We start from the raw sequence: 56554 nt of genomic DNA on the forward strand, positions 1-56554 counted from the left end.
AGATCCTCAAGCCGCTGGTTGGGCGCGGCGGCGTGATCATGGCGATGCCGCAAGGCAATAGCCTGTTGATCGCCGACTATGCCGATAACCTGCGCCGTATCCGCACGTTGGTCGCGCAGATCGATACCGACCGCGCGGCGATCGATACGGTGACGCTGCGCAACAGCTCGGCGCAGGAGCTGGCGCGCACCCTGACCTCGCTGTTCGGGCAAGGTGGCGAACGCAGCAATGTGCTGTCGGTGCTGCCGGTGGAGAGCAGCAATTCGTTGATCGTGCGCGGCGATCCTGCGTTGGTGCAGCGCGTGGTGCGCACGGCGGTCGATCTCGATGGGCGGGCCGAGCGCCGTGGCGATGTCAGTGTGGTGCGCTTGCAGCACGCCAGTGCCGAACAGCTGCTGCCGGTGCTGCAGCAATTGGTCGGCCAAAGCCCGGGAACCGAGGTGCAGGCAGCACAGGACACGCGCTCCAACGCGGTAGACGTGGCCGCAGCTGCCGGCGCTGCGCAGACGCAGGTGATCACACCGGCCGCAGGCAAGCGCCCGGTGATCGTGCGCTATCCCGGCTCCAATGCCTTGATCATCAATGCCGATCCGGAAACCCAGCGCGCCCTGATGGAGGTGATCCGGCAACTGGACGTACACCGCGAACAGGTGCTGGTGGAGGCGATCGTGGTGGAGATTTCCGACAACGCCGCCAAGCGGCTGGGCGTGCAGCTGTTGCTGGCCGGCCGCAACGGCACCGTGCCCTTGATCGCCACCCAATACCGCGGGGCAGCGCCCGGCATCGTGCCGCTGGCCGCGGCAGCGGCCGGTGCGCGCAGCGGCGAAGACGATGACGATTCGGTGTTGGAACAGGCACGCAATGCGGCCGCGCAATCCTTGCTGGGCCTCAGCGGTGGCCTGATCGGCCTGGCCGGGCAAAGCAACGATGCGGTGTTCGGCATGATCATCGACGCGGTCAAGAGCGACACCGGCTCCAATTTGCTGTCCACCCCGTCGATCATGACCCTGGACAACGAACAGGCGCGCATCCTGGTAGGGCAGGAAGTGCCGATCACCACCGGCGAAGTGCTGGGCGCGGCCAACGACAATCCCTTCCGCACCATCCAGCGTCAGGACGTGGGTGTGGAGCTGGAAGTGCGCCCGCAGATCAACACCGCCGGCGGCATCACGCTGGCGATCAAGCAGGAAGTCTCGGCCATCGCCGGGCCGGTGAGCGCGCAGTCCTCCGAGCTGGTGTTCAACAAGCGCCAGATCGAAACGCGCGTGGTGGTGGAAAACGGCGCGATCGTCGCGCTCGGTGGGCTGCTGGATCAGAACGATCGCCAGACCGTGGAGAAGGTGCCCTTGCTTGGCGATGTGCCAGGGTTGGGTGCGTTGTTCCGGCACAGGTCGCGCAACCGCGACAAGACCAACCTGATGGTGTTCATTCGCCCCACCATCATTCGCGATGCGGCCGACGCCCAGCGGATGACCGCGCCGCGCTACAGCTACCTGCGCGATCGCCAGCTGGCCGACGGCGACCCGGAAGCGGCGCTGGATGCGCTGGTGCGCGACTACCTGCGCACGCAGCCGCCACGGCTGCCGGCCGCGACGTCCGTGCCGCCGACACCGGCCGCCACGCCCATGCCCGCCACCCGTCCCGTGCAGCGCTGAGGCCATGACCACGCCACGCACCGCGATCTCGTACGCATTCGCCAAGCGCCATGGCGCCGTACTGCTCGAAACCGACGGCATCGCGCAGATCGGTCTGCGCGAAGGCGGCGACGTGCAGGCGCTGATCGAATTGCGTCGTGCGCTGGGCATGCCGCTGCAGGTGCGCACCCTGGCGCCGGCGGTGTTCGATCGGCGGATGTCGGAGATCTATGCCGACGCCGGGCTGGAGCAGGGCATGCAGGTCGAGGCGCTGGACCTGCACGGCAGCCTGGACGCGTTGATCGACGACATCCCTACCGCCGATCTGCTCGACAGCCAGGACGATGCACCGATCATCCGCCTGATCAACGGCATCATCGCCGAGGCCGCGCGGCTGGGTGCCTCGGACGTGCACCTGGAATCCTATGAATCGCGCCTGCGCGTGCGCCTGCGCGTGGATGGGGTGATGCGCGAGGCTGCCACGCTGCCTGGCCGCATCGCGCCATTGCTGGTGTCGCGGGTCAAGGTGATGGCGCGGCTGGATATCGCCGAAAAGCGCATCCCGCAGGACGGCCGCGTGTCACTGGTGATGGGCGCCAGGGCGCTGGACGTACGCGTCTCCACCTTGCCCACCCGTGGCAGCGAGCGGGTGGTGCTGCGTCTGCTGGACAAGGAGCAGGGCAGCCTGTCGTTGGCGCAGTTGGGCATGCCGCCGGCGGCGATGCACACCGTGCAGCGGGCCTTGCAGGTGCCCAACGGCATCGTGCTGGTCACCGGCCCCACCGGCTCTGGCAAGACCACCAGCTTGTATGCAGCGCTGAGCCTGCTCAACGACGGCTCGCGCAACATCCTCACCGTCGAGGATCCGGTGGAGTACGCCATCGATGGCGTTGGCCAGACCCAGGTCAATGCGCGCGTGGGCATGACCTTCGCGGCCGGCCTGCGCGCCATCCTGCGCCAGGACCCGGACGTGGTGATGATCGGCGAGATCCGCGACACCGAGACCGCGCAGATCGCGGTGCAGGCCAGCCTCACCGGCCATCTGGTGCTGTCCACCGTGCACACCAACGATGCGGTCGGCGCGGTCACCCGTCTGCGTGACATGGGCATCGAGCCGTTTCTGCTCGCCTCCAGCCTGCGGCTGATTCTGGCGCAACGGCTGGTGCGGCGGCTGTGCACGCACTGCCGCGCCCCGCGCCCGCTGGACGCGACCACGCGCGCGCTGACGCAGGGCGAGGGCACCGCCACCGTGTATGCGGCCGTGGGTTGCAGTGCCTGCCATCACAGCGGCTACGCCGGGCGCGTGGGCATCTACGAAGCCATTGCGGTGGACGATGCCATGCGCCGGTTGATCGGTGAAAACGCCGACGAGGACGCCTTGGCAGCAGTCGCCTTCGCACGCGCGCCGCGGCTGGGCGATGCCGCGCGCACTGCCGTGCTGCAAGGCCTGACCACGCTGGAAGAAGCGCTGCGCGTCACCCGCCAGCAGGACGATGCGCATGCCGCGGTTTGACTACACGGTGCTCGACCTGCACGGGCGCAGCCGGCAGGGCACGATCAGCGCCGACAGTGCGCAGGGCGCGCGTGCGCAGCTGGAGCAGCGCCAGTGGCTGCCGGTGCGCATCGATGCCGCCACGGCAGCCACGGTCGCGGTGCGCGCTGCGCGCTTCAGCGGCAAGGATCTGGTGCTGTTTACCCGCCAGCTTGCCACGCTGGTCGAAACCGCGCCGCTGGAAGAGGCGTTGCGCACCATCGGCAGCCAGTCCGAGCGGCGTGGCGTGCGTCGCGTCACCGGCCAGACCCATGCGTTGGTGGTGGAAGGGTTCCGCCTGTCCGATGCGATGGCGCGGCAGGGCAACGCGTTCCCGCCGCTGTATCGCGCCATGGTGGCCGCCGGCGAAAGTGCGGGGGGCCTGCCACAGGTATTGGAGCGGCTGGCCGATCTGCTCGAACGTCAGGCGCAGGTGCGCAGCAAGCTGCAGTCTGCGTTGGTCTATCCGGCGGCGTTGGCGTTGACCGCCGGTGCCGTGGTTATCGTGCTGATGACCTTCGTGGTGCCCAAGGTAGTGGACCAATTCGATTCGATGGGCCGCGCCTTGCCCTGGCTGACGCGTGTGGTGATCGGCGTGTCCAACGGCCTGCTGCATGCAGGCATTCCGCTGCTGATCGTCGCGGTGATCGGTGTACTGGTTGCGGTGCGCCTGCTCAGGCGACCGACGCCGCGGCTGGCGGTAGATCGCGCCATCCTGCGTGCACCCCTGCTGGGCCGGCTGATTCGCGACCTGCATGCCGCACGCATGGCACGCACGCTGGCGATCATGGTCAACAGCGGCCTGCCGTTGATGGAAGGGCTGATGATCGCCGCGCGTACCGTGGATAACCGCGCCCTGCGGCTGGCCACCGACAGCATGGTCACCGCGATCCGCGAAGGCGGCAGCCTGGCGGCGGCGCTGCGGCGTGCGGGGGTGTTTCCGCCGACGTTGCTGTACATGGCGTCCAGCGGCGAGAACAGCGGGCGGCTGGCGCCGATGCTGGAGCGCGCTGCCGACTATCTGGAGCGCGAGTTCGAATCCTTCACCACCGCCGCGATGAGCCTGCTGGAGCCGGCCATCATCGTGCTGCTCGGTGGCGTGGTGGCGGTGATCGTGTTGTCGATCCTGTTGCCCATCCTGCAATTCAACACCCTGGCGCTTGGTTGAGCGCAGCCGTTTCCCGGAGATCGTCATGCAGTCCATCCACGCTCGCAGCTGCGCCGGCTCGCGCACCGCCTATCGACGCAGCCGTGGTTTCACCCTGGTCGAGCTGATGGTGGTCATCGTCATCATCGGCCTGCTCGCCACCGTGGTGATGATCAACGTCATGCCCAGCCAGGATCGCGCGATGGCCGAGAAGGCCCGTGCCGATGTCGCGGTGCTGGAACAGGCGCTGGAGACCTACCGCCTGGACAACCTCACTTATCCCAGCACCGAGCAAGGCTTGCAGGCCTTGCTCAACCTGCCGACCGGCCTCGCACGGCCGGAGCGCTACCGGCAGGGCGGCTATATCCGGCGTCTGCCGGAAGATCCGTGGGGTCACGCCTACCAATATCGGCGTCCAGGACGTAACGGCGGCTTCGATGTCTATTCCTTCGGTGCCGATGGTGCCGAAGGCGGCGATGCCGACAACGCCGATATCGGCAACTGGCGCTGAGTCCGGGGCGTGCCGACCGTCCCCGCCAGTGCGCCGCGATGCGCACCACGCCACCCGCGCGCGGGCATGCGTGGGTTCACCTTGCTGGAAGTCCTGGCGGTGCTGGTCATCACCGCGCTGGCCAGCACGCTGGTGGCGATGACCCTGCCCGATGCGCGGCGCGATCTGCACGATCAGGCCGATACGCTGGCCGGCGCGTTGATCCATGCACGCGACGAGGCGATCCTGAGCCTGCGCATGGTCGAGGTGATCATCGATACGAGGGGCTACAGGTTTCGGCGCCAGGCGCGGCAGCAGTGGGTGGCGCTGGAAGAAACACCGTTTTCCGCAACGCACTGGCCGGGCGGTGTGCAGACCGTATTGCCGGCTGGCAGCACACAGCTCAGCGTGCGCTTCGACCCCACCGGCGCGGCCACGCCGCAACGTATTGCGTTGGCCGATGAGCAGCAACAGGTGCAGGTGCTGGTGGATGCCGCCGGTGGAGTACGGGTCGATGCACCGCGTCCGTAACCGCCAGGTCGTCGCCGGTTTTTCGCTGCTGGAGTTGATGGTCGCATTGGCGATCTTCGGCATGGCGGTGGTCGGCCTGCTGAATCTTTCGGGCGAGAGTGCGCGCACGACAGCGGTACTGGAAGAACGTGCGCTGGCCGCGGTGGTGGCGGAGAACCAGATGATCGACGCCATGCTGGCGCCCACTGCCGCAGCATTGGCACCGGCGCGCGGGCAGGAGACGCTCGGCGGCCGCTGCTGGGACTGGCAGCGCCAGGCCGTTCCGGCCAGCGCCGGCATGGTGCGCATCGAGGTGCGCGTGAATGCGGCCGGCCAGAGCCAGCAGATCGCCGGCCTGAGCGCGTTGCGGAGCGTGCAATGACTCCTTCGCGCCGCGCAGCCGGTTTCACCCTGATCGAACTGCTGGTCGCGCTGTCGGTGTTCGCGTTGGTGGCGGCCGCCGCGGTGGTGGCGATGCGCCAGAGCATCGATCAGCGCACTGCCGTCCGCGAGCGGCTGCAGCAGGTGCGCGAGTTCCAGCTGGCCCATGGCCTGCTGCGCAGCGATCTGCAACAGGCCGCGGTGCGGCGCACGCGCAACGGCGAAGGCAGCGCCGCGCGCGCAGCCTTCATCGCCACTGCGCCGGGGACGCAGGGGCCGTTGTTCGGATTCGTACGGCGCGGCTGGAGCAATCCGGATCAGGCACCACGCGCGGCGCTGCAGTATGTGGAGTACCGCGTGGTGGAAGGGCGCCTGGAGCGCAGCGCACGCCCGGCACTGGATGGCGCCGCGGCCGGCGCGCCGCAGGTGCTGATGCGTGGCGTGCGCTCGGCCGTGGTGGCGTTCCACTACCGCGCGCAGTGGAGCGATGGCTGGAGCGGCGGACTGGAAGCGTTGCCGGATGCGATCGCGCTGGAACTGGACCTGGAGCAATGGGGGCGCGTGCGTCAGTTGTTCCTGCTGCCGGAGGGCCGCGCATGAAACCGGTGCATGCACCCCCGCGGCAATGCGGCGCCGCGCTGTTGACGGTGTTGCTGCTGGTGGCGGTGATGACCTTGCTGATGGTCGCGGTGCTGGACGATCTGCGCTTTGGCCTGCGCCGCAGCGGCAATGGCGAGGCGATGACGCAGGCGCAGTGGTATGCGCTGGGCAGCGAGACGGTGGCACGTCAGCGGCTGCAGGCGCTGGCCAGGCGCGACCCGTTGCGCACCACGCTGGACGGGGGGTGGAACGATCGGCCGGTGGCGTTCCCGTTGGACGATGGCATGGTCAGCGTGCGGCTGCGCGATCGCGGTAGCTGCTTCAACCTCAATAGCGTGGTCGCCGGAGCGCCCGAGCAATGGCAGCGCAGCGACGACGGTGCGCGCCAGTACCAGGCATTGCTCGAGGCACTGGGCATCGCGTCGCCACAGGCGCAGGCATTGACCGATGCGCTGGTGGATTGGATCGACAGCGACGACCGACCCGGCGCACACGGCGCCGAAGACGATCGGTATCTGCAATCGGCGCTGCCCTCGCGGACCGGCGCCACCCTGCTGGCCGGCGTCAGCGAGTTACGCGCCATCGCCGGTTACACGGGCGAGCGCATCGCCTTGCTGCAGCCGTATGTCTGCGCATTGCCGGAAGGGCGGCTGTCGCCGGTCAATATCAACACGTTGCGCCTGCAGGATGCGCCGGTATTGGTGGCGCTGACCGAAGGCAGGCTGCAGCTGCCCTCGGCACGTCGGGTGATCGCCGCGCGCCCGGCAGGCGGGTGGCGCGATCCGGCGGTGTTTTTCAACACGCCGGCCCTGCTGCAGGCCGCGCCATCGGATGCGATGTTGCAGCAGGTGCACTTACGCAGCGGGTATTTTTCCCTCTACAGCGAGGTCGAGCATGCCGGTGCGCAGGTCTTGTTGGAAGCCCTGCTGCATCAGGATCCGGCCGGCCGCGTGCGGCTGGTGGCACGTCAATGGAGTTCGGATACATGATGACCACGCTGGTGCTGTTGCCGGCCGAGACCACAACGCCACCGACAGCCGTGCGCGTGGATGCGCAGGGGCAGGTGGTGTGGCAAGGCGATTGCAGCGCACGGATCGTCGCGGATGCGCGCACTGTATTGGTGGTGCCCGGGGTCGACGTGCATCTGCGCTGGATGGCGTTGCCCGGGCGCAGCATGGCGCAATCGGTGGCCGCCGCGCGGCTGCAGCTGGCCGAACACCTGGCAGTGGCTGTGCAGACCCTGCACGTGGCGATCGCCACGCACGCCGATGCCGACGGCACGCGGCTGGTGGCGGCGGTGGACACGGCAGTGATGCAACGGTGGCTGGAACGTGCGGCGAGCCTGGGCATCGTGCCCGATGCCGTGGTGCCGGACTGTCTGTTGCTGCCCGAGCCGGCCGCCGACCAGCCGCCCGCACTGCTGCAATGGGATGGGCGCTGGCTGCTGCGCGGCTCGCAGATCGCCTGCAGCCTGGAGCCGCCGCTCGCGCAGCTGTTGATCGCCACGCTCCCCATGGCGCCGGCACTGCCGCCGGATCCGGATTCGCAACAGGCAATCGCGCAGTTCGCCCGGCAGGCCGTTGCCGCGCCCCTCGACCTGTGCCAGCAGGCGTTCGCGCCAACTTCCCGCCCACGCGCCGGCATGGCCGCACGCCGGTTGACCCTGCTGCTTGCGCTGTTGCTGCTGTCGCCGGTAGTGCTGTCGCTGGCGCAGACCCTGCGCTACGAGATCGCTGCGCAGCTGCTGCAACGGCGCACCGCCGCGCTGCCCGGCGCCCGCGACGCGCGCGGCGCATCCGATGCGGCCGCGGCACCTGCTGGCGCGATCCCGGACGCGTTCGCCCCGCGCCTGGCGGCCGTCTTTTCCGCCGTCGAAGCGACGCCTGGCGTGGAGCTGGATGCGCTGACGTACCAGCAAAGCGGCGCGATGCGGCTCACCTTGCTGCATGCCGATGCGGCACAGCTGCAGCACCTGGCCGCCCGCTTGCGCGACGCCGGCTGGCAGCCGCGGCCTTCGCCGAGCCAGCCCGACGACGCGCGCATACGCACCATCGTGCAGCTGGAGCCGCCGCGATGAACCACGCCTTGCGGACCTGGTGGCAGGCGCGCGCGTCGCGTGAGCGGATCATGCTGGCGACCATGTCGGTGGCAGTGGCCGCCTTCGTTGCGTGGTACGCCCTGTGGGTGCCCTTGCGGCACTGGACGTCCAGCGCCCAGGCCCGCTATGACCAGGCCGCCGACGCGCTGCTGACTGCGCGCGCTTCACAACGCGCCAGTACAGTGGCGGCGGTTCCGCTGGATCGCATCCTGCGCAGTGCGCGCGAGGCCAATATCGCCATCACCCATCACCGCCGCAATCCGGCAGGAACGCTCGAGCTGCAGATCGATGCCGTTGCCAGTGCCAGCCTGTTCGCCTGGCTGGAGCAGTTGGCTCGGCGCGAGAATCTGGCACCGAGTCGGCTCGAGATCAGCCGTCGCGATGGCCAGTTGCAGGTGCGCTGCACGATGACGGGTGTCGCGCCATGAGGGCCTTGCGCTTGGCGCTGCTGGGCATGCTGCTGCTCGCCGCTGGCGTGATCGCCACCTTTCCGCTGCGTCTGCTGTTGTCGACGGAGGACCTGCCGTTTTCCGCACTGGAGGCACAGGGGTCGATCTGGAACGGCACCCTGCGCGACGTGCGCTGGAACAGCCTGCAGCTGGGCGATGTCGGCGTGCGCCTGCGGGCCTTGCCGCTGTTGCGTGGCGAACGCCAGGTGCAATTGCGCTCGGCCGACGTGCAGGCCATCGCCGTGCAAGGCGCACGACAGGGAGTGGAGCAGGCCAGCGGCCGCTTGTTGCTACGCCAGCCTGGCGGAGTGACGCTGATGGATCTGTCGGTCGACCTGCGCGATGTACAGACGATCTTCGACGCCACGCGGTGCAGGCAGGCGGGCGGCAATGTAGTCGTGCAGGTGCTGCCCAGCGAAGCGGGCGAAGCTGCGGGGTTGCTGCCGTTGCGGCTGCGCGGCAGCCCGCGTTGCGTGGACGATGCGATGGTGCTGGCACTCGCGCCCGATGGCGGACTGCCGGATGGGGTGCAACTGCGTGCCGAACTGCGCCTGCAGCGCAGCGGCCATTGGCAATGGCGTACCCAGGTCGAACCGGGCAGCGACACCGCCTTGCGACTGGGCCTGCAGTTGCTGGGCTTTGCGCAGACGCCGGAGCGCTGGCTGGTCAGGCGCGACGAAGGCCGGCTGTAGTTCAGGCGCCGCAGGGCGTTCGCAACGCGGCGGCAGCGCGACCGGTGCCGGCGGTGCATGCACGGCACTGCACGCCCACACCAGGCGGTCGATCGGGTCGCGCGTGTCGCGTCCCACGCGAGTGGTCTGATCTACCAGCCAGATGCTCCTTCACCAGCCAGATGCTCCGCGACTGCAGTCATGCAACGAATCACGCAGTCGCGCATCGCGCCATCGCAGCAGACCATTGCCGACTGGATCGAGCGATGCATACCAGTTCGACCGCGCCCGTTCGGCCATCCCCCGGCCGATTCGCGGGTTCGGCAAGCCCGGCGGTGAAGGGGCTGGTGCAGTCTGGCCGATTGGTACTATATTGGACCTATCGAATTTAGGCTGGCGGAGACAACGATGGTCAAGGCCAAGGCAGACGCCGACAAGCGACTGGACGAGCTGCACCTGGACGCCTCCGCGCCAACCCCGCTGTACCTGCAGCTGGCCGCCAAGCTCACCGATGCCATCCGCGGTGGTCAGTGGAAGGCCGGCGAAGCCCTGCCGGCCGAGCGCCAGTTGTGCGAGCGGCTGCAGATTTCGCGGGTGACTCTGCGCCAGGCGGTGGACGTGCTGGTCGAACAGGGTCTGGTGTCGCGCCGGCAGGGCGCCGGCACCTTCGTCACCACCCAGATCCAGCACCAGCTCAGCGGGCTTACCAGCTTCAGCGAGACGCTGCGCATCAAGGGCTACGAGCCCGGCACGCGCTGGCTTGAGCGGCGTCTGCGCCCGGCACATGGCGAGGAGATCCTGCGGCTGGGGTTGTCGCCGGATGCGGCGGTGGCCTCGCTGACGCGTCTGCGCAGCGCCGATGACCGCGTCATGGCTTACGAACACGCCGTGCTGCCGCAGCGTATCGTCTCCGACCCCCAGCAGGTGGGCGATTCGCTCTACAGCTACCTGGATGCGCAGGGCACGCCGGTGGTGCGCGCACTGCAGTACTTCCGCGCCATCAATCTTCCCGCGCGGCTGGCCGAGCATCTGCGCATGAAGACCGGCGAGGCGATCCTGCACGTGGTGCGCGTGGGCTACGCCCGCGACGGCAGTGCGATCGAGCTGACCGACACCTATTGCCATAACGACTTCTACGACTTCGTCGCCGAACTGCGCCGCTGACGCCGACGGCATTCCTTACGACAACCTCAGAGCCCGCCGATTCATGACTACCGCCAGGCCCGCAAATCCCGTTGTCTCGATCGCCATCGTCGGCGTGCTGTTCTTCATCATCGGTTTTTTTACCTGGATCAACGGGCCGCTGATCACCTTCGTGCGGCTGGCGTTCGACCTCAACGAGGTCAACGCGTTCCTGGTGCTGATGGTGTTCTACCTGTCGTACTTCTTTCTGGCCTTGCCCTCGTCGTGGATTCTCAAGCGCACCGGCATGAAGAAAGGCCTGGCGCTGAGCCTGGTGGTGATGGCCGTGGGCGCAGCAGGCTTTGGCCAGTTCGCCACGCAGCGCTGGTATCCGGGCGCGTTGGGCGGCCTGTTTGTCATCGGCAGCGGCCTGGCCTTGCTGCAGACGGCGATCAACCCGTACATCAGCATTCTTGGGCCGATCGAAAGCGCCGCGCGCCGCATCGCCTTGATGGGCATCTGCAACAAGGTTGCCGGCATCCTGGCGCCGATCCTGATCGGCTCGCTGGTGCTGCACGGCATTGGTGACCTGTCCGAACAGGTGGCCAGCGCCGATGCGGCGACCAAGGAAGCCTTGCTCACCGCCTTCGCTGCCAAGATTCACGCGCCGTATCTGGTCATGTCGGGCGTCCTGCTGCTGCTGGCCATTGGCGTGCTGTTCTCGCCGTTGCCCGAGCTCAAGCCCTCCGAGGCCAACGCCACGCCGGGCGCGACCGGTGGCGTGCAGAAATCCAGCATCTTCCAGTTCCCGCACCTGTGGCTGGGCGTGTTGTGCCTGTTCGTCTATGTCGGCGTGGAGGTGATGGCCGGCGATGCCATCGGTACCTATGGCCACAGCCTCAATCTGCCGTTGGACAGCACCAAGATCTTCACCTCCTACACCCTGGGCGCGATGCTGCTGGGCTACATCGCCGGCCTGGTGTTGATTCCGCGCGTCATTTCGCAGGCGCGCTACCTGAGCGTGTCGGCGGTGCTGGGCGTGCTGTTCTCGCTGGGTGCCTTGTTCGCCCCAAGCTACGTGTCGGTGGACCTTGTCGCCTCTTTCGGCATCGCCAACCCAATGATGTGGCCTGGCTACGTGTCGGTGGGCTTCGTCGCCGCGCTTGGCTTCGCCAACGCCATGATGTGGCCGGCGATCTTTCCGCTGGCCATTCGCGGACTGGGCCGATTCACCGAAATCGGCTCGGCACTCTTGGTGATGGGCATTGCAGGCGGCGCGATCATTCCGCAGCTGTTCGCCATCCTCAAGCAGCATTACGACTTCCAGGTCGTGTTCGCTGCGCTGATGGTGCCGTGCTATCTGTACATCCTGTTCTATTCGCTGCGCGGTCACCGCGTGGGCCTGCCGGCCCAGGCCAAGTGAGCGCGCCGGCATGACGCGATCCGACGACCAAGGCACTTCCATGCGCAGGCCCACCATCAAAGACGTCGCCGAGCGCGCCAAGGTCTCGTTGAAGACCGTGTCGCGGGTGATCAACAACGAGCCCTCGGTCATGCAGGCCACGCGCGCGCGCGTGCTGCGCGCCATCGCCGATCTCGACTACGAACCCGATCCGTCCGCGCGCAATCTGCGCAGCGGCACGCCGTTCGTGATCGGCCTGGTGTACGACAACCCCAATCCTTACCACATCATCGGCATCCAGAACGGCGTGCTGGCCGCGTGCCGTGAAACCGGCTTCGGTCTGCAGATCCATCCCTGCGATTCCACCTCGCCGTTGCTGGCCGAAGAACTGGCCGAATGGGTGCAGCGCTCGCGTCTGGCCGGGGTGGTGCTGACCGCGCCGATGTCCGAACGCCCCGAATTGCTGGCCGGCCTGGCTGCGCGCGGCATCAAGAGCGTGCGCATCATCGCCGCCACCGACGATCCCGGCGATGGCCCGTGCGTCTACATCGACGACCGCGATGCGGCCTATGAGATCACCGAGCATCTGATCCAGCTCGGCCACCAGCGCATCGGCTTCCTGTGGGGCGGTCCGCAGCATCGCTCCAGTGGCGAACGCTATGCCGGCTACGAGGCGGCGTTGAAGGATTACGGCATCACCCTGGACAAGCATCTGGTGATCCCCGGCGACTACACCTTCGACGACGGTTTCCGTGGCGCGCGCCGGTTGTTGTCGCTGCGCGAACCGCCCACCGCCATCTTCGGTAGCAACGATGAGATCGCCGCCGGCGTGCTGGCAGCGGCCAAGTCCACCGGTATGAACGTGCCGTATCAGCTGTCGATCGCCGGTTTCGAAGACAGCCCGTTCTCGCGCCAGTCGTGGCCGGCGCTGACCACCGCCAAGCAGGCCACCGACGACATCGCACGGCACGCCGCACGCCTGTTGATCAGCCAGCTGCGCAGCGATGCCTACGACGACCAGCCGGCGCAACTGCAGAACCGCGGTTTCGTGCCGCAACTGGTAGTGCGTGGCTCCACTGCGCCGGCACCCGCGTCCACCGGCAAACCCCTTCCCCCCGAATCCGCCTGAGTCCAGATGAGCCTCCCCCTCGAAACCGAGACCCTGATGTTCCGCGAGGCGGCACAGACCGCCGACGTGGTCGCCGCACAGTTCGCACGCAACGCCGACACCATCGCCGCGCTGGCGCAGTCGCTGCGCGAGAACCCGCCGCCGTTCGTGGTGACCTGCGCGCGCGGCAGCTCCGATCATGCGGCCACCTATGCCAAGTACCTGTTCGAAACGCAGCTGGGCATCGTCACCGCCTCGGCGTCGCCGTCGGTGGGCTCGGTGTATGCGGCGCCGCTGCACCTGCGCGGCGCGCTGTATATCGTGATCTCGCAATCGGGCAAGAGCCCGGACCTGTTGCGCAATGCCGAAGCCGCCAAGGCTGCCGGCGCGCGCGTGGTGGCGCTGGTCAACGTGGAAGGTTCGCCACTGGCGCAGCTGGCCGAGGTGGTGATTCCGCTCGGCGCAGGTCCGGAACAGAGCGTGGCCGCGACCAAGAGCTATCTCGCTTCGCTGGCGGCAGTGCTGCAGCTGGGTGCAGTGTGGAAGAACGACCCCGCACTGCTCGCCGCAGTGGAGGCCTTGCCGCAGCAGTTGCGTACTGCCTGGCAGGCCGACTGGTCCGCACTGACAGCGGGCCTGGTGCCTGCGCACAACCTGTTCGTGCTCGGTCGCGGCCTGGGCCTGGGCGCGGCGCAGGAAGCGGCATTGAAGTTCAAGGAAACCTGTGGCCTGCATGCCGAAGCCTACAGCTCGGCCGAAGTCAAGCACGGCCCGATGGCGCTGGTGGGCCCGGGCTTTCCGGTGCTGGCGTTCGCGCAGCCGGACGAAACCGGTGCCGGCACGCGTGCCCTGGCGGCCGAATTCCGCGCGCGTGGTGCGCAGGTGTGGCTGGCGGCTCCCGATGGCGATCTGCCGTTGGTCGATGCCACGCATCCGGCCTGCGCACCGCTGCTGACCGTGCAGAGCTTCTACCGCGCGATCAATGCATTGGCCCTGCAGCGCGGCCATAATCCCGATCTGCCGCCGCACTTGAACAAGGTCACGGAAACCGTTTGAACATGGATGCTTCCCCGATTCAGGCGCTGTGCAATGCGCGCGTATTGACCGACGATGGTCTGCAGGACGGTCTGGCCGTGTTGCTGGACGATGCGCAGATCCAGGCGGTCGTGCCGGCCGACGATGCACGCGTGGCGCAGGCGCACACGCGCGTGGATCTGGGCGGCGCCACCTTGCTGCCGGGTTTCATCGACATCCAGGTCAACGGCGGCGGCGGGGTGTTGTTCAACAACGCACGCGATCCGCAGGCGCTGGCCACGATCGCAGCGGCCCACCGCCGCTTCGGCACCACCGGCCTGCTGCCGACCCTGATCAGCGATACCGCGCAGGTGATGGCCGAAGCAATCGAGGCGACGCGGCAGGCCATCGCACAAGGCGTGCCCGGCGTGCTGGGCATCCATCTGGAAGGCCCCTACCTGAGTCCTGCACGCAAGGGCACGCACGATGCGCGCAAGTTTCGCCTGCCGGATGCGCACGAAATCGCGGTGGATACCTCGCTGGACAACGGCGTCACCCTGATCACGCTGGCGCCCGAGCGCGTGCCTCTGGACGATATCCGTGCCTTCGTCGCTGGCGGCGCGATCGTGTTCGCCGGGCATACCGCTGCGAGCTACGAACAGGCGCACGACGGCATCGCCGCCGGCGTATGCGGCTTCACGCATCTGTTCAACGCGATGTCGCAGCTGGCCGGGCGTGAGCCCAACGCCGTGGGCGCGGCGCTGGAAGATCCCAATGTGTGGTGCGGCGTCATCGTCGATGGCGTGCACGTGCATCCGGCCAGCCTGCGCGTGGCCCTGGTGGCCAAGCCGCGCGGCAAGCTGTTGCTGGTCACCGATGCCATGCCGATGGTCGGCAGCGACAGCCCCAGCTTCGATCTGTACGGCGAAACCATCACCGCCGTCGATGGCGTGGTACGCAATGCCGACGGCGCTCTGGCCGGCTCGGCGCTGGACATGGCCACCGCCGTGCGCAACAGCGTGCGCTGGCTGGGCGTGGACCTGGCCGAAGCCGCGCGCATGGCGTCCACGTATCCGGCGCAATGCATCGGCCTGGGCAAGCGCCTGGGCCGCATCGCGCCCGGCTATCAGGCCGATCTGGTGCTGGTGGATGACGACGTGCAGGTCTTGAACACCTGGGTGGCCGGGCAGCGCGACTGAGAGCAGCTGACGCAGGCAAGGTGTGCGCTGGGCATGGGGAACGGAAGGGACCTCGTGAAGAAGGGATTGTCTGCACCACGCGGCGAAACATTTCAGTGCGCAGCCTTACGGGGGCGACGTTTCAGGCGCAGTGCACCGCACACCTGTGTCAGTGAATGCGATCGCGATCACGTGGTCATTCCATTGTCGTCGTGCAGGACGGCGTTTTCCGCACAACGTGGATACGCGCTCGTTTCCGGGTTGACAGCCGCACTGGCGGAAGGCACCTTCGCTGATAACGTTGTCAACGAATAGGAAATCTCTTCCGTTCGATCACATCTCGCTGGCCGACCATGATCGGCCTTGCGTTTGGATCCGTGTACCGATGGGGTCATGCGGATCGTTGCTTGCGGTCTGGCACAGGGGGCGGATCGCAGCGTGGCGCGCAACGCGCGCGCCAGCGCAACCGGACGGTTGCGACCTGACGTCTTTGCCACGAGGTCAATGCAATGCTTCCCTGCCTGCTACCGCTGTCTGTCTCTGCAAACTCCATCCTTTGCGCTGCATCCGGTCACCTCTGTGCCGCGACACAGCGCGCCCCTGCACGGCGCTCGCCGGGCAACGTTGTCGCCAGCACGGTACAGCCATGCAATGCCCGGTCGGGCGAGGTCGCGTGGCGGCGCTCGCCACGACACGCCCGCTTGAGCGCGGCGGTGCGCACGCTGCTGCTCGGTGGCGCTGCCCTGACTGGCGCGGCGGCGTTTCCGGCACTTGCGCAACAGTCGCCGGCATCCTCCGCCGCCCAGCAACCGCCCGTTTCCGCATCCACGCAGCAACAGCCGCCGACCAATCCATCGGTGTCCACGCTGGACGAAATCAAGGTCGTTGGCTACCAGGCCAGCCTGGGCAAGGCGCTCAACGTCAAGCGCAATGCCGATGCGATCGTGGATGCGATCAGTGCCGAAGACATCGGCAAGTTCCCCGATACCAATGTGGCCGAATCGTTGTCGCGCCTGTCCGGCATTACCGTGGATCGCCAATTCGGTGAAGGCGAGAAGGTCAGCATCCTGGGAACCGATCCGGCGCTCAACCGCGTGCTGCTCAACGGCCAGACCATTGCCTCCACCAGCTGGGGCGGCGATCCCAACGACCCGGATAGCCGCTCGTTCAACTACAGCACCCTGGCACCGGAAGTGGTGGGGCTGATGGAGGTCTACAAGACCCCCGAAGCGCGCATCGACGAAGGTTCGATCGGCGGCACCGTGATCGTGCACACGCGCAAGCCGCTGGAGCTCGATCGCAATACGCTCACCGGGACAGTGAGCTACGGGTACAACGATCGCTCCGACGAGGGCAAGCCGAACGCCTCCGCGCTCTACAGCTGGAAGAACCAGGACGAAACCTTCGGCGTGCTGACCTCGGTGATGCATTCGCAGCGTGTGCTGCGCCGCGAAGGTGTGGAGATCTTCGGTTACGACGATGTCGCCGGTGCTGCGTTTCCGCCTGCGGTGGTCGGTAACAACACCGGCGTGTTTCCCACCTCGATCAACACCGCGCTATTCCAGCAGACACGCAAACGCGATGGCATCAGCGCCGCATTGCAGTGGAAGCCCGATGCCGACTTCGAGCTCAACCTGACCGGTCTGTACGTCACCGAGAACTTCGACAACTACAACCAGAGCCGCTACGGCTACTGGGGATCCAATCCAGGCGATGCGCAGGCGCTGGGCTTCGAGAACGGCGTAGCCACCTCGGGCACCTTCGGCGATCGGTCCACCACCTTCCTGGATGGCTACCTGCGCAACAGCGATGTCAGCACCGGCAGCATCCATCTGCGCGCCGACTGGCATGGCGATGGCTGGAACGCCTCCAGCCAGGTCGGGTACACCAGCTCGCAGGGCGGTGCCGAGCGCATCTACGGCATCCAGTTCCGCAACCTGGCCGGCTACAGCTACACCATCGACGGGCGCCGCACCGCGATGGACTACAGCACCGATCCCACCAATACGGCGGCGATGCAGCTCAACAACGTCTCCGCCAGCCACAGCCCGCAGTACGACAAGGAGCGTTACCTGCAACTGGACTTCGATCACGCAGTGGAGTGGGGGCCGTTCACCCAGATCCTCACCGGCATCAAGCTCACCAACCATGCCACCGGGCAGTCGTCCTACAGCCGCACCTGGGCGCCGAACGACGGCAGCACGCTGGCGGATTTCTCGCCAGGCATCACTCCGTCCGGGTACCTGGATGGCTTGTCCACCAGCGCCGACATGCAACGCTGGGCCACCATCGGCCGTGGCGCGATCGGCCGCTACATCGGTGGCCTGGAAGGCGATGCGGGCCTGCCGATCAGCTACGCCGGCAACTACAGCATCGAGGAACAGAACCGCGCCTGGTTCCTGCAGGGCAACTTCTCCGGCGAGCGCTATCGCGGCAACATCGGCGTGCGCTACGTGCATACGCGTGATTCCACCGATGGCTTCAGCTATGCGCCGGGCGGCAGCTACACGCCGGTCAACTTTCTCAGCAGCTACGGCAAGTGGTTGCCGGCCTTCAATATCGCCTATGACCTGCGCGACGACCTGATGCTGCGGTTTGCCGCGTCCAAGGTCATCGCGCGGCCGCGCTACACCAATATGACCCCGTACGTGGCCACCGACGACACCACTTTGACCGCTTCCACCGGCAACCCCGGCCTGAGTCCGTACGAGTCCACCAACCTGGGCGCATCGCTGGAATGGTACTTCGCCGACAGCAGCCTGCTCAGCGCCGAATTCTTCTCGCGCGACATTTCCAACTACATCCTCACCACCGTGCAGGACCGGGTGTTCTTCAACAACGCCACCGGTGGATCGAGCACCTACCAGACCTCGGTGCCCACCAATGCCGGCGATGCCAAGGTGCAGGGCGTGGCGCTCAACCTGCAGCACAACTTCGGCAACGGCTTCGGCGTGGTGGCCAACTACACCTATTCCGACGCCAACACCGATGGCGACTATAGCCTGCCGTACAACTCGCGCAACGCCTACAACATCAGCCCGTACTACGAGCAGGGCAAGTGGAGTGCGCGGGTGAACCTGGGCTGGCGCTCGGAGTACTTCACCCAGATCGGCCGGCTCAACGGCCAGCAGATGACCGACGCCTTCACCCAGGTCGACGCTTCGTTCGGCTACCAGGCCACCGAGCGGCTGCGGGTGGCGCTGGAAGCCACCAATCTGCTGGACGAAACCTACTTCAGCTACATCGGCAACAAGAACCAGCCGTACTACCTCTACAAGAACGGCCGTTCCTTCATGCTGAGCCTGAATTTCAAGCTGTGAATGGGCCGGGCGGCTGCGCACTGCAGCCGCTGCAGTGTGCAGCGTGTACGCCGGCTCACTGCGCCTGGCCCGCGCTACCCATCACGGCTGCGCAGGGCCGCAATCGCGGCAACACGCGCCTTGGCCAATGCATCGCCGATCTGCGGCCCCTGCAATCCGGTCGCCGCCAGATCGCGTGCATTGATGGCGAGCGCGGCGGCATGCAGTCGCCTGAGCTGTTCGCCCTGGGGATAGGCGGCGTCTTCGCTGCCCAAACGTCCACGCTTGTCGGCCTCGCAGACCAGCGCCAGTTGGGCGATGCGCTCGGGCCGACGAAAACCGTCGCAGCGCACCAGTAATTCATGAACGGTGCTGTTGCGCAGTTCGGGCAGGCGATGCACGTTGAGATGCTCGCGGCAGGCGGTGATGGCAAGCTGGCGGTAGTCCTGCGGCACCTTGAGCCGTTCGCAGAGCGCCTGCAACGGCGCGACGCCGCGCTGCTCGTGCATGAGGTGGCGCGGCCATTGCTCTGGCGGCGTCAATGCCTTGCCCAGGTCGTGAGTCAACGCAGCGAAGCCGATCAGCGCATCGCCCGGTGCCAGGCGTGCGGCCATGTCGCTGACCATCTCCTGGTGGATGCCGGTGTCGACCTCCGGATGGAATTCCGCACGTTGCGGCACGCCGTACAGCGCATCGATTTCCGGCAGGATCACGCGCAGCGCATCGGTGTCGTGCAGCGTGTGCAGGAAGGCCGATGGTTGCGCGCAGGTCAACGCGCGGCGCAGTTCCTGCCAGACCCGTTCCGGCACCAGGCTGTCCAACTCGTCACTGGCTGCCATCTGGCGCATCAATGCCGCGGTCTCCGGTGCCAGCGTGAAGCCGAGTGCGGCAAAACGCGCCATGAAGCGTGCTGCACGCAGCACGCGCACCGGATCTTCGATAAATGCCGGCCCCACATGCCGCAGCACGCGCGCCTGCAGATCGCGCGCACCGCCATACGGGTCCACCAACGCACCGCTGTCCTCGTCGCGGGCAATCGCATTGATGGTGAAATCGCGGCGCAGCAGGTCTTCTTCCAGCGTTACCGAGGGATCGGCGTCCACCACGAAGCCGCGATAGCCGCGGCCGGACTTGCGCTCGGTGCGCGCCAGTGCATATTCCTCGCCGCTGCGTGGGTGCAGGAATACCGGGAAATCCTTGCCCACCGGTTTGAATCCCTGCGCCTGCATCTGCGCCTGATCGGCACCGACCACCACCCAGTCGCGGTCGCCGGCCGGCAGGCCGAGCAAGGCATCGCGGACGGCGCCGCCAACGAGATAGATCTTCATCCGCACATGATGCCCGATGCGCTGCGCGCGTCGTAGGGCGACTGATCCACGGCTTGGCTGCAGGGCCCTTGCCCGCCCACCATCGCAGGACACGCCGCAAGTACGTCCCTGTAGGCTCTTACGCGGCATCCATGCCGCGTAAGGTCCCGCGACGGTGAGCGGGCAAGGACCAGTCGGGATGGTCGGTGTGCGTGGTCAAGAGCTATGCGTGTTTCGTATTGTTGGCTACTGATGCGCCGGTTCAACGTCCAATGCACGTCGCCGACAGACAGCTTTTCACGCGGCCACCGACCAACATCCTGGTGCGGTGCCCTTGCCGGCTGCGGGACCGTGTGGCGGCACGGATGCCGCCACCGAGCCTTCAGGGACGGATTCACGGCGTGTCCCGCAAGCGGTGAGGGCATCGCGCCCCTCGACGACCCGAGCCTTCGATGCACCGAACAACGCAACGACGGAAAATCTTGATTGGCCTCAGAGCCTCAGAGCCTCAGAGCCTGAAGCCTCAAAGCCCGAAGCTTAGGAGAGAACGAAAGGCAAGTACCAGAGCGGCATCGCCTAGCTTGCGCCCCAGGCCAAGACAACCACGCGCAACCGCGCAAGCACGATCACCTCATCCGGCCGCAATGCTCGGCGGCTGATTGGGAGCTTAGTCCTGCGCCGCGTTATTGGTCGCCTGGCCTGGCGTGCACACCGGCTTCTGGCGCTTGTCCACCAGCTTGCCCATCAAGCGGTCGCTCAGCGGCAGCATGTCGCCGTTGAGTCGCCAGTCGTAGATCACGCTGAAGGCCAGCACGCGCGCGACATAGTCGCGCGTTTCCTTGTAGCTGATGGTTTCGATCCAGAAATCCGGGTCGAAGTTCGGCCGTTGCGACTGCCAGCGGCCGGTCGGGCCCGGCCCGGCGTTGTAAGCGGCAATGGTGAGATACGGCAGCCCGTAGGTGTTGAGCAACTGACGCAGGTAGGCGGTGCCGATGGCGATATTGGTCTCCGGCTCGTACAGGCTGGCCGCACCCGCGTAACCGGGAAGGGCGATGCCCTTGGCCACGGCCGCACCGGTGCCCGGCAACACCTGCATCAGGCCCATCGCGTTGGCCGGCGAGCGCGCGCGCGGGTTGAAGATGCTTTCGGCGCGAATCTCCGCCGCCACCCAGGCCGGATCGATCGCATTCCTGGCAGCCTCGCGGCGGATGCTGTCGTCGTGGTGCAGCGGGAAGCGCAGCGCATACAGGCGCTGTTCGTCCGGTTGCTTGCCGAGCGCGAACACCGCGCGGTCGAACCAGCCGTTGTCGCTGGCCACTTCCACTGCCAGGCGACGCTGGGTGTCGTCGAAACGGCTGGCGGCATCGTTCCATTCGGCCACCGCCCAACCGGGGCGATCGATCTGGAACAACGCAATCGCACGGGTCAATGCCGGGTCACGCGCCACTGCAGCCTTGGCCTGCGGGCTGTCCTTGGGCTCCCACGGGCAGATCCGGTACGGCTGGCGCAGGCGGTCGGCGGCGAGGAAGCCATGGAAGGTGGGTGACTGCGCGGCGGCGCGGTACAGCGGTTGTGCGGCTGCGGCCGAGCCGGTCTTCTCGGTCAGGCGCGCTTCGAAATATTGCCAGCGCGAATCGGCGCGCTGGGTGGCCGGCATCTTGCGGATTGCGGCCAGCGCCGCCGGCCAGTCGCCGCGCGCCATTGCCTCGCGCGCCCGCCATTCGTGCAGGCGCTCGTCGTAAGCGGCGTCGGGTACCGCGTTGAGCCGCCGTGCCGAATCCGGCAGGTACGAGGCCACCGTCCACAGCGCGATCTGATACAGCACCTGCCCGCGTTGCGCCTCGCTGAAATCCAGGGCACCAGCGAACTGCGGCAGTTGTTGTTCGGCCACGTCCGGGTCGCTCTTGGCCAGCTTGGCCAGCCCATCGACAGCGATGCGGCGGCTGCGCTCGCTCTTGGGCCAGCCCAGTGCACGCGGGTGGACCTTGTCGAGAAACGCGGCGTAGTCGTTGGCCAGCGCCAGATCGGCGGCCGGCAGACCGCGTGCGGCGGTGCGCATGATCGCAGGCTGCTGCGCATCGGCGGCCGCCTCCACGCGCTCCCAACGCAGCGCAGGCGTCAGCTCGCCGCGCGATTCCAGGGTTGCGAGCACCGGGTCGCAGGCATCGGGCAAGGCCTTGCCGTTGCGCCACAGGGTGAGCGCGTCGCGGCTCCACTGCGCATCCAGCTTGCCGGTTGCCTGCCGCGCGGTCAGCTGCGCGCAGCGCAGGCCGATGTTGTCGGTGGTCTTCCAGTTGGCCAGCAGGGCATTCCAGTCCTGCCGACGCGCCAGCGCCGGCAGCCAGACGCTGCGGAAGCTCTCCGCCACCGGCTGGCCGGCGTAACGTTGCAGGAAACCCTGCGCCTGCGCGTTGGATACGTTGTCGATACCGCGCTTGAGCGTGGCGAACTCCAGCCAGCCATACAACGGATGGCGGCTCAGGGCGGTGAGCTGTGCGGGATCGGACTGGCCGCGCTCGGCGGCGGCGAGCGCATCGCGCATCGCGCTCAATTGCGGGTCGAGATCCTGCGCGTGCAGGGCGGTGCCGCACAGGCACAGCACGCCGGCGACGAGAGAAGCGAAACGGGGGGCGGAGGTCATCGCGCGATGATACCGAAGCAGGGCTGAGCGCCCGGGTGAACGTGCGATGGTGGCGGCAGCGCATGCGTTGCACGGCAGAGCTGCAATCGATCATAGGCTGCGCTCGGATGGGCGGATCCATGCGGCCTGCGCCCCTCAATACGGCGGGGATACCCCGACCATGACTGCGACGCGCATCGCAGTGCTGCATCGCCCGATTGCGGAGCGTTAAGGTTTCATTTAAAACTCGGGGCGGACCGCAGGGCACGGGGGCGTGCGGACACTTACCAAATCCTTCCGGAGAGAGAAAGGATGAAGCGTCTGATTTGCCCAACGCGGTCGCGCCTGGCCGTGCAGTTGTCGCTGTGCCTGATTCCCACACTCGTCTGGGCGCAGCAGCCCGAAGCCGCGCCGGCCACGCGTACGCTCGACAGCGTGCAGGTCACCGGTACCCGCATCAAGACCGCCGAGTTGCAAGGGCAGGTGCCGATCCAGACGCTCAATCGCGCCGACATCGAGCGCACCGGCCTGACCTCGATCGGCGAAGTGCTGCAGGAGCTCACTGCGTCCGGCTCGGCGCTCAATGCCAAATTCAATTCCTCCGGCAACTTCGGCTTTCCGCCCGATGGCGGCGGCGTGGGCGCGGGCTCGGCGCAGGTGGATCTGCGCCATCTCGGCTCCAAGCGTGTGCTGGTGCTGGTCGATGGCATCCGTTGGGTCAATGAATCCTCCGCCTCGGGCGTGGGCTCCTCGACCGACCTCAACACCATCCCGCTGGCCATCGTCGAGCGCATCGAAGTGCTCGAAGACGGCGCTTCCTCGCTGTACGGTTCCGATGCGATCGCCGGCGTGGTCAACATCATCACCCGGCGCAGCTTCGACGGTGCGCAGGTCACGCTCAACTACGGCCAGTACGGCAAGGGCGACGGTGCCAACCAGGGCGTGGACCTGGCCTGGGGCACCAGCGGCGAGGACTTCAGCCTGTTCCTCGGCGCCAGCTACGTGAAGCAGGATCCGATCTACGCGCGCGACCGCGCGCAATCGCGCTTCCCGATTCCCGGCACCGGGCTGACGTTCGGTAGTTCGGCGACGCCGGACGGACGCTTCCAGTTCGTCGACCCCACCACCGGCGTCCGCCAGAACCTCACCCCAAATGCCGGCGTGGGTACGCCCCGCTACGACGGCAGCGCCGGCTGTACGCGCAGCGACGACTACCATTGCTTCGGTACCGCCGACCGTTACAACTTCGCCGAACAGAACCTGCTGCTGACACCGTCCGAGCGCAAGGGCGTGTTCGCGCAGTTCCGCTACTACTTCACCGACGATGTGCAGTGGTACGTCAAGGCCCTGGGCAACCGGCGCGAATCGACCAATCAGGCCGCACCGGAACCGATCTTCCTCGGCCCCGACGCCGGCACCGGCAATCCGCTGGCCGACAACATCCGGATTTCGGCGCTCAATCCCTTCAATCCGTTCGGCTTTGATCTGGACTCGGCCACCAATCTGATCCAGATCGGCCGACGCCCGGTGGAAGGCGGGCCGCGCCGCTACGAGCAGCAGGTGGACACGCAGTATGTCGGCACCGGGCTGGTGGGCAGCTTCGAAGGCGGCGCGCGCACCTGGTACTGGGATGTCAACGGCATGTACAGCAAGAACAAGGCCGAACAGACCAACTACGGCAGTTACAACATCTACAACATCAATCTGGCGCTGGGCGATCCGGCCGCCTGCGCGGCGGTGGCCGGCTGCGTGCCGCTGGACATCTTCAGCGGCGCCGGCAGCATCACGCCGGACATGCTGCGCTGGATCCAGCCGGTGGTGCGCGACCGCAGCCAGAACGAACTGAGCCTGTTCACCGCCAACCTCAGCAGCGAGCTGTTCCAGCTGCCCGGCGGCGCCGTCTCGTTCGCCACCGGCTACGAATACCGCAAGTACGAAGGCTCCTATCAACCCGATCCGCTCACCGTGGCCGGGCGCTACAACGGCGTGCCGTCGTTGCCGACGGCCGGCAGTTACGACGTCAACGAAGCGTATCTTGAACTCAATATCCCGATCTTCGCCAACTCTTCGTTGGGCGACAAGCTGGATCTGAACATCGCCGGACGCTATTCGGACTATTCCACCTTCGGCGGCGAGTTCACCCCCAAGTACGGCCTGCGCTGGCAGGTGACCGACGAGCTGGTGCTGCGCACCAGCTACGCCGAAGGTTTCCGTGCACCGACCATCGGCGAGCTGTTCGGCTCGGCGGCACGCGCCGACCTGCAATTGTCCGATCCGTGTTCGATCGGCCTGGGCGGCACTGCGCCACGGGGCAGCGCCGCCAACTGCGCTGCGCTCGGCGTGCCGGGTGGGTACCAGCAGGCCAACCAGCAGATCTCGGTCACCACCGGTGGCAACGAGCAGCTGGATCCGGAGCGCTCGCGCAGCTTCAGCGCCGGCTTCGTCTTCAGCCCGGGTTTCGCCAGCAATGCCAGCTGGTCGGATCGGCTGGACATGGAGGTGACGTTCTATCGCCACCACGTGGATGGCGCGATCCAGGCGATCAATGCGCAGACGCAACTGGACCTGTGCGTGGACACGCTGGATGCGTTGTACTGCGACGGCATCGGGCGCGCGTCCACCGGCGGCATCAATACCTTCAACAACCGCCTGACCAACCTGGGCTCGATCAAGACCGACGGTTGGGACGTGGACCTGTTCTGGACCCTGCCGGAAAGCGCATTGGGCCGTTTCAAGCTCTCCTGGCAGAACACCTTCGTGGGTCGCTACGAAGCCTTGGGCGCAGCAGGGCAGCGGCAACCGCAGGGGCCGGGCGTCGAAGTGGTGGACAGCGCCATTCCCGAGTGGACCAGCAACGCAGTGCTGGACTGGTCGCTGGGCAACTGGACCGCATCGTGGACGGCTCGCCACATTTCCAAGCTCACCGAGCGCTGCGGCGATGCCGTCGAGTTCGCGGTGTGTTCCAACCCGACCGAAGGCACCAATCGGCTGGATGCGATCACCTACCACGATGCACAGGTGGGCTACCGCATCGACTGGCTCAAGGGCCTGCAGCTCACCGCCGGGTTGAACAACGTGTTCGACAAGGATCCGCCGATCTGCCTGTCATGCTCGCTCAACGGCTATGACGCGTCCACCTACGACATTCCCGGTGGCCGCTTCTGGTATGCGCGGGTCGACTTGAAGTTCTAGTCCATCAGGTCGGGTCGGTCGTAAAGCGGAGAGAGGCTGATCTGCGGCTTGGCTGCACGGCCCTTGCCCGCCCACCCTCGCGGGACACGCCGCAAGTACGTCCGTGTAGGCTCTTACGCGGCATCCATGCCGCGTAAGGTCCCGCGACGGTGGGCGGGCAAGGACCAGTCGAGTTAGTCGGTGTGCATGGCTGCAAGCACCGCATGACGTGCGTTTTTCGGTAATGGCGCATTCGATTAACTCCGCAACGCAACGAGATCGGAAAAACGGGCTTTCAGCAAACAACCTGCAAACTTTCTGGTGAGGGCAGCGCGCACCCGACCCAGGGTGGCGCACCGCGTTTTCTAGCATCACCCGCGCACAGGCGCATCGCCCGCCACGTAGTAATCCGCCGTGCTGCCCGGCAGCGGCGTGCGGCCGCGCATGCGGTCGGCGATCTTCTCGGCGATCATGATGGTGGTGGCGTTGAGGTTGCCGGTGATGATGCGCGGCATGATCGAGGCATCGATCACGCGCAAACCCTCCATGCCGTGCACACGGCCTTGTCCATCCACCACGGCCATGTCGTCGGTGCCCATCGCGCAGGAGCAAGATGGGTGATAGGCGGTTTCTGCGCGCGAACGCACGAACGCGTCCAGCTCGGCATCGGTCTTGCAATCGGCGCTGGGGCTGATTTCGCGGCCGCGGTATTGATCGAGCGCGGGCTGGGCGATGATCTCGCGGGTGATGCGGATCGCGTCGCGGAACTCCTGCCAATCCTGATCGGTGGACTGGTAGTTGAACAGGATGGAGGGATGCTGGCGCGGATCGCGCGACCTGGCATGCACGCGTCCACGGCTGGGCGTGCGCATCGAGCCCACGTGCGCCTGGAACCCGTGCTCCTTCACCGCATTGCTGCCGTTGTAATTGATCGCCACCGGCAGGAAGTGGTACTGGATGTTGGGCCAGTCGAACTCTTCGCGCGTGCGGATGAAGCCACCGGCCTCGAACTGGTTGCTGGCGCCGATGCCGGTACCCGCGAACAACCACTGCGCACCGATGGCCGGCTGGTTCCACCACTGCAGCGCCGGATACAGCGATACCGGCTTGGTGCAGGCGTACTGGATGTAGACCTCGAGGTGATCCTGCAGGTTCTGGCCGACGCCGGGCAGGTCGTGTACCAATTGCACGTCCAGTGCGCGTAGCAGATCTGGCGCACCCACGCCGGAGCGTTGCAACAGTTGCGGCGAGGCGATCGCACCGGCGCACACCAGTACTTCGCGACGCGCATGTGCATCGATGCCTTCGCTGCTGTTGCCCACCAGGTAGTGCACGCCGATGGCGCGCTTGCCTGCGAACAGGATGCGGTCGGTGGTGGCATGGGTGACGATATGCAGGCCATCGCGCGGCCTGGCCATGTCCAGATAGCCGCGCGCGGTGCTGGCGCGGCGCCCGCGTGGCGTCACCGTGCGGTCCATCGGACCGAAGCCTTCCTGCTGGTAGCCGTTGAGATCGTCGGTGCGCGGATAACCCGCCTGCACCCCAGCCTCGACCATGGCATGGAACAACACATTGTTGTCGTTGTTCGGCGTGGCCACGCTGACCGGACCATCGCCGCCGTGGTAGTCGTTGGCACCAATGTCGCGTGTCTCCGCCTTGCGGAAATACGGCAGCACATCGCGGTAGCTCCAGTCCTCCAGACCGGGACGCTTGGCCCAATGGTCGAAGTCCAAGGCGTTGCCGCGGATGTAGCACATGCCATTGATCAGCGACGAGCCGCCCAGGCCTTTGCCGCGCCCGCACTCCATGCGCCGGTTGTCCATGTAAGGTTCCGGCTCGGTTTCGTAGGCCCAGTTGTAGCGGCGGCCCTGCAATGGAAAGGCCAATGCTGCCGGCATCTGCGTACGGAAATCCAGCCGGTAATCCGGCCCGCCCGCCTCCAGCAGGAGGACGGTCACGCCCGGATCCTCGGTCAGGCGCGCGGCCAGCACGTTGCCTGCCGAGCCGGCGCCGATGATGATGTAGTCGTATTCGCGTTGCATGCTGTTCTCCTGATGCGATGGCAGTACGTGGCGGTCCTGGCGCGTGGCGGATGCGGAAGGCGTCGTCATCGAGGCAATGGCCGCGCGCCTGTGCGTGGCTCGTTGTCTTGCCTGGTCGCGCGCGTGCCGCTCGCTGGCGCCGCCGGGCTGTCGTCAGAACACCGACGCGTAGCGTTCCAGTTCGATCTGGACCGATTTGGTGCGTGTGTAGGCCTGCAGCGTGGCCAGCCCGTTCTCGCGGCCCACGCCCGATTGCTTGTAGCCTCCCACCGGCATCGGTGCTGGCGATTCGCCCCAGGTGTTGACCCAGCAGATGCCCGCTTCCAGGCGATGGATCAGCCGGTGTGCACGCGCCAGATCCGGCGTGACCACGCCGGCTGCCAGCCCGTAGGTGGTGGCATTGGCGCGCATCACCGCCTCGTCTTCTTCATCGTAGGCGAGCAGGCTCAGGACCGGCCCGAAGATCTCTTCGCGCACGATCGTCATCACATCGGTGCAGTCGCTGAAGATGGTCGGCGCCACGTAACATCCGTGCGCCAGCGCGCCATCGCGCAGTCGCTCGCCACCGCACAGCAGACGTGCGCCTTCGGCCTTGCCCTGTTCGATATGCTCCAGCACCCGTTGCATGTGTGCCGCGCTGACCATCGGGCCAAAGGTGGTGCGCGGATCGAGCGGATCGCCGATATGGATGCGCTGCACGCGTGCGAGCAGCCGTGCCTCCAACGCGCTGCGCAGCGCGCGCGGCACGAACACGCGGGTGCCGTTGGTGCAGACCTGCCCGGAGCTGTAGAAATTGGCCATCATCGCGATGTCTGCGGCCAGATCCAGGTCGGCATCGGCGCAGACGATCAAGGGCGACTTGCCGCCCAACTCCATGGTGACTTCCTTCAGCGACGAACTCGACGCGCTGGCCATCACCTTGCGGCCGGTGGCGGTGCCGCCGGTGAAGCTGATCTTCTCGATCTGCGGATGTTCGGTCAGCGCGGTCCCCACACTGGCACCATCGCCAGGCAGCACATTGAACACGCCATCGGGCAGGCCGGCTTCGGTGAACAGTTCGGCGAGCTTCAACGCGGTGAGCGGGGTCACCTCGCTGGGCTTGAAGATCATGGCGTTGCCTGCGGCCAGCGCCGGCGCCGCCTTCCACAGTGCGATCTGGATCGGATAGTTCCACGCGCCGATCGCGCCCACCACGCCCAGCGGCTCGTGTCGCGTATAGAAGAAGCTGCCTTCGCGCAGCGGCACCTGCGCGCCCTGTAACGCCTGCGCCACGCCTGCGTAGTACTCCAGCACGTCTGCGCCGGTCACCACGTCCACGCTGCGGGTTTCGCTCACCGGCTTGCCGGTGTTGAGCGTCTCCAGCTCGGCCAGGGCATCGTTGCGTTCGCGCAGCAAGGCCACCGCGCGCAGCAGGATGCGCGAGCGTTCCACCGTCGTCAGCGCAGCCCAGCGCTGCTGTCCGGCCTTGGCGCTATCCACTGCCGCCTCCAGGTCATCGGCGCCGGCGTTGTGCACATTGGCCAGCACCTCGCTGGTCGCGGGGTTGATCACCTCGAAGGTGTGGCCGCCGCGGGCGGGAACATAACGGCCGCCGATGTAGAGCAGCTGGTCGGGGAAACGTGGCATGACAAACCTCCTGTGGGACGCTCGCCGCAGCGATGCACCTTTAGCGGGTGAGATGCAGGAACTGCAGGTGACGCTCGTATTGATCGATGATGTCGTTGATGATCTGCTCGCGGCTGTAGCCGACCAGGTCGTAGTCCTGGCTGCCTTCGTACAGGTATACCTCGGCGCGGTAGTAGCGCTGATGGCGGAAGCGCTGGGCGGCGAACGATGGCGTGAGATAGCCACGCATCACCACCTGGTAGCGGAAGCCCTGTTGCTCGCCATGATCGACGCTGATCTCCATGTCGCCATCGTCGAGCCGGCTGCTGACCTTCCAGCCTTCTTCCAGCAGCTGGGCAACCACCGCTTCGATGGCTGGGCGCACCTGGTCGTGCATGAAACGATAGACCTCATCACGCGCCGGGAAATGCATCGCCTGGCCCAGCCGCTGACGCCAGCCGCCGTGGTGACGCGATTGCCCGATCAGCGGGCTGGGGCTGTACAGCTGGGCGCGCTTGCGCTGCGATTCCTCGCTGAGCGCACGCGACAGCCCCAGGGCCATCAGCAGCAGCACCGCAGAAAACGGCAGCGAGGCCAACACCACCGCCGACTTGAGCGCATCCATGCTGCCGGCCAGCAACAGACCGCCAGTGACCACGGCGGTGAGTACGCCCCAGAAGACGCGCAACCAGCGTGGGCCGTCGTCGTGCGGCTCGCCGCCGTGCGACGACAGCGTGGACAGCACCACGGTTCCCGAATCGGCCGAGGTCACGAAGAACACGAAGCTGATGGCGACCGTCACGGTGATGACCGTGCGGCTCCAAGGGTAGCTCTGCAGCAGCGAATACAGCACGGTCTGCGGCGCATCGACGGCCTGCTGCGCCCAGGCCGCCTGGCCGTGATGCAGCAGCTGATCCAGCGCACTGTTGCCGAAGATCGACAGCCAGGCCAGGGTGAAACCCAGCGGTATCAGCAGCACGCCCAGCACGAACTCGCGAATGGTGCGCCCGCGCGAAATGCGCGCGATGAACAGTCCCACGAACGGTGCCCAGCCGATCCACCAGGCCCAGTAGAACACCGTCCAGTTGCCAAGCCAGTCGGCGCGCCCACCATAGGCATAGACGTCGAAACTCTTGCCGACCACGCTGCCGAGGTAATCGCCCAGGTTCTGCATCAAGGCGTTGAGCAGGTACTGCGTGGGCCCGGCGAACAGCATGAACAACAGCAGCGCGATCGCCAGCAGCATGTTGATGTCCGACATCCAGCGGACGCCCTTCTCCACGCCAGACACCGCCACCACGATCGCCGCGCCCATCATCGCCGCGATCAGGGCGACCTGCACCCAATGCGCGTGCGGGATTTCCATCAGGGTGCTCAAGCCTGCGTTGAGGTGCAGCACGCCAAAGCCCATGTCCGCGCCCAGGCCGAATACGGTGGCCACGATGCCCAGCGCATCCACGGTATAGCCGATCGGCCCGTTGATGCGCTTGCCGATCAGTGGATACAGCGCCGAGCGCAGCGCCAGCGGCAGGTTGTGCCGGAAGGCGAAGTACGCCAGTGCCATGGCTGCCAGCGCGAACACGCCCCAGCCATGCAGCCCCCAGTGCAGAAACGCCAGCTGCATCGCCTGACGCGCAGACGCTTCGCCATTGCCGGTGCCGCCCTGCGGTGGTTGCAGGTAATGGGTGAGCGGTTCGGACACGCAGAAGAAGAACAGCGTGATGCTGATGCCTGCGGCGAACAGCATGCCGGCCCAGGAGAGATAGCTGAATTCCGGCTCGTCATGATCGGCGCCGAGCTTGATGTTGCCGTGGCTGGAGAGCGCCGTGGCGAGCACGAACACCAGGTACAGGGTCATCGCCAGCAGGTAATACCACCCCACATTGCGCGAGGCCCAGGTCTGCGCGTCCAGCAGCACGCTGCCGGCCTTGAGCGGGAACAGCGAGACCAGCAACGCGAAGGTGCACACCACGGTTCCTGCCAACAGGAACACCGGTCGCAAGGTGCGCACCGGCAAGGGCTGCGGGTCCGATGCACTCATGCCGGCGCACTGACGATGCGTAACACGTGCGATGCCTCCGATGGAACTGCCCGTGTTATCCCACAGGCGCTGTCGAGGCTGCGTCGTCGGTCGAGTTCGCCAATGCGAAGTGGTCTGCAGTTCGCGCCGGCTAGCGCAGCAACTGCTGTGGCACGCGCACGTCCATGCCGACCGCCAGGTGATCGGAGAATGCGGCCGGAATGGCCTCGGTGTGTTCGATCACCAGGCTGTCGCTGACCAGGATGTGGTCGATGGCGCGGTCCGGTCGCCAACTGGGGAAGGTGTGCACCACGCAGCCCGGCGGCTGCAGACGGGTATGGCGATACAGCGCCTGCATTTCCGGGCGGTCGGCCACGCAGTTGAAATCGCCCATCAGCATCACATTGGGATGCTCGGACAACAATTCGGCGATGAAGGCCAGCTGCGCCATGCGCGAATTGGCGCCCAGCGACAGATGCGCCACCGCCACCGCCAGGCCGTCGCGGCCCTGTCCGAACTTGGCCAGCAGGATGCCGCGCCCGCCGATACGGCCAGGCAGGGCGTGGTCCTGCACTTCCAGCGGTTCCAGCTTGCTCAGCAGGCCGTTGGCGCTGGAGGCCACCCCGCCCATGCGGCGATTGGGCTGGTGGCTCCAGTAATGGAAGCCGGCGCGTTCGGCCAGATAGTGGGTCTGGTTGGTGAAACCCGAGCGCAGGCTCCCCGGGTCGGCCTCCTGCAGGCCAACGATGTCACGGTCGCCGGCGAGCTTGGCGATGCTGTCCAGGCTGGTGCGCTTGCTGCCCAGCGGCAACGCGTGCGACCAGCTGCGGGTCACGTAATCGCTGTAACGGCGGGTGCTGGAGCCGGCCTGAATGTTGGCGGTCAGCACCCGCAGGGTGCGCGAGTCCGAAGCGTTCACGATGCGGCGGGTACCCGGCTCACTTGGCCAGCGTGGCGCGTTCGCGCGCGATCAGGTGGTCGGCGATGCGCAGCATGTCCGGGAAACTCTTGCCCTTGACCAGATACTTGCCGTTGACGATCAGCGACGGAGTGCCGGTGATGCTGCTGCGGGTAGCGAACTGCTTGGCGCGGTTGGTCTTGGCCGACACGCCGAAGCTGCTCATGGTGTCGAGGAAGGCCTTCTGGTCCACGCCGTACTTGGCGTAGAAGGCGGCGATGTCCTGCACCGAATCCCTGCCGCGCTCGCCCTTGAGGGTCTGGTCGACATGGATGGCCTTGTACAGCGCCTCGTGGGTCTTTTCCTGCACGCCCATGGTCTCGGCCGCATAGAACGCGCGTGCGTAGTCGTCCCAGGGGCCGCCGAACATCGCCGGCACATAGACGAAATGCACGTCCGACGGCAGGCCGGCCTTCCACGGCCCGATCAGCGGCTGGAATGCATTACAGGCCGGGCAGACGTAGCCGAAGATCTCGGCCACCTCGATCTTCCCGGCGGCCTGCTGGTACGGCTGGCCGCCCTGGATGTCGATGTAGTCGGTGCCGGCCACCGGTTCCGGGCCGTTGGGCGCGCGCGGTGCGGCGCTGGGTGCGGCCGGCGCTGGAGTGGCGGCGCTGTCGGCGGCGGGCGGGGCGGCCGGATCGGTGGCCGCAGGGGCGGCAGGCGTCGCCGCGGGCGCGGTGGAGGTGTCGGCAGCCGGAGTGGTCGCGGCCGGCGCGGTGTCGGACGAGCCGTCCTGGGCCTTGCAGGCGACCAGGATCGGCAGCAACGCCAGCAGCGTCAGGGCGAAGCGGTTCTTCATCGGATTGGATCTCCAGCGTGGGGCGAGAAAGGGCCGGACGGCCGCGGGGCGCATGATGCCATGGGCGGCCGTCGGTAACGGTTAGGCGGTTCAGCGCTTGGCAGGCGCCGCGTGCTCGCGGGCGATCAGGTAGTCCGCAATCTTCAGCATGTCCGGGTAATTGCGTGCGCCGATCAGGTAGCGCCCGTTGACGATCAGCGCCGGCGTGCCGGGCAGCTTGCTACGCTGCGCGAACTCGCGGGCGGCCTTGAGCCTGGCATCCACCGTCGCGCTCTTGAAGGTGTCCACGAAGCGCTGTTGCGGTACGCCATAGTCGGCATAGAACGCGGCCAGCTCCTCCGGGGAGACGTTCTGGGTCGGCACGCTCTGCTTTTCGTGGATGGCGTCGAACATGGCGCGATGGCTGCGCTTGGCCACGCCCAGGATGTCGGCGGCGAAATAGGCGCGCGCGAAGCTGTCCCAGAATCCGCCGAACGCCGCCGGTACCGGGGTGAAGCGTACATGGGACGGTTGTTTGGCGGCCCAGGCTTCCAGCGTCGGTTCGAAGTGCGCGCAGTGCGGGCAGGTGTAGCCGAACACTTCCACCACCTCGACCTTGCCGGCCAGCGGCGCATACGGCTGGCCGCCTTCGATCAGGGTGTAATCCTCGCCTTCCACCGGCGGCGCCTTGTTGTCGGCGGCACAGGCCGCCAGCGGCACCAGGATCAACAGCAGCAGGGACAGACGGGAAAACAGGTTCATGCAGGCTCCGTGGGGATGCGGGGGGAGGGCGGGAAAACGACGACGCCGGTCGCGGGACCGGCGTCGTGACGCGGCGCGGCGGTGGTGCAGCCTAGCTCACGAGCGTGCCGGGGTGCCGGGTGCGACCTGGGCGGCGGCCGCGTCGTCGGCGCGGTCGTGCAGGCCTTGCAGGTAACTGGCCAGTGCCTGGATCTCCTGCTCGGTCAGCGGGTGCGCCACCTGCGCCATGATATTGAACAGGGCCGGATCGCGCTGCTGGGTGGTGCCGGCCTGATATTCCTTCAGGCGCCGCGCCACGTACTCGGCGTGCTGGCCACCCAGCCGCGGGTATGCCGGGCCGGGGTTGCCGGCGCCGGATGGCCCATGGCAGGCCATGCAGGCCGGCACGCCGCGCGCGATGTCGCCGCTGCGGTAGAGCTTTTCGCCGACCTCGTAGAACTTCATGCCCTGGTAGGGGCCTTCGGCGATCGCCGCGTCGTCGGCCACACCGGCGGCGGACTTCTGCGTGGCGAAGTAGGCGCCCAGATCGCGCATGTCCTGCGCAGTGAGGTCCTTGACGAAGGGCACCATCACCGCCGACATGCCGGTGTTGCGCTCGCCACTGGCGATCAGCGCCACCTGATGCGCAACGTAGCGCTCGGTCTGGCCGGCGATGCGCGGATACATGGCCACGGCCGGATTGCCGTCCGGGCCATGGCAGGCGGCACAGGCCGCCGCCTTGGTCTGGCCGGCCTTGGCATCGCCCCAGGTCGTCTTGGACAGGTCCACCTCCAGCGGCGCAACGCGCACCGGCGGCGGATCGGGGATCGGCGTGACCGCCGATTGCGCAAACGCCACGGCCGCGATGACCGGCACGGCGAGGGCGGCGAGGACTAGCACACGAGCATGGCGCATCAGCTAAAGCTCCGTATGGACCCGGCCCGCGCGCGTTGGGTACTGGCTATGGCAGGCGTCCTTCGATTATCGACATGGCTTTGCGCCAGGGTCAACGAACAGTGCAGCAAAACCACCGGGCCCGAACGTGCGATCCTAGGCGGATGTCGCTTCTCATCGAACAAGCCCGCTACCACCTGTCCGCCCACAACGCCCGGCAATTGCCAGACGATGGCGGCTACGAGGTGGCCTTCGCCGGCCGCTCCAACGCCGGAAAATCCAGCGCGCTCAATGCGCTGACCCGCCAGAATTCGCTGGCGCGCGTGTCCAAGACCCCCGGCCGCACCCAGCAGTTGGTGTTCTTCCAGGTCCAGCCCGAGCGCTACCTGGTGGATCTGCCCGGTTATGGCTATGCCAAGGTGCCGCAGGACCTGCAGGCGCACTGGCAGGCCTTCATCGACCGCTATTTCCGCACCCGCCAGGCGCTGCGCGGGTTGGTGGTGGTGATGGACATCCGCCACCCGCTCAAGGACTACGACCTGCAGATGCTCGGCTATGCGGCCGAACGCGGGCTTCCCGCGCACGGGCTGCTGACCAAGGCCGACAAGCTCGGCCGTGGCCAGCAGATGCAGACCCTGCAGAAGGTCAAGAAGGAACTGGCTGCACGCTTCGGCGACAGCGTGACCGTACAGGCCTTCTCCGGCGAGTCGCGCCAGGGCGTGGACGAGCTGCGTGGCATTGTCGGCGGCTGGCTGGGCCTGGACGTGGAAGCGCCTGCCGGCGAGTGATGCCGGTGGCTGCTGCGGCGCCAGCTGCAGCCGTGCGCCGCCCACTGGGTGCGGTGCGCATGGATGGAAATCTCAGACCCGGCCGGTGGCGGCAATTCTTCGATGCCCTGCGCGTATAGTGCGGGCCTTGCGGTGGATGGGGAGTAGCCCCACATCGTCCCACCCCTTCCGTTTGCGAGCCCGCCCTTGTCGAGTCCCAGCCACGTCGCCGAAACGCCGATCACCGAACGCGCGGAACTGGTCCAGGTGCTGGCCTCCGGCGAGAAGCCCCGCGCGCAGTGGCGCATCGGCACCGAGCACGAGAAGTTCGGCTTCCAGCTGGACGACCTGCGTGCGCCCGCGTTCGAGGGCGCGCGTGGCATCGAGGCGCTGCTCACCGGGCTGACCCGCTTCGGCTGGGAACCGGTGCAGGAGAACGGCCGCACCATCGCGCTGCTGCGCGACGGCGCCTCGGTGACGCTGGAGCCGGCCGGCCAGTTGGAGCTGTCCGGCGCAGCGGTGGAAACCCTCCACCACACCTGCGTGGAAACCGGCACCCACCTGGACGAAGTGGCGCAGGTGGCCGGTGAGTTGCAGCTCGGGTTCCTGGGCATGGGCTTCCAGCCGAAATGGCGCCGCGATCAGATGCCGTGGATGCCCAAGGGCCGCTACCAGATCATGAAGAACTACATGCCCAAGGTCGGCTCGCTCGGCCTGGACATGATGACGCGCACCTGCACGGTGCAGGTCAATCTGGACTACGCCAGCGAAGCGGACATGGCCAAGAAGTTCCGCGTGTCGCTGGCGTTGCAGCCGATCGCCACCGCGCTGTTCGCCGATTCGCCCTTCACCGAGGGCAAGCCCAACGGCTACCTCAGCTACCGCTCGCACATCTGGACCGACACCGATGCCGACCGCACCGGCATGCTGGATTTCGTGTTCGAAGACGGCTTCGGCTACGAGCGCTACGTCGACTATCTGCTCGATGTGCCGATGTATTTCTCGTATCGCGCTGGCGTCTACCACGACGCCAGCGGGCAGAGCTTCCGCGATTTCATGCAAGGCAGGCTACCGGCGCTACCGGGCGCGTTGCCGACGCTGCGCGACTGGTCGGATCACATGACCACGGCGTTTCCGGAAGTACGCCTGAAGAAGTACCTGGAAATGCGCGGCGCCGATGCCGGCCCGTGGAATCGGCTGTGTGCGCTGTCGGCATTCTGGGTGGGCCTGCTGTACGACGACACCGCGCTGGACGCGGCCTGGGACCTGGTCAAGAACTTCAACCCCTCCGAGCGGCATGCGCTGCGCGATGGCGTGCCCAGGCATGCGCTGGGACTGGCATTCCGTAACGGCACGGTGCGCGACCTTGCGGTAGAGGCGGTGAACATCGCCCGCGAGGGCTTGCGCCGACGCGCGCGCCTGAATCGCGACGGCCAGGACGAGACCGGGTTCCTGGACGTGATCGCCGAGATCGCCGACAGCGGCGTCACCGCCGCCGAACGCAAGCTGGCGCTGTACCACGGTGCCTGGAACGGCGATATCGATCGCGTGTTCCGCGAGTTCGCCTACTGAGCCGTGCGGCCGGCGGCGGCGCGCGCGCTGGCCCCGGCACTGTGCGTCACCGGGGGCGGGCGCGTCGACGCAAGCTGGCAGGCGAGCGTGCGGGCTGTTCCCGCCGCGCTGCGGATGTCGGTAGCGCAGGTCGGCAGCGTGGCTCGCCCGGATCCACATGCCGCAGGGGGCGAATCCGGCTGCCGACGGGCGGACGGCTACCGCGTCAGCGCCGTTCCGGCATGCACGGCAGGCGTACCGTCACCCGCAGGCCGCCTTCGACGCGATTGTCCAGGCGCAGGTCGCCGCCATGCGCCAGCACGATGCTGTGCGCGACCGACAGGCCCAGGCCGATGCCGCCGGTGTCGCGGTTGCGCGAGGATTCGCCGCGGACGAACGGCAGCAGCAACTGATCGCGTTGCGCAGGATCGATCCCCGGCCCGTCGTCGTCGATCCAGAGCACGCCGTCCTCGCCGTCGCGGCGCAACTGCAGGCGTGCGCGCCTGCCGTACTTCAAGGCGTTCTCCAGCAGATTCATCAGCGCGCGCCGCAAGGCAAGCGGGTCGCCTTCCAGGGTGATCGCCGGGCCGGGCAGCAAGGCGGCGTCCGCACCGACATCGGCAGCGTTGTCGACCACGCTTTCCACCAGCAGGCGTAGATCCAGCAGCGCACGTGCGCCGCGGTGACGATCGTTCTGGATGAAATCCAGCGCCGCGGAGATCATCGCCTTCATTTCCTCCAGATCGGCCAACGCCTTCTCGCGCAGCGGCGGCTGCAGGGCGTCCAGGCGAAACGATAGCCGGGCCAGCGGCGTGCGCAGGTCGTGGGCGATCGCAGCGACCATGTGGGTGCGTTCGTTGATCAGCCGGTTCAGGCGCGCCTGCATGGCATTGAACGAATCGGCGGCGCGTACGATTTCCGGCGGTCCGCTGCGTTGCAGGGCGGGAGCGTCGGGGTTGCGGCCCAGGCGGTCGGCCGCTTCGGCAAAGCGCTGGATCGGCGCCGACAGCGCGCGCGAAAACCACCACGCCAGCGGCACGTTGACCAGCAACCCGGCCAGGAACAGCAGCACCACATGGGTCTTGAACTCGGCCGATAGCTGGCGGCGTGGCGACTGCACCGTCCGCCAGCTTCCATCGGGCTGTTGCAGTGCGGCCGTGAAGCCGTCCAGCAGCGGCACCCCTGGGGTCAGGCGTTCGCTTTCCCAATCGGCCAGCACGCCGTCCTTGCCCTGGGCGGCAGTCAGCGACGGTGCGCCAGCGACACGCTCGCGCGGCGCCTCCAGGCGTGCGCCCGGCATGTCTGCGCCGCCGCCGCCGGCTAAGGTTTGTCCGTCGCGGTCCTGGGTGGTCTCGTCCTGGGTGGTCTCTTCGCGTGGAGCATGCGCGTCGGCGCTGCGGTAGAAGCGCACGCGCTGCCGATCGACATCCAGCCAGTGCGCCAGCAGCAATTCCGCAAAGCGGTCGCGCACCTGGTCGGCCGGCGGCGACGGTGCCTGCGCGCGGTCCCGTACCGCCAGGGTGCGCGTGCCGGCCGGCATGCGCGTGGACAGCAGCGCCACCACCTCCGGCGGATGCACCGGGGGTTCGTAGACCGGGGTACGCAAGACCAGCAGCGCGATGCCGATGCCCTGGGCGGTGAGCAGGGCCACCGCCAGCAACACGAACGTCCGGGCAAAGATCGACAGCCCGCGACGAGGGCGGGCGCTCACAGGCGCGTGACGCTCGGCAACAGCATGTAGCCCTCGTTGCGTACGGTGCGAATCAACTCGGTATGGACCCGCTCGTTGATCTTGCGACGCAGGCGGCTGATCTGGCTGTCGATGGCGCGGTCGTAGACGTCGGTATCGCGGCCGCGGGCGTAGTCCAGCAGTTGATCGCGGCTGAGCACCCGTTGCGGGTGTTCGACGAAGGTGCGCAGCAAGGCGAATTCGCCGTCGGACAGGTTGATGAAGATTCCGGTGGGGTCGCGCAGGTCGCGCCGCACCACGTCCAGCCGCCAGCCGGCGAATTCGTAGACATTGCCGCCGTGGTCGGTCTGCTCGTGACTGGCCTGGCTGCGGCGCAGCAGGGCGCGGACCCGCGCCAGCAGTTCGCGCGGATTGCAGGGCTTGGCCAGGTAGTCGTCGGCACCCACTTCCAGCCCGATGATGCGGTCGGTGTCGTTGCCCAGCGCGCTGAGCATGATCACCGCCGGCGAGCCGCGCTCGCTGGCGAGGCTGCGGGCCGCGCTCAGCCCGTCTTCTCCCGGCATCATCACGTCGAGTACGATGAGGTCCGGGCGGCGCCGTGCGATGCTCTGGCGCATCTGCGCCACGCTCTCGGCCACCTCCACCTCGTAGCCGTGCGCGCCGAGGAAGTCGCCGATCAGTTTGCGCAGGTCAGGGTCGTCGTCGACGACGAGGACGCGGGAATGCTGCATGTCGGCGGGCGTCGTCGGTGGCGCGCAGACCGCGCGCGGAGGGTAAGTTGCCGGATGCATGGTGGTCGCTGTTGCAGGCGGAAACACGCATCATAATGATGGAATTTGTCAACCTTTGACACAAATGCGATGCGACATGATGGAACGAAACGATGCGCAGGACACGATGACGTCGCCGCCGGGCCGCAGCGCCGGCCTGGACGTGCATGACGCGGCGTTTCCGATGATGCGGGTGATCAGTCGCGACAATGGCGTGGGCCTGACCCGCGACATGGTGCTGATGGCGCAGACCCTGCGTGCCGGCGGGGTGCCGGTGCAGGAAGTCGGCTTCACCAGCCAGCGGATGCACGACACCGGGCGCGAGGCGCGCCTGTGGGCCAGTCGCCTGCTGTTCGGGCGGGTGTCGTTGCAGATCTTCTCCGAGCGGGTGTATGCGCGCTGTCTGCCGCTGGGGCAACGCAATCTGCTGGTCCCCAACCCGGAGTGGTTGCTGCCCAAGTGGTTGCCGTTGCTGCCGAAGTTCGACGCGGTACTGTGCAAGACCCAGCATGCCGAGCGGATCTTCCAGAGCCTGGGCTGCGCCACGCGCTACATCGGTTTCACCAGCCCGGATCGCTACGACGCGCAGGTGCCGCGCCAGCGCGCGTTCTTTCATCTGGCCGGACGCAGCACCGCCAAGGGCACGCGTGTGCTGCTCGACACCTGGCAGCGGCACCCGGAGTGGCCGTTGCTGACGGTGGTGCAGAATCCCCGCACTGCCGGCAAGCCGATCGTCGCGCCGAACATCGATCACCGGGTCCGCTATCTCGACGATGCCGAACTGCGCCGCCTGCAGAACGCGCATCTGTTCCATATCTGCCCCTCCGAGGCGGAAGGGTTCGGCCATTACCTGATGGAAGCGTTGAGCGTGGGGGCGGTGACGCTGGCCACCGACGGCGAGCCGATGAACGAACTGGTCACGCCCGCGCATGGGGTGATGATACCGGTGAGTACGGTGCGCCAGCGCCGTCTGGCGTCGTACTACTACGTCGACGCGGCGGGCATCGCGCATGCAGTGGAGACCGCGCTGGCGATGCCGCAGGCGGAGCTGGACCGTTTGTCTGCCGGCGCACGCGCGTTCTATCAGGGCAGCGACGCCGCATTCGCGGCACGTTTTCGCGCCGCGGTGCTGGCATCGTTGCCCGACCACGCAGCGGCCGACTGTGCGCCCCCGCACGCGGCGGGAGCCGCTCAGGTGGCCGTGGAGAGCTGAGGGGCCGCTGCCTTTGATCAGGCAGCATCGCCGCCACGACGGAATGCGAACTGCCAGGCGGGGCGCCTGCCTTCGTGTGCGCTGCAGCGCAAAAACGCATTGACCGGTTCACCGGAATCGGTGCATCGCTTTTTTGGCCCACGCGTTTATACTACCCCCCAGTATTTTGGTGGGGGCCGCCATGCCGCATGCGCCGCTCGAAAAAAAACGCGCCCTGGCACGGGTACGCCGCCTGCGCGGACAGTGCGATGCACTTGAACGCGCATTGCAGGCGGGCGCAGACTGCGCTCCGGTGCTGCAGCAGATCGCTGCGATCCGCGGGGCCGTCAACGGGCTGATGTCGCAGGTACTCGAAGCGCATATCCGCGAAGACTTCGGGCACGCCGCCGCTTCCGATGCGCAACGCGCCGAGCGCGTGCAGGACCTGCTGGATCTGGTGCGGTCCTATCTCAAATGAACTCCCACACGGCCGGCGCACGCCGCGCCGTTCCCGATCATCCTCGTCAGGAGCTATTCCAATGAAATCCCGTGCAGCAGTCGCATTCGGTCCCGGCAAGCCGCTGGAAATCGTCGAGATCGACGTCGCTCCGCCGCAGGCCGGCGAAGTGCTGGTTCGCATCACCCATACCGGCGTCTGCCACACCGATGCCTTCACGCTGTCCGGTGACGATCCGGAAGGCATCTTTCCGTCCGTGCTCGGTCACGAAGGCGGCGGCATCGTCGAGCAGGTCGGCGAGGGCGTCACCAGCGTCAAGGTCGGCGACCACGTCATTCCGCTGTACACGGCCGAATGCCGCAAGTGCAAGTTCTGCCTGTCCGGCAAGACCAATCTGTGCCAGGCGGTGCGCGCCACCCAGGGCAAGGGTCTGATGCCGGACGGCACCACGCGCTTCTCCTACAACGGCGAGCCGATCTACCACTACATGGGCTGCAGCACCTTCAGCGAATACACCGTGGTGCCGGAAATCTCGCTGGCGGTGGTGAACCCGGAAGCGCCGCTGGAAAAGGTCTGCCTGCTCGGTTGCGGTGTCACCACCGGGATCGGCGCGGTGCACAACACCGCCAAGGTCAAGCCCGGCGAAAGCGTGGCGGTGTTCGGCCTGGGCGGCATCGGTCTGGCGGTGATCCAGGGCGCGGTGCAGGCCAAGGCCGGGCGCATCCTGGCCATCGACACCAACCCGGGCAAGTTCGATCTGGCGCGCAGCATGGGCGCCACCGATTGCATCAATCCCAAGGACTACGACAAGCCGATCCAGGAAGTCATCGTCGAGCTGACCGATGGCGGCGTGGATTTCAGCTTCGAGTGCATCGGCAACGTCAACGTGATGCGCTCGGCGCTGGAGTGTTGCCACAAGGGCTGGGGCGAGAGCGTCATCATCGGCGTGGCCGGCGCCGGCCAGGAAATCAGCACCCGTCCGTTCCAGCTGGTGACCGGGCGCGTGTGGCGCGGCAGCGCCTTCGGTGGCGTCAAGGGACGCACGCAACTGCCGGGCATGGTGGAGCAGTCGATGAACGGCGAGATCGACCTGGATCCGTTCATCACCCACACCATGCCGCTGGACGAGATCAACCATGCCTTCGACCTGATGCATGAGGGCAAATCGATCCGCACCGTGATCCATTTCTGACCGCATGGCCAGGAGCGGCGCGCGGCCGCTTCCGCGCACGTGGTACCCGAGACTCCGGGAGGGGCATGATGACTAACGTGTCGATTCATCCTTCGGTAGATGGAGGCGTTGCGCGAGGCGGTGCAGAGGGCTTTCGAGGGGGCACCCTCGAATGCCGCTGCGCCAGTGACAAGGTGACCGTCGAGGTGTCTGCACAGACCGCGCACAACCATGCATGCGGTTGCAGCAAATGTTGGAAGCCGGACGGCGCGAAGTTCTCCGTGGTGGCGGTGGTGCCGCGCGACAACGTCAAGGTGACGGCGCACGAAGAGAAGCTGAAAATCGTCGACGAAAGTGCGGCGATCCAGCGTCACGCGTGTACCGGTTGCGGCGTGCATCTGTATGGCCGGATCGAAAACACCGACCACGCGTTCTACGGCCTGGATTTCGTGCACACCGAGTTGTCCAAGCAGCAGGGCTGGTCGGCGCCGGGTTTTGCCGCGTTCGTTTCGTCCATCATCGAAACCGGCACGCCGCCGGAGCAGATGGACGGTGTGCGCGCCCGGTTGACCGAATTGGGCCTGCCGCCTTACGACTGCCTGTCGCCCGCGTTGATGGATGCCCTGTCGGCGCACGTTGCGCGCAAGAAGGGTCTGTTGCATTGATCGTCAGACCCTGCGGCCGGTACTGCGGCTGCAGGGTCGTCTCTTGGTAAGGAATCTTCATGGAACGTATCGAACATCGTGCCTGCTTCGGTGGCTGGCAAGACGTGTACCGGCATCAGTCGCAGAGCCTGGGTTGCAGCATGCAGGTGGGCGTGTATCTGCCCCCGCAGGCTGCCGACGGCCCGTTGCCAGTGCTGTACTGGCTGAGCGGCCTGACCTGCACCGAGCAGAATTTCATCAACAAGGCCGGCGCACAGCGCTATGCCGCCGAGCATGGCGTGATCCTGGTGGCGCCGGACACCAGTCCGCGCGGTGAGGACGTGGCCGACGCCGAGGGCTACGACATCGGCAAGGGGGCTGGGTTCTATGTCGATGCCACGCAGCAACCGTGGGCTGCGCATTACCGCATGTACGACTATGTGGTGAACGAATTGCCGGCGCTGATCGAGGCGCATTTCGCCACCACCGGCGCGCGTGCGATCAGCGGCCATTCGATGGGCGGGCATGGTGCGCTGACCATCGCGCTGAAGAATCCCGGGCGCTATCGCAGCGTGTCGGCGTTTTCGCCCATCGTGGCGCCCAGCCAGGTGCCGTGGGGCGAGAAGGCGTTCGGGCACTATCTGGGCGAGGATCGCGCGGCATGGAAGGCCTACGACGCCACCGCGCTCGTTGCGCAGGCATCGGAGCGCCTGCCATTGTTGATCGATCAGGGCGATGCCGACGAGTTTCTCGATAATCAGCTGAAGACCAGCCTGTTCGAAGCGGCCGCCAAGGCGGCGGATTATCCGGTAACCGTGCGCATGCAACCGGGCTACGACCACAGCTACTACTTCATCGCCAGCTTTATCGGCGAGCATATCGCGCACCATGCAGCGGCGCTGCGTGGGTGAGCGTGGGCGCCTGCGTGGCTGACGTGAGACGCGCAGCGTAACGGGGAGGGGAGGCGTGCAGCGCTGGTGCGGCCAGTCGCTCCATGCGCGGCTGCGCGCCGTCCCCCGCTCGATCCGTCCACAAGGACCGCCTCGGCGACGTAGGTGGCCTGGCGGCGGCAGGTCAGCCTGCGCGAGGAGAGCCTTCGTGCCTCTCGGCGGGCGCATCATTCCCTCGATCTTCTCTCCCACGCAAACTTCTTGACACGGCGACACCTGTCAGATATTTCTTACACATGGGAAGGGGAGTGATGACGGCAGGCGATCGATTGCTGGCACTGCTGTCGGCGCTCGACAACCCGCACCGGCTGAGAATTCTTGCAAACCTGCAGACCGGGGGGCGCAACTATGTCAGTCAACTGGCGCGGGACGTCGGCATCAGCCGTCCGCTATTGCATCTGCACTTGAAGAAACTCGAAGACGCCGGCCTTGTGAGCAGCCGGCTCGAGTTGGCCGACGATGGAAAGTCACTCAGTTACTTCGAGATCAACGCATTCGAGCTTGTACTTTCACCCGCAGTCATTGCCGACGCAGCGTTGTCGCTGACCGACAAGGCGGACACCTGAGGAGACGGTCTTGTCCGAGCATCTTTACCTGTTGACGATCTGCCTGCCGCTGGGCACGCTGCTGGCGATCTTTGGCATGCGTTACTTCGCTGCGGTCAGGCAAGCCAGGGCGCAGCTGGAATACATCCAGGCGTATCGCACCCTCGCAGAGCAGACCCACGCGGCATTGGCCGACATGCGGGTGCGGCTCGACAGCATCGAGAAGATCCTCAAGGATGTCGGATGACGAAGATGCACGCTTCCGACAGCACGGCTGCTGTTGCGACCACGCACGCCAGCGCGCCCGACGCTGTTCCCTTGTGGCGCTTGTATGGGTTGCGCGCGGGATATCTGCTGCTGGTGGTCGGTCTGGGTGTGCAGGTGTGGCCAGGCATCGTACTGCGGCATGACGCATGGGAGCTGATGGAAGGCGTGGTGCAGTGCATGCTGGGTGCGATCGGATTGCTGGCGCTGCTCGGGCTACGCAGCCCGCTCAAGATGCTGCCCCTGCTGCTGTTCGAGATCGCGTAGAAGTGCCTTTGGCTGGGGTTCGTGGCAGCGCCGCGTCTGCTGCACGACCGCATGGAAGCAGGCACCTGGTCCACGGTATCGGCCTGTCTGCTGGTGGTGATCTTCCCCCTGTTGATCCCCTGGCGCTACGTGTTGCGGACGTATGTTCGCGCGCCGTCCGAGCGCTGGCGCTAATGGCCGCATCGATGCATTCCGACTGGATGACGGCGCCGTTCATGGCGTACGACATCCACGCACGGCCGCAGTTCTATGCACGTCTTGCCGGTGCTCTCTATCTGGCGGTCATCGTGCTCGGAGGCTGGGCCGAAGGCTATGTGTCCAATGCATTGATCGTCGCAGGCGACGACCAGGCGACGTTGCGATCGATCCTGGCGCATGCCGCACTATGGAAGATGGGGCTGGCTGCCAACCTGCTGGTCCCGTTGATCGCTGTCGTGCAGCTGTGGATCGAATATCTGCTGCTACGGCCGGCGGGCCGCGGCCTGGCGCTGCTGTTCGTGTTGTTGAACATCGCATCGCTTTCGGTCGAGGCAGTCAGCAAGGTATTCCAGCTGATGGTGTTGCCCCTCGCATCCGGTGCGACGGGCGCAACGGCCGAGCACGGATTTGCACTGGCGTCGATGGCGTTGCTGGGGCATGGCATCGCTTTCAACGGCGCGTTGATCTTTTTTGGTGCCGCGTGCCTGGTCAGCGGCAGTTTGATCTATCGCTCTACCTATCTCCCGCGCACGCTAGGCGTGCTGATGGTGCTGGCGGGCGCCAGCTATCTCATCGCGGCGTTTGCCGAACTGCTGGCACCGGGCTTCGCAGCCATGATCACGCCAGGCATTCTTTTGCCGGTATTGGTTGGCGAGACCGCGCTCTGCCTGTGGCTGCTGATCAAAGGCGTCGACCGTGCGCGTTGGGATGCCACAGTCTCCAGGACGTAGGTCTGCGTTGGCGTGGATACGCAACGCAGCGCGTCGTCATCAGGCGCCCGGAACGGGCCGCCGCGTGGGCAACGTGGCGGCATCGTTTCGCTGCGCGGTGGCTTCAGCGCACGTCGCGCATTTCCCAGTGGCGGCCGGCCAGGGCCTGCATGCGTTGCTTGAACAGATCGCCCGGAATGCTGGTGGTGGCGACCAGATCGATACGCAGGTCGTGCTGCTTGCCGGTGACGGTGGCGGCCGGGTCGGTGATGCCCAGCGCGGGATCCACCTCGTCGGGGTCGGCCTGCAGCTGGCGCCAGCGATCGAACCAGGCCGGGTCGCGCAGGGCCGCCTGCAGCTGTTCGGCGAACGCATCGGCACCGTGGGCATCGAAGCTCACCGACGGCGCGCTGCCGCGGGCAAGCTTGGGGTCAGGCAGGCTGATCGAATAACTGACAGGCATGGGCAGGTTCCGTGGAATGACCGCGGCACCCTAGCCAAGGCAGGGTGAGAACGCCGTCGAGAGCCGCGGGCGGCGCGTTCGCCTCAGGCGGAAAAACCGTGCGGCTCGGCTGCGAAGCCCACCGCCAGCGCGCCCTTGCCGACATTGACCATGCCGGTCAGGCTCATCACGCTTTCGAACAGCTCCACGCCATGCGACTGGCAGGCGGCCTGCAGTGCGGTGTAACCGGGCAAGGCATGCAATTCGGCCAGCTCGCCGCCGTAGCCCACGCACACGGTGGGGGTCATCAGGCCTTCGCGGATCTTGCGCACGGTAAAGCCGAACAGCTTCTCCGCCGAGGGCTCGAAACCTTTCAGCTTGGCCACCGGTTCGGTGACGCCGCGATAGGCGCGCAGCACCGGCTTGATGTCCAACGCGCTGCCCAGCGCCGCGCCGATCAGGCCCACGCTGCGATCGCCCTTGGTGCGGGCGCGCGCCCGCAGGTAGTAGAGATCGCGTGGAATCATGTAGCCGTAGGTGTGTTCGGCCAGCTGCTCCAGGCGGGTGCGGATCGCCGCCACGCTTTGTTCCTGATCGCGCAGGCGCACCGCTTCGACCGCGGTGACGCCCTGGCCTGCGAACAGGTTGAGCGTGTCGATCACGCGCAGCGCGAACGGCGAGCTATGCCCGGCGCCCTGGCGGATCGGCTTGTAGTCGTTGAGGATCGCGAAGCTGGCCTGCATGGCATTGTCGTAGATCTGGCTGCGCAGCTTGGAGATGGTCAGGCAGAACACGTGGTCGTAATCGATCACCAGCCGTTGCAGGAACAGGTCGCGGATCTGGTTGACCGAGAGCGGCGTGGTCTCGGCTTCGTGGCCGCGTTCGGCCACATGTGCCTGCAGGAAGCTCAGTGTGGCCTCCTCGTCGCGGTGATCGGCCAGTACCGCCTCCCCGATCCGTACGCTGATCGGCAGCACGATGATGTTGTTGCGTTCGATGAAGTCCTGCGGCAGGTCGCACGCACTGTCCACCACGATTCCGATGCGCATCGTCGCCCCCTCCGGCTATTGCGTCGCTTTCAAATGCGAACGCTATCGCAAAACGGCCGTTGCGCGTAGCCCCCGGCCTGGCCGGCCGTGTCCGTCCGGCGCTTCCTGCCAACCGGTGGGGCCCGCCGGTGCGCTGCGATCCGCGGGTGGGGTGGCCGTTGCAGGCCTGGCGCGCGGTGGCGTATGTGGCTGCGCACCATTGCCGCGCTTCGGGCGGCCGGCAAGGGCCGGGCCGGGCGGCGGCAGCCCCGTAGAAGGACGCCGAACTGCGCACCGGCGCACGCGCCGACCGCAAGGTGGCGCCCGCTATCGTACTTGGCTGCGCAGGCCTGTCCTAATCGGTATAGCTCTGCCGATGGCGGCGCTGTTAGGGTCCGATGCGACCGCGACCAGGCGGGCCAACGGCAGCGCAACGCGACCGCCGCAGCGTCTATCCAAGGAGAGCTGATATGTACGACACCCCAAGCATTCCCGTTGTCCCGAACCGCCTTCAGGCCCCCGCCACGCCGCGGCGCGCCTCGCGTTGGTGGAAGGCGGCACTGACCCTCGGCCTGGTGGCGCTGGCGCCTGCGGCATTGGCCGGTCCGTACAAGATCTTTGGCAACCACTACGCCTGGGTCAACAACTTCAACGATCCCAACAACATCATCCAGGGCACCTTCGGCACCGGCAGCACGCCCGAGCTGACCGTCACCTTCAACTTCGCCGACTACAATCTCTATGGATATCCGGCGATCGTGCGCGGCTCGCACTACGGCTGGAATCCGACCACCGATACCTTGTTTCCGCGGCAGGTCTCGGCGATCAGCAAGATGCCGCTCAAGTTCACCTACAGTGCCGGCGGTACGCAGCTGGCGGGCGACTTCGCCTACGACATCTTCTTTCGCTGGGATACCGCCAAGGGCAACCCGCAGCTGGAAGTGATGATCTGGGGCGATCACAACTCCTGGCCGATCGGCACGCTGACCGCCAGCAAGGTGATCACCGCCGGTGGCCGCACCTTCGATCTGTGGGAGGGCATGAACACCGCCGCCGGGTATTACGTGTACACCTTCATCCCGACCGGAACCGCCGGCCAGCCCACCCTCAAGACCAGCGGCAGCCTCAACGTAGACGCCAAGCCCTTCCTGAACTGGTTGCAGACCAATCGCTCCAAGGATGGCCGCTACAACAACAGCATGTATCTGCATGTGGTTGAAGCCGGCTTCGAAGTGGTGCGTGGCAACGGCTGGGCCAAGGTCAGCGCCACGATGGACGCGAAGTAGGCAGGGCGGCCGGCATCTGCCAGCGCGCGCGCCACCGGTTGACCGCCGAGGGCCCTCGCTGACGCAGCCCGGACGACCCGGCCGGGCTGCGGTGGTGCCTTGCCGGAGACGCTAAACCGCAGCGCGGCCGCGCAGGTCCGCGCAGGCGGCGACGATGGCTTGGATCCACTGTGTCCGCTGCGCGACCGCGATGCGGTACTCGCAGCCCTCATCCAGCCGCAGCGCGAACGCGGTCGGCGCCAGCGGAATCAGTCCGAACCCGCGCGTCCAGCAGGGCCGCAACGCGACCAGGCGTGTCAGCGGTATCGCCAGCGAATGCGCCTGCGCAGAGCGTGCCTGCGGCTGGAACAGCAGCGCGTCTGCGGTGAGCACCAGGCGCCCCTCCATCGTTGTCCGGAAGTATTGCAGCCTGGCCGGCGCTTCGCGCAGCACCACCCGATCGATCGAGCGCAAGCCGCTGCCCTGAAACAAGCTATTCATGGCGGAAAGCTGGCGGCTACACAGTCGTTCTGTTGGCTGCTCTTACTGCAGGCACGGCGGGTTCACTTCAGATAGGCACGCGGCAGGGCACCGGGTGGCTGCAGGTAGCGGTCGCGCAATTCGGTCTGGCGCGAACGCATCGGCATCTCGCGCCCACCCAGCCAGACCTGCTCGGCATAGTGCGCAACGTCCAGCGGATCACCTTCCCACAGCACCAGGTCGGCCTGCTTGCCCACCGCAATGCTGCCGAAACGGTCGGCCACCCCGAAGATTTCGGCCGGCACACGGGTCAGCCCGGCCAGGCCGGCTTCCCACGGCAGGCCGTTGGCCACCGCATTGCCAGCCAGCTGACGCAGCTTGCGCGCGTTGTGTGAGGCATCACCGCTCTGGCTGAAGCTGACCTCCACCCCGGCAGCACGCAGACGGGCGGCATTTTCCAGCGTCGCGCCCACCTGATCGAAGGTCGATGGCAGATCGGCAAGCGCGTTCACCAGCACCGGCACCCCGGCCTGAGCCAGTTGCGGTGCCAGCTTCCAGGCTTCGGCGCCGCCGGCAATGGCGATGCGCACCTTCTCGCGCTGCGCCCAACGCAACAGCTGGCGGATATCGGCCGCGCGTTCGACCTGCACCACGATGCGGCCTTGTCCGGCCAGATACCGTGCCAGCACGCGACGCCCGACCGGAGTGAGCAAGGCATGCGGCGAATCGGCCGGCATGCGTCCGCGCGCTTCGGCGACCAGTTGGTCGAGCAGCATCCACTGCGCGGCGCGCGAGCTGCCGGTCAGATCGGAGGCCGCCGCGCCGAGCCGAACGAACAAGGCATGCGGGCCGACCGGATCGGGGCTGCCATCCAACCGCACGATGCCACCCTGGCCGGCGATGAAGGCGCCGCTGGTGGTCGCCCCCAATGCGGTGAAACCGATGCCTTCCACGCGGGCCACCGGTACCAGCACCGACTCGGGGTTGTAGGCGAGGGTGACGTCGAATTCGGGGCGCATCGGCTGATCGGCGAGCTTGACGCCGCTGTCCACGGTGCTGTCTTCGCCGGACACTTCCTCGATGCCGATCTCGGTGATGCCGCCGAACAGGGCAGGTGTCAGCGGCCGGCCGCGGGCATCGATCACGCGGCCATCGGCGGGCGCGGCGAGGTTGCTGCCAATCGCGCGGATCACTCCGCCCTGTACCAGCACGTCGGTGTTCTTCAAGGTGCCCTGCGCGGTGGCGGTATGCACGGTGGCGCCGCGGATCAGCACCTGCTGGGCCGCTGCTGGCACGGCGAGCGCGGCGAGCAGCAGGGCGGAAAGGACGCCCAGACGCGGGCGGTGCATGCGCATACGGCTCATCGTGCCACCTCCTGGCCCAGCATGAAGTCCGAGACCGGCTGCAGTGCGCGGTTGTGGCGGTCGTAGACCTGTGCGCCGTCGATATACACCTGTTCTGCCAGGGCGTAGGAGCTGAAGGGGTTGCCGTTCCAGACCACCACATCGCCCATCTTGCCTGGCTCCAGTGCGCCGGTCTGTCGCTCGATGCCCAGCGCCTTGGCGGCGTTGCTGGTGAGCCAGCGGATCGCACGCTCGGGCGGGATCTCCATACCGCTGCGGCGCGCATTGGCGATCACCTTGGCGGCCTCCTGGTTGAGCCGCTGGATGCCTTCCTCCGAATCCGAATGCACGATGGCGCAGCTGTTGGCCGGCCGGTCGACCAGCGCGATGTTTTCCTGGATCCCGTCGAACGCCTCCATCTTGAAGCCCCACCAGTCTGCCCACAGCGCGCCGCAGACGTTCTCCTGCGCCAGCCGGTCGGCCAGTTTGTAGGCCTCCACGCCATGATGGAAGGCGGCGATGTGGAAGCCGAATTCCTTGGACAGGTCCAGCATCGTGGCCATCTCGTCGGCGCGGTAGCAGTGGATGTGCACGCGGATATCGCCGTTGATGGCGCCAGCAAGCGTATCCAGCTTCAGATCGCGCTTGCCGCCGGCATCGCCGCTGCTGTCGTTGTCGCCGCCGCGGCTCCACCAACGGCGTTTTTTTTCGGTCTGCTTTTTCGGTGCGTTCTTCTGCAGGTACTCGGCCGCGTCGATGAAGGCGGCGCGGTAGCCGGCCACGTTGCCCATGCGGGTACCGGGGCCGCCCTTCTCGCCGTAGACGCGCTTGGGATTCTCGCCGCAGGCCATCTTCAGGCCCCAGGGCGCGCCCGGGAACTTCATGCCCTGGTAGGTGGTGGACGCCACGTTCTTGAGCGTGACCCCGCGCCCGCCGATCAGGTTGGCCGAGCCGGGCAGGATCTGCAGCGAGGTGATGCCGCCGGCCAGCGCGGTGCCGAAGCCCGGATCCTGCGGCCAGATCGAATGTTCGGCCCACACGTTGGGCGTCACCGGGGCGGTCATCTCGTTGCCGTCGCTGTGCGCGCTGACGCCGGGGCTGGGATACACGCCCAGGTGCGAATGCACGTCGATGATGCCCGGCGTCACCCACTTGCCGGTGCCGTCGACACGGCGCGCATCGGCGGGCGCTTCGAGTGCGCGGCCCACTGCGGCCACCTTGCCGTCGCGCAGCAGCACGTCGGCATCGTCCAGGCGTTGCCCGGTGCCGGTCAGCACGGTGGCGTGCTGGATCAGCACCGGACCGGACGCGAGCGCACGGTAGGTGCTGGGGTAGGGGTCTTGCACGAAGCGCGATGCCGCAGACGCGGACCCGCACGCCAACGCCGCGCCAAGCGCGGCGAACAGAATGGAACGCATGGATTTCCCCGGTGACACGAAAACGTAGGCCGCAAACCTAGCCGCCTGCGCCCAGATTGCCAAGTGCGAAAGGTGTGCCATGCTGGTTCCATCACCCATGGCGGTGCATGCTATGCCGTATTCGCCAAGGATAACGTCGATGATCGCCAAGTCAGAACGCAACAAGCAGGCCGATGTGGTACTGGCTTTCTGGGAACTGGCCGGCTCGGCGCGCTGGTTCACGCATAACGATGCGTTCGATGCGAATTTCCGCCAGCATTTCAGCGAGCAGCATTTCGCTGCGGCACGCGGCGAGTACGCGCACTGGATGGAGCGCGCCGAGGATGCGCTGGCCTTGCTGATCCTGCTCGACCAGTTTCCGCGCAATGCCTTCCGCAGCAGCGCGCATGCGTACGCCACCGATGGCCTGGCGCTGCAGTGCGCCAAACAGGCCCTGGCGCGCGGATTCGATCGGCAGGTGTCGGCGCAACTGCGCCTGTTCTTCTATCTGCCGTTCGAGCATGCCGAGGATCTGCAGGAGCAGGCGCGCGCCGTGCAACTGATCGGGGCATTGGACGATGCGGAAACCACGCGATGGGCGCTGGAGCACCAGCAGATCATCCAGCGCTTCGGTCGGTTCCCGCATCGCAACGCGGTGCTGGGACGCACCACCACCGCCGAGGAACAGCAGTTTCTGGATGCCGGCGGATTCGCCGGGTGAACGATGCGGCCAGCGGCCCTGCAACGGCGCTGCACCCGCCGGACTATGCTTCGCTGGCCGCTGGCCGCTGGCCGCTGGCCGCTGGCCGCTGGCCAGGCGAACCTTATCTGCACGGCAGGCAATCTGGTGCAGTGACCCATGAAGAAAAACGGACGCTGCAGGGAGCGTCCGTTTCGCTTTGCGAGGCGCCGCGCCAAGCGCGGCGTCTGTGTGGAATCAGTACTTCGCCACGCCGCTGTCCACCTCGTCCGACCATGCATCGATGCCGCCGGTGACGTTGTAGACGTTGCGGAAACCCAGGCCGCGGAAATGCTCGGCCGCCTGCAGACTACGCCCACCGCGGTGGCACAGGAAGGCCAGCGCGGTGTCCTTGGGCAACTGCTCGATGGCCGCGCGCTCGTGCGCATCCAGGGTGCGGAACGGCGCGGCCACCGTGGCCAGCGCGCGCTCGTCGGCCGGGCGCACGTCCACCAGGGTCAGGCTGCCGGCCTTGAGGCGGTCGTCGGCATCGCGCACCGACAGCTCCTGCACCGGCTTGGGCGCATTCGGGTTGTCGATGGCCAGGCCGCGGCCGCGGATATCGTCCACCCAGTCGATGGTGATGCCGTCGGCGCGGCGCGCGCTGGCCAGGTCGAACTGCACGCGCAGCCCGTTGGATTCGGCGGCGATCGCATTCGGGTTGGTCGGCGCCAGCTGGAAGTTCGGCTGGAAATTGGCATCGATGGCCAGCGTCAGCGCTGCATCCGGCGCATCGGCCAGCGCGCCCTTGAGCATTTCCACCGCGGCCGGGGTGATGGTGATCTTCGGCGGGCTGCGGTCAGGCGCCTGCAGGCCGAGCATGCTGCTCAGCTCGCCGCTGTCGGCCATCTGCACGATGATGTCGCTGCCGCCGATCAACTCGCCATCCACATACAGCTGCGGAATGGTCGGCCAGTCGCCGTAGGCCTTGATGCCTTCGCGAATCTCCTGGTCGGCCAGGACGTTGACGTGCGCGTAGTCGATGCCCAGCCCGTCCAGCACGCCGACCGCCTTGGCCGAGAAACCGCATTGCGGCATGCCTGGCTGGCCTTTCATGAAGAGCACCACGCGGCTGGATTGCAGCAGCGTATCGATACGGGAACGCAGGGCGGGATCGAGGGACATGGCAGCGCTTCGGTCGGGTCGTGGAGACCAGCCATTCTACGCCGCATGGCATCATGCGGCATGACCACGCCGGAAACGCTGTATCGCACCCCCTCGCACCCGTACCGCTGGGTCGGCCTGTTCGCGCTTTCGCAAGCGGTGGTGGCCGCGCTGTGGTGGCAGCTGGGGTGGGCGTGGGGCCTGCCCGCACTGCTGCTGTCGCACGCCCTGTTCGTGGTGCCGGTGTTCCTGCCGCGTGCGCGGCTGTACGCGCCGGTGCTGGCGCAGTTGCCCGGCCATGCGCCGCAGGTGTGGCTGACCATCGACGATGGCCCCTCCGAGGATACCCCGGCCATCCTTGAACTGCTGGACGCCTACGATGCCAAGGCGACCTTCTTCGTGGTCGGTGCCCGTGCTGCGCAGCGGCCGGAACTGGTGCGCGAGATGGTGCGGCGCGGGCATGGCATCGGCAATCACAGCCAGACCCATCCGCAGGCCTGGTTCTGGGCGCTGGGACCGCGCCGCATGGCGCAGGAAATCGGCCTGGCGCAGCGCACCCTGGCCACCATCACCGGGCAGGCGCCGCGGTTGTACCGCTCGGTGGTGGGCATGACCAACCCCTTCGTGGCATCGCCACTGCGTGCGTACGGGCTGACCCGGGTGGCATGGAGCGCGCGCGGGTTCGACGGCGTGCGCTGCGAACCGGATGCCACCGTGGCGCGCATCGTGCGTGACCTGCGCCCTGGCGCCATCGTGTTGTTGCACGAGGGCGCCGCACATGGGCATAACCTCGCCATCCTGCGCGGGGTGCTGGAGGCGATGCGCGCGCGCGGGCTGGTGGGGCGGCGTCCGGATTGAGCCAGGTGCGCAAGGCGAGGCGATGATGTGGCCTGATGCTGTCTTCGGCGGCGTCGTGGCCAAGTGCGCCCTGCCACGGCGCAATCGCCCAAAGGCCAGGGCCGGCGGGAGTGGCGTAAAGCGTAACCACGGCGGTGATGGCGTGCGCGGGCAATGCATCGCCCGCGTGCGCTGCCTCGAAGGTAAGGCTTGGCGGATCGGCAGCGGCGTCGGACGATACCGATGCCGCTGCGAACGATCAGCGTGGCTCGGCCACGATCAGCCAGTTGTTGAACGGCGTGCTACCGTACAGCGGCGAAAACGTCGCGCGCAGGCCGGCGGCGTCCAGATGCCTCTGCAGGCTGTCGCGGGTGGGATAGCTGCGCGGCATGCGTTGCATCCAGCCGCTCAGATGCGCCAGCACGTCGGTGACGCGGCTGGTGCGGCCACGCCCGCTGTCGTCGCCCAGCGCGCTGCGGATCACCAGTTTCGCGCCTGGCGTCAGCATCTGCGCCACGCTGCGCAACAGGCCTGCCTGCATGTCCGATTGCAGGTATTGCAGTACGTCCAGGATGGTGACGCTGCCGCGGTGCTGCGGCCAGGCCAGACTCAGGTCGACCACTTCGAATCTGGTGTTGCCCAGCGCCGAACGCTGCGCGATGCGTTGCGCGCGGGCGATCTTGGAGGCGTCCACGTCCACGCCGTGATACGCCAGTGCCTGGCCATCGGCGCGCAGGGCATGCGCGAGAAGGCCCAAGCCGCAGCCCAGGTCCAGCACCGGCGCGCTGGTGCTGCGCAACTGCGCCAGCACGCCCGGATACAACGGGTCGGTACGCAGCTTGGCCTGGGTGTAGTAGTAATCGTAACGGTTGCCCAGCGGATGCCTGGGCAGGAAAGCGCGGGCGATCGCCAGTGCCTGGGCGCGGCTCATCGGTTGGGTGGCGGTGTTGTGCAATGTCGTTCCTTGGCAATCAGGCGTGCTGCGCGGGTAGCATAGAGCGGCTAACAGAACGTAGCGAGCGGTCGTCAGGTGGGTGTGGACGGCGCGGAGGAACCGGAGTGTACGTGTGGTACATGAGGATTCCGAGCACCGGCCGCGCCCGCCTGGCGGCTGCGCAGCAGTTCTGTTGGCCGCTCTTTGGGCCTGGTGACCGGATTGCGGTAGGGCGGGCTCGACGATTTCGCGATACAGGGCCGCGTGCAGCGTCTTGCGTTCTCGCGGATGTGCACCTCGGAAACGGGCGCTGCAAAGCAGACATGTGCACCCGGCCGCGGCAGGCGAGCCGGTGCATTGCGCCTTGTTTTACACGGTGGACGGCATCGGTATCGGGCAGTGCACGCGGCATTGGTGGGAAGGCGAGCAGCAGGCTCGCGACATCGCGCAGAGAGACAGCCTGCCCGTGTTCGCCATCAGGCGATGGTGTCCGCCGATCCTGTCGCTCCCAGCGCATCGCGCGCCGCTGGCAGCGCCACCGCTGCCCAGCGTGCGTACATTGCGCCGGAGGGATGCAGGCCGTCGTCGACCAGCATCTCGGCCGCATCGCCGCCATCGCGGCTGGTGGGCGTGATATCGACGAAGCGGATTGCGCGCTCGGCACAGCGCTCCGCCGCCACATCGTTGAATGCGTCGATCTGCGCCGCAATCAGGCCGGCGTCGCGGCCTTGCGCGCGTGCGAACGGCGTCAGCCCCCAATCCGGAATGGACAGCACCAGCACACGTGCAGCATGCCCGCCGGCAAGTTCGATCGCGCGCTGCAACAGCGCATCGAACTGGCTGCGGTACTCGTCCAGCGAGCGCTCGCGGTACTGGTTGTTGACGCCGATCAGCAGGCTCACCAGATCGAATGGGCCCTGCGGTGCGGCCGCGTCGATTCCTGCCTGCAATTCGTCGGTCGTCCAGCCGGTGGTGGCGATGAGTTGCGGGGTCTGCACGGCCCAGCCGTGTGCACGCAGTCCATCGGCCAGCTGCG

General features: G+C 66.9%; 51 protein-coding genes, 1 other RNA gene and 2 pseudogenes (2 of these 54 only partly in view). 33 read left to right on the forward strand and 21 right to left on the reverse strand.

The genetic code is table 11. The features are described from left to right. The 17 genes from gspD to LL962_RS12795 form a co-directional block, all read left to right on the forward strand. Positions 1–1655, forward strand: partial view of a type II secretion system secretin GspD gene (gene gspD, locus LL962_RS12715; protein ID WP_228317151.1) — the 3' portion only. The gene continues 421 nt to the left of window position 1, outside the view; only the last 1655 of its 2076 coding nucleotides appear in the window; its start codon lies off the left edge, out of view; the stop codon is at positions 1653–1655. Positions 1656–1659: 4 nt separating this feature from the next. Next, positions 1660–3147: a type II secretion system ATPase GspE gene (gene gspE / locus LL962_RS12720; RefSeq protein ID WP_228317152.1), complete on the forward strand. Its 1488-nt coding sequence runs from the start codon at positions 1660–1662 to the stop codon at positions 3145–3147. Continuing rightward, positions 3134–4333 carry a type II secretion system inner membrane protein GspF gene (gene gspF, locus LL962_RS12725; protein ID WP_228317153.1) on the forward strand — a complete coding sequence of 400 codons (1200 nt, stop codon included), beginning with the start codon at positions 3134–3136 and terminating at the stop codon, positions 4331–4333. The genes gspE and gspF overlap by 14 nt, the downstream gene beginning before the upstream one ends. 25 nt (positions 4334–4358) lie before the next feature. Next, positions 4359–4823 carry a type II secretion system major pseudopilin GspG gene (gene gspG, locus LL962_RS12730; protein WP_228317154.1) on the forward strand — a complete coding sequence of 155 codons (465 nt, stop codon included), beginning with the start codon at positions 4359–4361 and terminating at the stop codon, positions 4821–4823. A gap of 66 nt (positions 4824–4889) precedes the next feature. Continuing rightward, positions 4890–5333, forward strand: a complete 444-nt coding sequence (locus LL962_RS12735; protein ID WP_228317155.1) for a GspH/FimT family pseudopilin — start codon at positions 4890–4892, stop codon at positions 5331–5333. Then, entirely contained in the window at positions 5317–5694 is a 378-nt protein-coding gene (gspI, locus tag LL962_RS12740; protein ID WP_228317156.1) for a type II secretion system minor pseudopilin GspI, read from the forward strand. The genes LL962_RS12735 and gspI overlap by 17 nt, the downstream gene beginning before the upstream one ends. Then, positions 5691–6293 (forward strand): type II secretion system minor pseudopilin GspJ, encoded by a 603-nt coding sequence (gene gspJ, locus LL962_RS12745; protein ID WP_104585736.1) that lies wholly within the window; start codon positions 5691–5693, stop codon positions 6291–6293. The genes gspI and gspJ overlap by 4 nt, the downstream gene beginning before the upstream one ends. Then, positions 6290–7282, forward strand: a complete 993-nt coding sequence (gene gspK, locus LL962_RS12750) for a type II secretion system minor pseudopilin GspK (protein ID WP_228317157.1) — start codon at positions 6290–6292, stop codon at positions 7280–7282. Before gspJ ends, gspK begins: the two co-directional genes overlap by 4 nt. Further along, the gene (gene gspL / locus LL962_RS12755) at positions 7279–8370 is read left to right on the forward strand and encodes a type II secretion system protein GspL (protein ID WP_228317158.1); all 1092 of its coding nucleotides are present in this window, start codon (positions 7279–7281) and stop codon (positions 8368–8370) included. The genes gspK and gspL overlap by 4 nt, the downstream gene beginning before the upstream one ends. Next, positions 8367–8819 carry a type II secretion system protein GspM gene (gene gspM, locus LL962_RS12760; protein ID WP_228317159.1) on the forward strand — a complete coding sequence of 151 codons (453 nt, stop codon included), beginning with the start codon at positions 8367–8369 and terminating at the stop codon, positions 8817–8819. The genes gspL and gspM overlap by 4 nt, the downstream gene beginning before the upstream one ends. Next, positions 8816–9532, forward strand: a complete 717-nt coding sequence (gspN, locus tag LL962_RS12765; protein WP_228317160.1) for a type II secretion system protein N — start codon at positions 8816–8818, stop codon at positions 9530–9532. Before gspM ends, gspN begins: the two co-directional genes overlap by 4 nt. A 420-nt stretch (positions 9533–9952) precedes the next feature. Beyond that, positions 9953–10675 carry a GntR family transcriptional regulator gene (locus tag LL962_RS12770; RefSeq protein ID WP_208621397.1) on the forward strand — a complete coding sequence of 241 codons (723 nt, stop codon included), beginning with the start codon at positions 9953–9955 and terminating at the stop codon, positions 10673–10675. A 43-nt stretch (positions 10676–10718) separates the two neighbouring features. After that, positions 10719–12056, forward strand: a complete 1338-nt coding sequence (locus LL962_RS12775) for a sugar MFS transporter (RefSeq protein WP_228317161.1) — start codon at positions 10719–10721, stop codon at positions 12054–12056. A gap of 40 nt (positions 12057–12096) precedes the next feature. Next, a complete protein-coding gene (locus LL962_RS12780) occupies positions 12097–13164 on the forward strand; it encodes a LacI family DNA-binding transcriptional regulator (RefSeq protein WP_104585726.1) in 1068 nt (355 codons plus the stop codon). A 6-nt stretch (positions 13165–13170) separates the two neighbouring features. Continuing rightward, complete coding sequence (locus LL962_RS12785) at positions 13171–14199, forward strand: SIS domain-containing protein (protein WP_228317162.1); 1029 nt, start codon at positions 13171–13173, stop codon at positions 14197–14199. A 2-nt stretch (positions 14200–14201) separates the two neighbouring features. Beyond that, positions 14202–15356 carry an N-acetylglucosamine-6-phosphate deacetylase gene (nagA, locus tag LL962_RS12790; protein ID WP_228317163.1) on the forward strand — a complete coding sequence of 385 codons (1155 nt, stop codon included), beginning with the start codon at positions 14202–14204 and terminating at the stop codon, positions 15354–15356. A 680-nt stretch (positions 15357–16036) separates the two neighbouring features. Then, a complete protein-coding gene (locus LL962_RS12795; RefSeq protein WP_441004870.1) occupies positions 16037–18655 on the forward strand; it encodes a TonB-dependent receptor in 2619 nt (872 codons plus the stop codon). A gap of 74 nt (positions 18656–18729) precedes the next feature. Here the strand turns inward: LL962_RS12795 and LL962_RS12800 are convergent, their stop codons facing one another. Both LL962_RS12800 and LL962_RS12805 read right to left on the reverse strand, forming a co-directional pair. Further along, a complete protein-coding gene (locus LL962_RS12800) occupies positions 18730–19962 on the reverse strand; it encodes a multifunctional CCA addition/repair protein (protein ID WP_228317164.1) in 1233 nt (410 codons plus the stop codon). 646 nt (positions 19963–20608) lie between these two features. Continuing rightward, positions 20609–22582: a transglycosylase SLT domain-containing protein gene (locus LL962_RS12805; protein WP_228317165.1), complete on the reverse strand. Its 1974-nt coding sequence runs from the start codon at positions 22580–22582 to the stop codon at positions 20609–20611. 291 nt (positions 22583–22873) lie between these two features. Here LL962_RS12805 and LL962_RS12810 point away from each other — a divergent pair, with 291 nt between their 5' ends. After that, positions 22874–25753 (forward strand): TonB-dependent receptor, encoded by a 2880-nt coding sequence (locus LL962_RS12810; RefSeq protein ID WP_228317166.1) that lies wholly within the window; start codon positions 22874–22876, stop codon positions 25751–25753. 350 nt (positions 25754–26103) lie between these two features. On the opposite strand, the gene betA is transcribed toward LL962_RS12810, so the two are convergent. The 7 genes from betA to LL962_RS12845 all read right to left on the reverse strand — a co-directional run bounded on the left by betA (position 26104) and on the right by LL962_RS12845 (position 34794). Continuing rightward, positions 26104–27774, reverse strand: a complete 1671-nt coding sequence (betA, locus tag LL962_RS12815) for a choline dehydrogenase (RefSeq protein WP_228317167.1) — start codon at positions 27772–27774, stop codon at positions 26104–26106. 153 nt (positions 27775–27927) lie between these two features. Further along, positions 27928–29400: a betaine-aldehyde dehydrogenase gene (betB, locus tag LL962_RS12820; protein WP_228317168.1), complete on the reverse strand. Its 1473-nt coding sequence runs from the start codon at positions 29398–29400 to the stop codon at positions 27928–27930. A gap of 40 nt (positions 29401–29440) precedes the next feature. After that, positions 29441–31420 carry a choline BCCT transporter BetT gene (gene betT, locus LL962_RS12825; RefSeq protein WP_228317169.1) on the reverse strand — a complete coding sequence of 660 codons (1980 nt, stop codon included), beginning with the start codon at positions 31418–31420 and terminating at the stop codon, positions 29441–29443. 130 nt (positions 31421–31550) lie between these two features. Beyond that, positions 31551–32288 carry an endonuclease/exonuclease/phosphatase family protein gene (locus LL962_RS12830; protein WP_104586446.1) on the reverse strand — a complete coding sequence of 246 codons (738 nt, stop codon included), beginning with the start codon at positions 32286–32288 and terminating at the stop codon, positions 31551–31553. A gap of 49 nt (positions 32289–32337) precedes the next feature. Next, positions 32338–33159, reverse strand: a complete 822-nt coding sequence (locus tag LL962_RS12835) for a thiol:disulfide interchange protein DsbA/DsbL (RefSeq protein ID WP_228317170.1) — start codon at positions 33157–33159, stop codon at positions 32338–32340. 90 nt (positions 33160–33249) lie between these two features. Then, complete coding sequence (locus tag LL962_RS12840; protein ID WP_228317171.1) at positions 33250–33900, reverse strand: thiol:disulfide interchange protein DsbA/DsbL; 651 nt, start codon at positions 33898–33900, stop codon at positions 33250–33252. A 96-nt stretch (positions 33901–33996) separates the two neighbouring features. Continuing rightward, a complete protein-coding gene (locus LL962_RS12845; protein ID WP_167395204.1) occupies positions 33997–34794 on the reverse strand; it encodes a c-type cytochrome in 798 nt (265 codons plus the stop codon). 143 nt (positions 34795–34937) lie between these two features. Between LL962_RS12845 and yihA the strand changes: the two genes are divergently transcribed. Together yihA and LL962_RS12855 are read left to right on the forward strand one after the other, a co-directional pair. Continuing rightward, positions 34938–35561: a ribosome biogenesis GTP-binding protein YihA/YsxC gene (gene yihA, locus LL962_RS12850; protein WP_228317172.1), complete on the forward strand. Its 624-nt coding sequence runs from the start codon at positions 34938–34940 to the stop codon at positions 35559–35561. A gap of 186 nt (positions 35562–35747) precedes the next feature. After that, positions 35748–37112, forward strand: a complete 1365-nt coding sequence (locus tag LL962_RS12855; RefSeq protein WP_228317173.1) for a glutamate--cysteine ligase — start codon at positions 35748–35750, stop codon at positions 37110–37112. A 205-nt stretch (positions 37113–37317) separates the two neighbouring features. Here LL962_RS12855 and LL962_RS12860 read toward each other — a convergent pair. From LL962_RS12860 to LL962_RS12865, 3 genes and pseudogenes are all read right to left on the reverse strand, one after another. Further along, a pseudogene (locus tag LL962_RS12860) lies at positions 37318–38298 on the reverse strand (ATP-binding protein); the annotation flags it as partial. A gap of 179 nt (positions 38299–38477) precedes the next feature. Further along, a pseudogene (locus LL962_RS21040) lies at positions 38478–38802 on the reverse strand (two-component sensor histidine kinase); the annotation flags it as partial. Beyond that, a complete protein-coding gene (locus LL962_RS12865; protein ID WP_104586443.1) occupies positions 38799–39512 on the reverse strand; it encodes a response regulator in 714 nt (237 codons plus the stop codon). The gene LL962_RS12865 and the pseudogene LL962_RS21040, both read right to left, overlap by 4 nt. 166 nt (positions 39513–39678) lie before the next feature. Here LL962_RS12865 and LL962_RS12870 point away from each other — a divergent pair, with 166 nt between their 5' ends. From LL962_RS12870 to LL962_RS12915, 10 genes are all read left to right on the forward strand, one after another. Continuing rightward, positions 39679–40764, forward strand: a complete 1086-nt coding sequence (locus tag LL962_RS12870; RefSeq protein ID WP_425478141.1) for a glycosyltransferase — start codon at positions 39679–39681, stop codon at positions 40762–40764. 181 nt (positions 40765–40945) lie between these two features. Further along, a complete protein-coding gene (locus tag LL962_RS12875) occupies positions 40946–41221 on the forward strand; it encodes a metal/formaldehyde-sensitive transcriptional repressor (protein ID WP_104585701.1) in 276 nt (91 codons plus the stop codon). Between the two features lie 61 nt (positions 41222–41282). Next, positions 41283–42392, forward strand: a complete 1110-nt coding sequence (locus tag LL962_RS12880; RefSeq protein ID WP_104585699.1) for an S-(hydroxymethyl)glutathione dehydrogenase/class III alcohol dehydrogenase — start codon at positions 41283–41285, stop codon at positions 42390–42392. Between the two features lie 68 nt (positions 42393–42460). Beyond that, the gene (gene gfa / locus LL962_RS12885; protein ID WP_228317196.1) at positions 42461–43036 is read left to right on the forward strand and encodes an S-(hydroxymethyl)glutathione synthase; all 576 of its coding nucleotides are present in this window, start codon (positions 42461–42463) and stop codon (positions 43034–43036) included. A gap of 59 nt (positions 43037–43095) precedes the next feature. Continuing rightward, on the forward strand, positions 43096–43926 hold the full coding sequence (fghA, locus tag LL962_RS12890; RefSeq protein WP_228317175.1) for an S-formylglutathione hydrolase: 831 nt from the start codon (positions 43096–43098) through the stop codon (positions 43924–43926). Between the two features lie 290 nt (positions 43927–44216). After that, on the forward strand, positions 44217–44531 hold the full coding sequence (locus LL962_RS12895; RefSeq protein ID WP_228317176.1) for an ArsR/SmtB family transcription factor: 315 nt from the start codon (positions 44217–44219) through the stop codon (positions 44529–44531). A gap of 10 nt (positions 44532–44541) precedes the next feature. Continuing rightward, positions 44542–44757: a hypothetical protein gene (locus LL962_RS12900; protein ID WP_228317177.1), complete on the forward strand. Its 216-nt coding sequence runs from the start codon at positions 44542–44544 to the stop codon at positions 44755–44757. Then, a complete protein-coding gene (locus tag LL962_RS12905; RefSeq protein ID WP_228317178.1) occupies positions 44754–45041 on the forward strand; it encodes a hypothetical protein in 288 nt (95 codons plus the stop codon). The genes LL962_RS12900 and LL962_RS12905 overlap by 4 nt, the downstream gene beginning before the upstream one ends. 21 nt (positions 45042–45062) lie before the next feature. Beyond that, positions 45063–45215: a hypothetical protein gene (locus LL962_RS12910; RefSeq protein WP_228317179.1), complete on the forward strand. Its 153-nt coding sequence runs from the start codon at positions 45063–45065 to the stop codon at positions 45213–45215. An 11-nt stretch (positions 45216–45226) separates the two neighbouring features. Beyond that, a complete protein-coding gene (locus LL962_RS12915) occupies positions 45227–45970 on the forward strand; it encodes a DUF4386 domain-containing protein (RefSeq protein WP_228317180.1) in 744 nt (247 codons plus the stop codon). A gap of 103 nt (positions 45971–46073) precedes the next feature. Here the strand turns inward: LL962_RS12915 and LL962_RS12920 are convergent, their stop codons facing one another. Both LL962_RS12920 and LL962_RS12925 read right to left on the reverse strand, forming a co-directional pair. Then, positions 46074–46412, reverse strand: a complete 339-nt coding sequence (locus tag LL962_RS12920; RefSeq protein ID WP_167395202.1) for a hypothetical protein — start codon at positions 46410–46412, stop codon at positions 46074–46076. Between the two features lie 83 nt (positions 46413–46495). Next, complete coding sequence (locus tag LL962_RS12925) at positions 46496–47440, reverse strand: DegV family protein (RefSeq protein WP_228317181.1); 945 nt, start codon at positions 47438–47440, stop codon at positions 46496–46498. A 449-nt stretch (positions 47441–47889) separates the two neighbouring features. Here LL962_RS12925 and LL962_RS12930 point away from each other — a divergent pair, with 449 nt between their 5' ends. After that, complete coding sequence (locus LL962_RS12930) at positions 47890–48705, forward strand: GH12 family glycosyl hydrolase domain-containing protein (protein WP_228317182.1); 816 nt, start codon at positions 47890–47892, stop codon at positions 48703–48705. A gap of 111 nt (positions 48706–48816) precedes the next feature. Here LL962_RS12930 and LL962_RS12935 read toward each other — a convergent pair whose 3' ends face one another. From LL962_RS12935 to LL962_RS12945, 3 genes are all read right to left on the reverse strand, one after another. Beyond that, a complete protein-coding gene (locus tag LL962_RS12935; protein ID WP_208621396.1) occupies positions 48817–49158 on the reverse strand; it encodes a hypothetical protein in 342 nt (113 codons plus the stop codon). Between the two features lie 89 nt (positions 49159–49247). After that, complete coding sequence (locus LL962_RS12940; RefSeq protein WP_228317183.1) at positions 49248–50528, reverse strand: amidohydrolase family protein; 1281 nt, start codon at positions 50526–50528, stop codon at positions 49248–49250. Then, positions 50525–51925, reverse strand: a complete 1401-nt coding sequence (locus LL962_RS12945) for an amidohydrolase (RefSeq protein WP_228317184.1) — start codon at positions 51923–51925, stop codon at positions 50525–50527. Before LL962_RS12945 ends, LL962_RS12940 begins: the two co-directional genes overlap by 4 nt. Before the next feature lie 139 nt (positions 51926–52064). On the opposite strand from LL962_RS12945, the gene LL962_RS12950 reads away from it, so the two are divergent. Further along, positions 52065–52625, forward strand: a complete 561-nt coding sequence (locus tag LL962_RS12950; RefSeq protein WP_228317185.1) for a DUF924 family protein — start codon at positions 52065–52067, stop codon at positions 52623–52625. Between the two features lie 216 nt (positions 52626–52841). Here LL962_RS12950 and grxD read toward each other — a convergent pair whose 3' ends face one another. Then, on the reverse strand, positions 52842–53768 hold the full coding sequence (grxD, locus tag LL962_RS12955) for a Grx4 family monothiol glutaredoxin (RefSeq protein ID WP_104585678.1): 927 nt from the start codon (positions 53766–53768) through the stop codon (positions 52842–52844). A 45-nt stretch (positions 53769–53813) separates the two neighbouring features. On the opposite strand from grxD, the gene LL962_RS12960 reads away from it, so the two are divergent. Continuing rightward, the gene (locus tag LL962_RS12960) at positions 53814–54605 is read left to right on the forward strand and encodes a polysaccharide deacetylase family protein (protein ID WP_228317186.1); all 792 of its coding nucleotides are present in this window, start codon (positions 53814–53816) and stop codon (positions 54603–54605) included. A gap of 238 nt (positions 54606–54843) precedes the next feature. Here LL962_RS12960 and LL962_RS12965 read toward each other — a convergent pair whose 3' ends face one another. From LL962_RS12965 to LL962_RS12975, 3 genes are all read right to left on the reverse strand, one after another. Next, entirely contained in the window at positions 54844–55515 is a 672-nt protein-coding gene (locus tag LL962_RS12965) for a class I SAM-dependent methyltransferase (RefSeq protein ID WP_104585674.1), read from the reverse strand. A gap of 69 nt (positions 55516–55584) precedes the next feature. Next, positions 55585–55660: non-coding RNA, sX9 sRNA (locus LL962_RS12970), on the reverse strand. Positions 55661–55994: 334 nt separating this feature from the next. Beyond that, on the reverse strand, positions 55995–56554 hold the 3' portion of the coding sequence (locus LL962_RS12975; protein ID WP_228317187.1) for an SGNH/GDSL hydrolase family protein. It continues 91 nt past the right edge of the window; only the last 560 of its 651 coding nucleotides appear in the window; its start codon lies off the right edge, out of view; its stop codon occupies positions 55995–55997.

This window comes from Xanthomonas sp. NCPPB 1067, assembly GCF_020783795.1.
Taxonomy (GTDB): Bacteria; Pseudomonadota; Gammaproteobacteria; order Xanthomonadales; family Xanthomonadaceae; genus Xanthomonas; species Xanthomonas melonis.

What these genes read in the sequence shown, in the direction of transcription:
- gspE (WP_228317152.1), top strand. Translation starts at nt 1,660, where the DNA reads ATGACCACGCCACGCACCGCGATCTCGTACGCATTCGCCAAGCGCCAT.
- gspF (WP_228317153.1), top strand. Translation starts at nt 3,134, where the DNA reads ATGCCGCGGTTTGACTACACGGTGCTCGACCTGCACGGGCGCAGCCGG.
- gspG (WP_228317154.1), top strand. Translation starts at nt 4,359, where the DNA reads ATGCAGTCCATCCACGCTCGCAGCTGCGCCGGCTCGCGCACCGCCTAT.
- LL962_RS12735 (WP_228317155.1), top strand. Translation starts at nt 4,890, where the DNA reads ATGCGTGGGTTCACCTTGCTGGAAGTCCTGGCGGTGCTGGTCATCACC.
- gspI (WP_228317156.1), top strand. Translation starts at nt 5,317, where the DNA reads ATGCACCGCGTCCGTAACCGCCAGGTCGTCGCCGGTTTTTCGCTGCTG.
- gspJ (WP_104585736.1), top strand. Translation starts at nt 5,691, where the DNA reads ATGACTCCTTCGCGCCGCGCAGCCGGTTTCACCCTGATCGAACTGCTG.
- gspK (WP_228317157.1), top strand. Translation starts at nt 6,290, where the DNA reads ATGAAACCGGTGCATGCACCCCCGCGGCAATGCGGCGCCGCGCTGTTG.
- gspL (WP_228317158.1), top strand. Translation starts at nt 7,279, where the DNA reads ATGATGACCACGCTGGTGCTGTTGCCGGCCGAGACCACAACGCCACCG.
- gspM (WP_228317159.1), top strand. Translation starts at nt 8,367, where the DNA reads ATGAACCACGCCTTGCGGACCTGGTGGCAGGCGCGCGCGTCGCGTGAG.
- gspN (WP_228317160.1), top strand. Translation starts at nt 8,816, where the DNA reads ATGAGGGCCTTGCGCTTGGCGCTGCTGGGCATGCTGCTGCTCGCCGCT.
- LL962_RS12775 (WP_228317161.1), top strand. Translation starts at nt 10,719, where the DNA reads ATGACTACCGCCAGGCCCGCAAATCCCGTTGTCTCGATCGCCATCGTC.
- LL962_RS12780 (WP_104585726.1), top strand. Translation starts at nt 12,097, where the DNA reads ATGCGCAGGCCCACCATCAAAGACGTCGCCGAGCGCGCCAAGGTCTCG.
- LL962_RS12785 (WP_228317162.1), top strand. Translation starts at nt 13,171, where the DNA reads ATGAGCCTCCCCCTCGAAACCGAGACCCTGATGTTCCGCGAGGCGGCA.
- nagA (WP_228317163.1), top strand. Translation starts at nt 14,202, where the DNA reads ATGGATGCTTCCCCGATTCAGGCGCTGTGCAATGCGCGCGTATTGACC.
- LL962_RS12800 (WP_228317164.1), bottom strand. Translation starts at nt 19,962, where the DNA reads ATGAAGATCTATCTCGTTGGCGGCGCCGTCCGCGATGCCTTGCTCGGC.
- LL962_RS12805 (WP_228317165.1), bottom strand. Translation starts at nt 22,582, where the DNA reads ATGACCTCCGCCCCCCGTTTCGCTTCTCTCGTCGCCGGCGTGCTGTGC.
- LL962_RS12810 (WP_228317166.1), top strand. Translation starts at nt 22,874, where the DNA reads ATGAAGCGTCTGATTTGCCCAACGCGGTCGCGCCTGGCCGTGCAGTTG.
- betA (WP_228317167.1), bottom strand. Translation starts at nt 27,774, where the DNA reads ATGCAACGCGAATACGACTACATCATCATCGGCGCCGGCTCGGCAGGC.
- betB (WP_228317168.1), bottom strand. Translation starts at nt 29,400, where the DNA reads ATGCCACGTTTCCCCGACCAGCTGCTCTACATCGGCGGCCGTTATGTT.
- betT (WP_228317169.1), bottom strand. Translation starts at nt 31,420, where the DNA reads ATGAGTGCATCGGACCCGCAGCCCTTGCCGGTGCGCACCTTGCGACCG.
- LL962_RS12835 (WP_228317170.1), bottom strand. Translation starts at nt 33,159, where the DNA reads ATGAAGAACCGCTTCGCCCTGACGCTGCTGGCGTTGCTGCCGATCCTG.
- LL962_RS12840 (WP_228317171.1), bottom strand. Translation starts at nt 33,900, where the DNA reads ATGAACCTGTTTTCCCGTCTGTCCCTGCTGCTGTTGATCCTGGTGCCG.
- LL962_RS12845 (WP_167395204.1), bottom strand. Translation starts at nt 34,794, where the DNA reads ATGCGCCATGCTCGTGTGCTAGTCCTCGCCGCCCTCGCCGTGCCGGTC.
- yihA (WP_228317172.1), top strand. Translation starts at nt 34,938, where the DNA reads ATGTCGCTTCTCATCGAACAAGCCCGCTACCACCTGTCCGCCCACAAC.
- LL962_RS12865 (WP_104586443.1), bottom strand. Translation starts at nt 39,512, where the DNA reads ATGCAGCATTCCCGCGTCCTCGTCGTCGACGACGACCCTGACCTGCGC.
- LL962_RS12870 (WP_425478141.1), top strand. Translation starts at nt 39,679, where the DNA reads ATGACGTCGCCGCCGGGCCGCAGCGCCGGCCTGGACGTGCATGACGCG.
- LL962_RS12875 (WP_104585701.1), top strand. Translation starts at nt 40,946, where the DNA reads ATGCCGCATGCGCCGCTCGAAAAAAAACGCGCCCTGGCACGGGTACGC.
- LL962_RS12880 (WP_104585699.1), top strand. Translation starts at nt 41,283, where the DNA reads ATGAAATCCCGTGCAGCAGTCGCATTCGGTCCCGGCAAGCCGCTGGAA.
- gfa (WP_228317196.1), top strand. Translation starts at nt 42,461, where the DNA reads ATGACTAACGTGTCGATTCATCCTTCGGTAGATGGAGGCGTTGCGCGA.
- fghA (WP_228317175.1), top strand. Translation starts at nt 43,096, where the DNA reads ATGGAACGTATCGAACATCGTGCCTGCTTCGGTGGCTGGCAAGACGTG.
- LL962_RS12895 (WP_228317176.1), top strand. Translation starts at nt 44,217, where the DNA reads ATGACGGCAGGCGATCGATTGCTGGCACTGCTGTCGGCGCTCGACAAC.
- LL962_RS12905 (WP_228317178.1), top strand. Translation starts at nt 44,754, where the DNA reads ATGACGAAGATGCACGCTTCCGACAGCACGGCTGCTGTTGCGACCACG.
- LL962_RS12915 (WP_228317180.1), top strand. Translation starts at nt 45,227, where the DNA reads ATGCATTCCGACTGGATGACGGCGCCGTTCATGGCGTACGACATCCAC.
- LL962_RS12920 (WP_167395202.1), bottom strand. Translation starts at nt 46,412, where the DNA reads ATGCCTGTCAGTTATTCGATCAGCCTGCCTGACCCCAAGCTTGCCCGC.
- LL962_RS12925 (WP_228317181.1), bottom strand. Translation starts at nt 47,440, where the DNA reads ATGCGCATCGGAATCGTGGTGGACAGTGCGTGCGACCTGCCGCAGGAC.
- LL962_RS12930 (WP_228317182.1), top strand. Translation starts at nt 47,890, where the DNA reads ATGTACGACACCCCAAGCATTCCCGTTGTCCCGAACCGCCTTCAGGCC.
- LL962_RS12940 (WP_228317183.1), bottom strand. Translation starts at nt 50,528, where the DNA reads ATGAGCCGTATGCGCATGCACCGCCCGCGTCTGGGCGTCCTTTCCGCC.
- LL962_RS12945 (WP_228317184.1), bottom strand. Translation starts at nt 51,925, where the DNA reads ATGCGTTCCATTCTGTTCGCCGCGCTTGGCGCGGCGTTGGCGTGCGGG.
- LL962_RS12950 (WP_228317185.1), top strand. Translation starts at nt 52,065, where the DNA reads ATGATCGCCAAGTCAGAACGCAACAAGCAGGCCGATGTGGTACTGGCT.
- grxD (WP_104585678.1), bottom strand. Translation starts at nt 53,768, where the DNA reads ATGTCCCTCGATCCCGCCCTGCGTTCCCGTATCGATACGCTGCTGCAA.
- LL962_RS12960 (WP_228317186.1), top strand. Translation starts at nt 53,814, where the DNA reads ATGGCATCATGCGGCATGACCACGCCGGAAACGCTGTATCGCACCCCC.
- LL962_RS12965 (WP_104585674.1), bottom strand. Translation starts at nt 55,515, where the DNA reads ATGAGCCGCGCCCAGGCACTGGCGATCGCCCGCGCTTTCCTGCCCAGG.